We start from the raw sequence: 44,161 nt of genomic DNA on the forward strand, positions 1-44,161 counted from the left end.
TTATATATTATTATGTGTAATAATGAAAAAATTAAGAAAAATGTTGAAATCTAACACTAATGAATGTTGCATAAATTATAAATCATAGTAATTATAAAAAATAAAAACATGTCCAAAACAGAAAATCTTAATTTTATAGAATATTCAAACAGAAATGAACTAATGAAAGAAGATATTTTTCAACAATACTTGTCAAGAAAAACAATTGGAGAACAAAGAATCAAAGACACAGCCTCACACCTGATGAGATATTGCAATATCCAAAAAATGACATTAACAGATTTATACGAAGAAGCTGATTATGAAGAAGAACAAAAAATACGGGAAAAACACAAAAAATTAACTTCTAGGTTAGAAACAATAAGAACGGAATTACAAAAAAGAGGATATGCTACAAGTGTAATTCAACAAACTTTCAGCACAATCAAAACATTCTATAGGACAATGCGTATAGAGATCCCATATGTTCCATCCATTCCTCTACCTCAAATACAAAAAGATTATGACGACATACCCCATAAAAATCATATACAGCAAGCTTTAGATACTACTAATAATAAATTACATAAAGCACTTATTCTATTCATGTTTTCATCATGCTCTGCCATGGCTGAAACATTATCTCTCACTTGCCAGTCATTTGTTGATGCAACTAAAGAATACCACGATGAAAAAGAAATCACAGATGTTATAGAAGAATTAGGGGTAAAAAAGGACATAGTCCCTTTTTTCACAATGTATAGGCAAAAAAGAAGCAGATCTTACTCAGGAGGATATAAATACAAAACATGCTGTACTCCTGAAGCAACCCAGGCCATAATTAAATATTTAAAAAATAGATTAAATAAAGAAAAAATTTTAAAAAATACAGACAAATTATTTAATATTGGAGTCGCTGGCGTTGAAAGTGCATTTGAAAGAATAAACGATCATAAAGATAATAATTGGGGTAAAGTAGCCAATACTCGATTTTTCCATCCACACGCAATGAGAACAGCAGGGTGTACCGCCATAGAAAATGAAGCGGATGGAGACATGTTCGCAGGACGTAAAAGAAGTAATATACATGAAACTTACTTTAAAAAAAAGCCATGGAGAATAAAAGAAATCTACCTTAAATACATCCCAGATTTAACTATTGAAGATACTGAAGTTAATATATTAAATGATGAAGGTACTAAAAAACTTCAACAAATTGAAAATGAAAAACAAGCTCTTGAACAGAGAGTAGTAGCCTTAGAAAATGATAATAAAACTATTGAAGATCTTAAAAAACAAACTCTGCAAATGCAAAAAATAATACAAGACATGCAAAAATAACTAAGTTTTTTCTTAGATCTATCTATTATATATTATAAAAATTATTTCTTAACTTTTTCTCATTTTCAAAATTCACTCATTAATCCATTCTACGATTATCTATTTTTATTTTTTGTTATAACTTATTAATAATACTTTACAAAATTAATAAGATATTACTAAGGAATAAATTTATATATAACAAAATTTAAACAATTAAATTAATCAAAGAAAAATGGGAAAATCAAATAAGAAAATTTATAATGAAAAATAATAAAAAATAATATTAGGTGTCAACTATTTGCATCTAAGTGTGGGGGATTATATTATGAATTTTGAAACTGAGTTAATGAATCTAAAAGAACTCCACTACAATGAAAATTATAAAATTATGAGGTGAAAAAATATGAACAATAAAAAAATAATAATATTGCTACTATTCTTAGGGATAATGGCTGTATCAATATCATCGGTTAATGCAATAACTTTAGATGAGAAAACTGAGGCTAAAAAATTACTTAATAGCATAAATTCAGATATTCCAATTATAAATAGTTTCAAAAAAGGAGACATACTTTCTTTAACTGAAATTTCTAAAAATAATAAAGAGTTTAAAGTAATTAAAGTAAAAACTGTTGAACATTATAGTAGTGGAGGAGCTATAGTAAAAAAGAATGGGAAATATCAGAGCAAATATAGAAATTATGATAAAATAAGAATCACTGATCTTTTTTTCGAAAAAAAGAATAATGACCAATATAAATATTATGATTGGGAAATTAAAGAAATTTACGACAAAACTACAGGTTATAGCTATGTTCCTGCAAAGAAAGGCGATTGGATTAAAGTATATAGCACTTCACCACCTAAAACTATTGAAACAAAAGGAAAAGTCTATAAAATTAAGTACTACACAATTTTACAAGCGATTAATTCTAAAAAAGCTAAAAAAATTAAAACTGTTGGAGAAAAAGCACTTATTGGTTATTATAATATTTATAAAATGCCTACATTTAAATATGGTCAGTATAAATGGGCTAACTTTAAAGGAAATACTTTCACTTATGGTAAATCATATCTAGGATATTATATTAATCATTTGAAAGATTACGGATATTATAATTCATACCATAGAGTTTATAAAATTTCCCCAAAAACTTCTAATTTTCTGGGATCAAACATATTCAGTAAAAAACCTACAACTTTCAAAATATATGTAAAAGCATGAAACTAATCCATTCAAATTGAGGTAATGTAATGAATATTAAAGAAGATAAAGGTTTAATCTTGATAATAGTAGGTATAATTTTGACATTAACAATAGTTTTGTTTTTCATAGGAATTCCATTAATAGCAATTGGAGCATACTTGTTAAACAAGAAAGTAAGTGATCAAGAAAAGAAACTAGATGAACAACTAATAGAAAAAAGAAATGAACTATCTAATATTGACAAAAAATTAGAACAAATGGAGAAAGAAAAAGAACAGGAAATAAATAATAAACTAAAAGAGAAACAAAATCAATTAGATAATATAGATGCTACATTGGAAGAAATGAAAGAAAAGCAACAAAAAGAAATAAATATTTTGTTGGAGGATAAAAAAAATCAATTAGATAATATAGATAATACATTAGAAAAAATGGAGCAAGAAAAACAGATTGAAATAAATAATAAAATAAAACTGAAACAAGTTCAATTAACTAATTTAGTTAATGATATTGAAGAGAGAAAGGAAAGGTTGGGTTTTTTAGATGATGAAGCTGAAATGCAAGAAGTAGGATTATATGAACCAAAATATGACTTCATAACAGCTGTAGCTTATAAAGAAAAGTTAGATGAACTTAGAAAGAAACAAAAAGATTCTGTAAAAAATAAAACCGCGGCAGTGAGTGGAATATGGATTGTTGAGGGAGATACAAGAAAAGGAAAAGCAATGGCTCATGCTAACATAAAACAAATAATTAAGAATTTTAATTTAGAATGTGAAATAACAATAAGTAAAGTAAAGATTTCTAATAGAGAAAATTCAATTAAAAGAATAAAAAGATCATTTGAATCATTAAATAAAATAAATAAACCAAATAAAGTAGAAATCACTTCACATTATTTAAATCTTAAATTACAAGAACTTGATTTAGCTATGGAATATGCACTTCAAAAACAAGAAGAAAAAGAGGCAATAAAAGAAGCAAAACAAAGAGAAAGAGAAGAACGGAAAATACAAAAACAATTAGATGATCAACTTAAAAAAACCACTACTCAAAAAAAGCAATTGGAAACAGAAATTGAAGCAACTAATAACCTATTACAAAAAAGCAAATCCGACAAAGAAATAGAATTATTAAAAAGTAAACTCAAAGAGTTAGAATTGGCTGTTGAAAAAAGCAAAAAAGATGAAAAAGATATAAAAGATAAAAGAAAGCGAACAGGTGCAGGATATGTATATATTCTATCCAATATAGGTTCTTTCGGAGAAAATGTCTATAAAATAGGGGTAACAAGAAGAGATGATCCTATGGGTAGAGTTACTGAATTATCTGATGCATCAGTTCCATTTAGATTTGATAATCATGTGTTTATTTTTAGTGAAGAGGCTTTTGAATTAGAAAAAGAATTACATGGTAGGTTTGATCATAAAAGGGTGAATAAAGTAAATATGAGAAAAGAATTTTTTAATATTACATTAGAAGATGTTAAAAGAATTGTTGAAGAAAATAAGGAGTTAGTGCATAGTTTTGTAGAGAAAGCAGAAGCACAAGAATATTATGATACTTTAAAAATGATAAAATAACTAACAAAATATTATAATAATATTTTATAATATTATTTTTTCTTTTATAATTTTTTAATTTTTAATAAAAAGTATTACTATTTCAGATAAAACACCGTGTTTTTCTCAAAAATATGGAAAAAGTAGGTAAAAAAGTATTACTCATAATTGAAATATTGAAAAAATATTAATATTTAATTTAATAATTTCTTAGAAATATATGTAAAACTATATAATAAATGAAAAATAAAGTTTAAAATTGCAAATAGTGGTTTTTAGTAAGGCTAAATAGCAGGTACTGGTAATACCTTTTAGCTATTTGCCTTACACGGAAAACCCCATTAAAAATGATACCAAAGGAGCATATTTTAAAATGGGAACCATTTATAATTATGGTTATAAGAATTATATAAAGTTTTTTAATCTTAAGCGAAGCTTAAGTATTTTCTTAGCGTTAGCTATATTCAAAATAAAGAAATTTAAAAGCAAAAAAAATAATTATTCTCTTTTTTTAATATATTCATCTAAAACATTAACAACTAATTCTGTCAAAGTAATGTTTTTTTTAATAGCTTCTATTTTTAGGTCATTTTTCAAATCTATAGGTAAATTTAAGGATGTTTTTTTAACTTCTCTCATTCTATCACAGATATTATTTATAAATTTCATTGTTTATATATTTTTCTTCTTTATAATATATATATTAGATTTTATAAGAGTATAAGAAGAAAAGTATATATACTACTATACAGATAATATAAATAAGAAAGTTTGAAACTGGTAATTTTAAACTTTCGAAAATCCAAAGGAGCATATAAAAAATGAAAGTTTTAGGTAATGAGAAGGTGATCTCTTCTCAAAAAAGTGTAAAAGATCTAGACGAAATAATAAGTGAAAATAATCTCTTGAAACAAGAGAATATTAAGCTTAAAGAAGAAAAAGAATATATTTTAAATAAGTTTTCTTCTTATGTAGATTCAGTAGAAAATAGTTTAAACGATATTAAGCTTGAGAAATCAAGTAAGACTAATTTTAAAAGTGAGACTACAATCTCTAATGAAGGAGTTGTAGCGAATGAATAAGGCTGCAATAGCTGATTTCCAGTACAAGGTTAATTCTTTAAATCAGTATGAAATAGCTGATGAAGCTCTTAATAAAATCTTCAAAAAGCTTGAAGCTGAAAATAATGGATTACTCTATTCGCAACATTATCCTCTTGAAGGAGGAGATGTTGATCAATATGGTAATTATTACCGCAATCAAATTAAGATCAACAAAGAAGGCAGTATTTTCTTAAGTGCTAAGCATATTGGGGAAATATGCAATGACACCCAACACATCGGTGTAGAGGAATTTATTAAGACCGGTGGAGATCTAGAAGAACTCACAAATACTATTTTTCAAATAGCTTCTGATATTGCAGAAGCACAAAAAGTGACTACTCACGGCCTTGACAAATTTATTATAACTTTGGAGGCTCTTTTATGATAGTCGAAGGAGTTCGTATAAGATATACGATTGAAACGGATTCTTTTTTAGAAGACATTGGTAAAAGAACTACATATGCTTTTAATCCCAATTTAGATTTAAGGGATGATGAAGCTATATCTATCTTTAAAGAAAAAATCAAGAGTGGAGAATACAAAGGAAATGTTAAACTTATTAAAAAAGTTAAAATTCCACAAGAATTTTTTCCTCTGAAAACTGTTCTAGCTGAGGAGGTATTATAATATGCCTTCTTTAATTAGATATTTAAGATATAATTATCCTGTCCAATTGGGGATAATTACAGCTATTTTTATTATAATGTTAGTTTTTATTCTAGCGTTAGCTATCAACGAGCCATCTCCTCAAACCTTGATTACAGGAGTTTGATTATCATGAGTATTGAATCAGATGTCAATATTATATTAATATTGTTTAATGGCTGTGAAAAAACCTTGTATGACAATAAAAGATTTAGTATAAGGTTTGATGAAGCTATAGAAGGATGTAAAAATGATACTATTAAGAATGTCCTTCTAAGCTTAAAAGAAGGAAAGATTATCAACAATTGCAATGAGCATTTAAAATTACTCTATAAAATCGTTAAGATTAGAGAGAATCATTATAATAATAGATGGGTTGATTCAAAGAGGAAAGAAAGAGAACAGATGAATAAAGAAGGAGATAGTGGTGGAGCTAGTGGTAATATAGCATTGCGTAATGAAACAGGAATGTATCAACTCTTAGCTGAGTGTGTTAAATTAACACTAAAAAACAATGGTAAAAGAAGATTATATGAATGCTTTTTATAATATAGGGATGATTTAAATGATGAATGATTTAAACAGATTCTTAGATAGCGTTTCTAAAGAGAACATTGTAGAATCAACTTATAATAGGATGATTGAATTTTCTAAGCTAGAATCAAAAGAAGCAGAGCTTAGATTTAAAATCACCAAAAAGGAAAATTGGGTAGATTCTAGGAAAAATTATTTACTCAATAACACTGATTTTGAAAGTCTAGGGATAACTAATATCCCTGCCAAGAAAGCCAAAGTAGAGGAACTTGTCGACGATGACAAGAATTACCTTGAAAAGCTTAAAAGAGATCTCAAAAAACATGAATTAGAGATGTTTAAACAAAGAAGACTTTTAAGACTCACTGAAATGATATTGTCTAAAATGGGTGATTTAGATGAGTGATTTGACTGTTACTAATGAGGGTGGTCTTTCTAAATTAAAATCAAAAGGGATTGTGACTATTAACACAATTCTAACTCCTAAATCTATTGATGATGAGATACACAACAATGAATTACTAGCTAATGTTTTCGCTAAGGTTATTGAAGATAATCATTATTATTCTGAGATTCCTGTGAAGATTAAAGATAAGAAAACTGGTAAATATATTAAAGAAATTAAAAAGTGGATTAATATCTCTGGATGGAGTTTTATCGATAGGGTATTGAAAATAACACCACATATCGTTAAAAGTGAACTTAAGTTAGTTAAAAGGGATAAAGCTAAAGAAAGATTAGAATATTGCTGTACTTGTGAACTTAGAACTATTCAAGGAATAGTGATTTCAACAGGGTTAGGAAAAGCTAGTTCTGGTGAAGAATATAAAGAAAACTTCACTGAATCCAAGCTTGAGAGTTTAGCTCAATCTAGATCAATCAGCAAAGCACACAGGTTATATTTCCAGGATATATTAGAAAAATTGAATTTAAATAATGATATTATTATAGAAGCTGATTTTACAACATCATTTCCTAAAAATGAGCAGGAAATGATAAATCAGCATCATAGTAATATGGAGAAAGCTGTTAAAGATCCTAGTTTTGATTGGCCAGGGGATGAAGAACTATCTAAAAAATTTGCTGATAAAAGAAATGAATATAATGAACAAAAAGACGGTGAAAGTAGTGATAAAAAGCAACAAGGGAAAATCACTGGTGGTATAGTTAGTAATGATGAAAAGGAGGATAAATCCTTTTTAGATGAGGCTATAGATGATAAAGCTAAAAGAGATAAAGAGAAAGCTGAATTTAAAACTGCTAACAATGTTGAAAAAAACAATATGCTTGATGATCCTGATGCTAGACAATGGATAAGGGAAATAATATATGATCTCAAAGATTTAGGTAGAACAATTAACACAGGCACAATCAAAGCTATGGCTATTAAAAGAATGAGAGATCCTGAAAGTGATATAACTAAAGAAGAAGTTGAGAGATTAGTATCTCAATTAGAAAGAGGAGGTATTCCTAAATGATTAAAAGGATTAAAAAAGCCTTAGAATTTAAAAAGGATAATATTAATTCTTTATTAATTTCTTGTGAGGAATTACATTTCTATGTTAAGTTACCAGGCTCTAAAAAAGAATCTTTTGTCACTTGTGTGGGTAATTTATGGAGATGTGATTGTGAAGATTTTACTGGTAGAGGTCTTCATAAAGAAGGATCATTTCTTTGTAAGCATATACTAGCTGTTTTGTTTTATCTAGCAAAAGAATTTGAAAAAACTCCTTAAAGGAGACTGACAATGAGTTTTAAGAAAGCTTTTAAACGGATTTTTAAGATTTATGATGAGTATGAGTCTGTGAGTCATAATCAGTTAATAAAGATAGCTGATGTAACTAAGGTTAATTTTGAAGTTTTAGAAAGTGCTTGCTTAGCTAAAGGATTAATTTGATTTTATAGGAGGTGTTTGTATTAGAGGAGGTTTTACGGCTAGTATTGGAGGTAAAGTTAAGCCTAAGGATAAAAAGCTTTTAGATGATTCTAATTATGTTGTCAGGCATGCTGTTGAATATTTCCTAAATCATATGGTAGATTCTAAAAAATCTTTGGAAGTTAAGAAACATTTTTTAGAAGAAGAATTAAGGGATTTAAAGCTGGATCAAATCACTATTGAAAAAGAAATTGATGAAATTAATCAAGAATTAGGGATTAAAGAATATTCTAAAGAATTGAACGATTTATTAGATTATATTCATGAGGATTATGTAAGGGTGGCTAAAAATCATGGTCGAAAATTATATGAGACTAAAGAAGCTTTGCATCCTCTGTCGATTGAAGAATATGTTGATAGTAAGCTTGATTTTCTTGTTGATAAAGCTAATCAAATAGATATGGATGTTAAACAGTTGTGTAAAGAGGTTATTACTTATGTTAAAAGTTGAACTTGTAAGTTTAACTTTTCTGCGAAGGTCTTGTAGGTTTGGTATAACTTTAAACTTTAAAGTTTAACTTTTGCTACAGTATACATTTTTAAAAGTTTAACTTTGAAGTTCAACTATTTTGAGTAGTTCTAGTGTAGAGAATATTATTATTATTATTATTATTATTATTATTTATTATTAATAATTTTAATTTAATTAATTTAATACACTTGAAATAAATGTTTTCTATATAATTGTAAATTTAATTGATATAAAACAAATTAAAGAGGGATTAAATGAATTTCAGTACTAAAACACCTCTTTATAGTAAAAATAAGTTCGATACAAGAAGACATAGAACTTATAATCAGTATTGGAGTTTTAAAAAAGTATTTTGTTATACATTGATGGGAATTATGAGTCACGAAGCGGTTAAAACATTAAGGGAAGGTTTTAAACTCTTAGATGAAATGACTGAAGAAGAAAGGTTTAAATTGCTTGAAGATACTTGTAATTCTATTTTAGGAGAATAAAGAGGATTAAATCATGAATTATAAAATAATATGCCAATTAATGATTTATTCATTAATAATAAGTGCGTTATTGAATGTGCTAGGAGTAATATTCTCTAATATTAGCTTTTTTATAGTAAGTTATGGTTTTATATGTCTTAGTTTTGTTTGTAGTATTTTTCGCAAAGGAGGATTGTAGATAATGATTAAAAGTGTTAATTGTAGACATTGCATTCATTGTAATGAATTGAAAACCAGGATGAAAATTTTGGAGATTTTATATTATGAAGGATTATGAAAAAGAGTTTCTTGAAAATTTTGAAAATTTGACTGGAAAACACGAAATAACAGTCATTTTCAACCATTTTTTAGATTTTATAATAGATAACTTTACTTTAAATAACAAACGTGAATGGGAAAATTATAATGAAATTTACACTAATGACGAAAAGAAGATTTTCAACAATTTATTTGAAAATTTTATAATTATCATGGAATCTAAAATTAATGAAAATAGGTATTATGATTATCTTGGAGTGTTTTATGAGAGTATAATTCAATCTAAGTATAAGGCAGGGGATAAGGGGCAGTTTTTCACTCCTCATAATATTGTTGATTTCATCATTGGTTTAAATCATAATTTAAAAAAAGGTAATGTTGTTAATGACCCTACTTGTGGGTCTGGTAGATTATTAATTGGTCATCAGAGTAAAAACCAAGATTGTTATTTGTTAGGAAGTGATTTAGACATTATGGCTTGTAAAATGTGCGTTATTAATTTATTAATTCATGGAGGAGTAGGTAGTGTTATTTGGGAGAACAGCTTAAGTGGTGAGTTCTATGGTGCGTGGAAAGTCAACGAATACTTAAATACGGGTGGTTTTTTATTAAGTGTCGAAAAAGTGAATAATCGAAACAACGCATTATTTTTTATGAAAACAAAAGATGTAGGGATTGTTGGATCTAAAAAACAAAAACAAACTACATTACTTTAATAGGAGGTGGAAATTATGACGAATATATTAAGTAGTCATCATGTAGAACCAGAATCTGCTTTTATTTCAAAGGAAAAACAAGACATAATAGAGAAAATACAAGGGGAAATGAAAGGAAAACTGACACAAGAGCAAACTAAATACCTAAATCAAGTATTGATTAATTGTTTAGCTAATATTGAAATATTAGACAAAATGATGAATGATTTCAACACTATCGAAGACAATGAAAATTTATTAAAAATATTCATAAGCTCTAAAAAAATAGAGGGTCGCTCAAAAAGAACACTGAAATATTATAAAGACACTATTGAGAAAATGTTATTGTTCATAAACAAACCAATTGCTAATATAAACACAGATGACATTAGAAATTACTTTATACACCATCAGGAAGCAACTAATGTAACTAATGTAACACTAAACAACATTAGAAGGAATTTAAGCAGTTTTTTCGGATGGTTACGAGATGAAGGATATGTCCTAAATAATCCAATAACAAGGATTAAACCAATTAAAACAGATAAAATAATTAAAAAACCTTTTAACGATGTCGAAATAGAAAAGCTAAGAACACATATACATAGAAATAAACAAATCAGAGATTTAGCTATTTTTGAAACATTATTGAGTACAGGAGTTAGAATTAGCGAACTGGTGGGAATTAAAATATCAGATATTGATTTTAACAATCGTACTATCCTTGTTTTTGGAAAAGGAGCTAAAGAAAGAATAGTTTTCTTTAATGCAAAAGCCAAAATAGCTATCGAAGAATATTTAGAAACAAGAAAGGATAATTCTCCAGAGTTATTTGTTGCAGAAAAAAAACCATTCAACTCACTAGGCATTTCTGGCGTTGAACGAAGAGTTAGGGACTTAGGCCTGGAAATAGGGATTCCTAATGTCCACCCTCACCGTTTCAGGAGAACAATGGCGACTAATGCTTTAAATTCTGGCATGGCTATTGAAGAGATAAAAGAGTTACTAGGGCATGAGAATGTTGACACTACTTTGATTTATGCAAATGTCGATCAAAATAATGTAAAGCATGCTTATAATAAGCACATGGGAGGATAAACAAATGGCTAATGATATTATTAAAACAATGAGATGCAAGGCCTATAAATCAGTTATATGGTGTTGGAGAACCATTGATGTTTGTAAAATGGAAAATTGTGGAAGCGTATCTGAACAGGAAGAAAAACTTCTGAAAATAGGTAAACATTCATTTTTAGCAGAGGTGTAGCTAATGAAAAGTGTTTATAAAATCTGGCAGGATGAACAAATAGATGATACGGGGATATATGAAGAAGATTATATCCAAAACACTATATGTATTGTTTCTAGTTTAGATTTAGCTAATAAAATTGTGAATGAAGCAAAAAAGAACAATTTAGAATTAGAAATCAATGAACTTGATATTTTTGAAAATAGTACAGAAGTGTTAGAATATTTAAAAGAATACTATGATGATGATTATGAGGCTTTAAAAGATATTGAGATTGAAGAAGTGGAATAATGTTAGATAATTCAAACAAACAAAAAGAAGCTTTAATAAACATAGATAAGATTGTTAAATCACTCCTTCCTATTTGTATGGAATGTAATTTATGTAACTATACTTCAGAATGTGCTTTTGAATCATATAATTGGAATACTGCTGTGAAAAAAGCTAAGGAGTTGATTAAATGAAACCACAGCCCATATCAAAGCTAATAACCATAATTGGATTATTAGCATTGGTTGGTGGAATAGTACTCTCATGTGAGGGTCTTGAAAACCAACCATTAGAACCAGTCGAAGCAAAAAAAGTAATCAAGAAATCAGACCCACTAATCAAACAAAAAACCATCTACAAACACGAACCATACAAGGTTTTGAAAAATAAAACCCATTTCATCGTTTTTGGAGCTTATCCAACCGTGAAAGGTTATGAATGGAAGAGATGGGGCAAAGTAACATTTAAAAACTATTGTCCCTTCTGTAAAAAATGGAACACTCTTAAATACAATCCTAAAAGGGTTGCAGATGGGGAAATCACATGTTATAAGTGTGGAGCTGATTATTGTGCAGGAACTGGGAAAGATAAAAGTTATAGATGTAGAAAAGTTTTAAAACGGTGGTGAAAAGTTTGGAATTTAAAGACAAAGCTATTAAAATTAGAGAATTATTTAAAACTGAAACATTTGAAGAATTACCTAAAAAATTAATGGAAATCGTATTGTTAAGTGACAAACAAGTTTATGATGAATATTTAGAAATTGTCGGAGATGATACTAATTTCTTACAAAGTATATATCAATATTACTTAGCAGAAAGAGAAGAACTGAAACAAGACTTTACACCCTCCAGTTTAAGTAAATTATGCGGTGTTTTAACAAGTCACGATGAAGAAAAAACTGTTTATGATTTATGTGCTGGAACTGGAAGCTTAACATTAGCAAAAGATACAGCAGATAAATTTTTTATTCTGCATGAGTTGAACACGGAAACAATTAGTTCATTATTGTTTAATTTATCACTAAAAAATGTAGAAGGAGTTGTAATCAATGGTGATGTGATAACTGGCGAAAATAAAGGTTTTTATAAGCTTTTTAAGGGCGAAAAATATTCAACAGTCGAAAAGATAAGTGAATATGAAATACCTGAATATGATAGTGTAATAAGCAATCCTCCTTTTAACCTTAAATCTGAACATGATATTAGGTTTAAAGATATTATTGTTAAGAAAAAACTTATAAATTTTGGTTTTCTTTTAAAAGGATTGGAAAAACTCACAGAAAATGGACTAATGGCTTTTATATTGCCAAACGGTGTTTTAAGTAGCACTCACGAAAAAGAATACAGAAAATATTTAATTGGTAATGGCTTTTTGAAAGCAGTTATAACAGTTCCAGGGTCAATGTTTGAATCGACAAGCATTCCAACGTGTATTTTAGTATTGTCAAAAACAAAAAACACTAAAGTTAGTTTTATAAGTATTAATGATTGTGAAGATGAAATAACAATAAATAAACGAGGTACTGGGAAAGCTTGTCATGAAAACAGAGTTTATACAAGAAAATTAGGTATTTTATCTGATAATCAGATAGAAGACATCTTAAATAGTATTAATCAAAATTTAGACATCGCAGGATTTTCAAAATCAGTTAATTATAAAGAAATAATTAATCAAGACTATAATTTCGCACCTGGAAGGTTTATCGATTTTGTAGCTGAAGAAGATCAAACAAGAACTTTTGAACATATCATAGACGATATTAATAATATTATAAATGATAAAAACCAGTTTAAACTAACTTTAAATTTGACAATAGCTAAAGAATTGAAAGATTGGGTTGAATTAAACGAAGAAAAAGAAAAGAATAATGAATTCATTGATGAAATAAATAAAGAATTGCAACGAGTCAATGAACTAAAAGAAGACTTTGAAGAATCTAATGAATTAATGGATAACATGAATGAAAACATGTTTTACACAGATAAAAGATTAATAAACGAAAAATGGTTAACGATTACTAGATCTGCGAAAAATGAGATAAAAAATACAGATCCTAAAAAATTATCAGAAACTTTTAAAGAAAATTTAAGTAATTGTCAGATGATGATAAGATATTTGAACAATAAAGAAATTGTTTTATTGGCTGAATTAAGGGATAAACTCTTACCTTTGCTAATGAGTGGGGAATTAATGGTTCCAGAAAATGCGTATGTTGAAACTGAAGAAAAAACAATAGAAGTTGAAAATACTAAAAAAGAACCACAAAAAACATTAATATAATAAAAAATGGTGAAAACATGAATGAAAACTTACAGAAAATAACAAACAATGGATATGCTTTATTTTTAGTCAAAGTAGGGAAAAATGAGAAAGGCGAAGAAAAAATTGAGGTGAAATAATGGATATGAAATTTACAAAAGAGCAACAATTAGTAATGACAAAACCAGTTTTAAAAGAAATATTAAAAAATAGTTTAATTGATGTTATTGAAGGCATAATAAAAGAAGGAAGGGAAAACAATCCACTATTAAGTAATTTAGATGATAGGGAAATAAAAGAAATTTGTTTTGAATGTTTTGAAGAAGCAATTCCTGAATTAAAAGAAATTATGAAAAAACCTAAGAAATTCTGGAAAAGATGAGGTTGGGAGATCATGTTAGATACAATAAGAAAATGTGTTGATAGCTTCAGAAATGGTTTTAGTGAAAGTATATTTGGAATTACTCATACTGACATAGTATTACAATCTCATAAAGAATTGATTAAGGTGGTAGAATGACTGTTGTAGTGGCTTTAAAAACTGATACTGGAATGTATATGGCTAGTGATGGACTTACAATTCAAGATCATACTACTATTTCTTCTTGTGAAAAAAAGTTTCAAGAATTGTTCCCAAATTTTTGGATTGGAATAGGAGGATTATCAAGCATGAAAACATTAATGAGAAATGGTTTTGAAGTTCCAAAACATGATGGTGAAAATTTACAAAAGTATTTAATAAAAGAATTCGTTCCTAATTTAAAAGAATTCATGAAAAATAATGAGTATTTAGTTAATAATGAAAATGAACCCTCAAGAATAGAATCTGATATGATAATTTGTTATGAAAAAAATATTTATTATCTTTCTAATGATTTCGACCTTACACCAATTAATAATGATTATTTCGCTATTGGAACTGGTAAACTGTATGCAATGACTAAATTATATGGAACTGGAAATATTGATCCTATACCAAGATTAAAGAAAGCAATTGAAGCATCTAGCCATTTTGACATGGCCTGTGGTGGAGAAATATATATAAAAAAGATTTTTTAATTATAAAGGAGATCATACTAATGGGTGTTGCTAGTAGTATATTAAATAATGATTCACTGAAAAACAATCAAAAATATCACAGAATCATGAAACTTGAAGCTAGATATAATAATCCTCATGCTTCAGATTTTCATCATAAAAAAAGAATATTAGACTACATATCGAATGAGTGTAATCTTAATAATTTTGAGAAAAAAGAATGTTTAGATATTATTGAGAAAATTAGTAATTTTGATTTATTATGTAAAAATTGTAGTAATGAACAAATCATTTCTGTGATTTGTTTAAGGACAAAAAATAAATACAGAAAAATAGAAATTGAGAGGCATAAAATATGGAAAGAGCACGATTTAAGTTTCAAAAGATACATAACAATATCAGATAGAATAGGGGACTATTTCTACAAACACAGTTATATTAAATCATTTTAATTCTTTTTTTACTAATTTTAACATATATTATTCTTTTATATATTATTTGAATACAGTAGCTTTCTAGTCGCCACTGTCGGTATAATATAATAAAGGACAACAATGATAACAGAAAAAGATTTTGAAAAAAATAAAGTTGCAAACTTCACACAAGCAAATCACAAAATCAGACAATGCTATCATTGCAAATCAGAACACATTCTCAAAGACCAAAATCATGACCAAATATACTGCCATAGATGCGGAACAATATTACGAGAAAATTACGATGACTATGCAATAGACAATGCAAAATTTCCAAAAACCAGTCAAGAATATCGTCGTGAAATAAGTCGCAAAATGTGTGAGTGGATCTGAAGAGAAAATAGCTAGCTCATTTCTATCAAAAAAAGGAAAATTAAACAACCTCTTAACTAAAACTTTTCAGATCCACTGACACCATGACAAACCATGACAAATATACTTAAAAAAGAACCACAGAGGAACTAAAAATGCCTAAATATGATTCTGTTGAAAAACATTACAATTATCTTAAGATGGATTTTTTGTTTGGTGTTGTTGAAGATGATGGTTCTACTGTTTTTTTATCTCTTGAAAAATTAGCAAAGAAATATAATGTTAGTTTAAGTACTTTGAAAAAGGTTTCTGCTAGAGAGAAGTGGAGTAAGCAAAAGGAAGATGTAGGAACCAAAATCGATGAAAAAGTTCTTGATAAAAAGTCAGATTATGAAGCTGAAAAGATAGTTCAAATTGATACTAAATATGAAACTGCTTTTTCAAATCTTGCAAAATTAACTAATGATTCTGTAGCTATGAAAAAACCTAAAAATGTTAGAAGTTCTGATTTAAGGAATTTTGCTGATACTTTGATTACTTGTTATGAAGGTGAGAAGGTTGCCCATGGTGAGTCTTTAGAACAAAATAATAATACAAGCGATGGATGGGATGCTCTTGCGAAAGCGTTTAAAGAACCTGCAAATGAGCAAAAAGCTGAAGAAGACTAATACTTTTAAGCTTGATCCGTTTGGAGCTACTAATTTACATTATTTGAATAATTCTAATTATTTTATTAACATTCAGCACGGAGCTATTAGGTCAGCTAAAACCACAGCAAGTATTGTCAGATGGCTAAAATTTATTAAAGAACATCCTTTCACTGATTTTTTAATGACTGGAAATACTCAAACCAGTCTATATCGTAATGTTTTACGCCCAATGATGACTTTAATGGATAGCTTAGGTATCTCTTATGATTGGCGTAAAAATGAATACTTAGAAATTGAAGGCAATATTTGCTGGCTCATGGGATTTTCTCATGAAGGAATAGCTAACCGTGTTCCTGGTGTTACTCTTGGTGGTTGGTATGCTGATGAAATTAATACTTATCCTAAGATTCTTGTTGATTTAGCATTAGACCGTTTAAGTGAAGAAGGATCTCAAGCTTTTTGGACTTTAAACCCAACTAATCCTTACCATTATATTTATAAAGAATATATTGAAAATGAAGAAAAAAAAGCAGTAGGTGATGTTAAAGTATGGCATTACACAATAGATGATAATCCTTCCCTTTCAGAAGAATACAAAGCCAGACTCAGACGAAGATATCCTCCAGGCACAGTTGACCATAAAAGAAAAATTGAAGGTCTTGCAGCTGTAGCCGAAGGAGTAATTTATTCAAAATTTGTTGAAGAGTTAAACACATTCGACCCTAAAGATCCAAAATATGAAAACATCCATTACAATCAATATGCTCTTTCAACTGATTATGGTTCAAGTACAGTGCATGTTGTAGGATTATTCGGTACTATTTTTAATAAAAAAGGAAATGAATATCATTTATTGGATGAATATTATTATGATGCCACAGACCCTGAAAATAATGGTATTCAGTTAGATGATGAGGAGTTATATAAAAATGCTTCTGAAAAATTGTTGGATAGTAGTTTTTTATTAAGTAAATGGTGGACTCCTCACGATGCAGCGAGTCTTAGAACTACTTTAAAGAAGAAAACCTACATGTCAAGACCTATTCCAGTAGATAGTTACACTCCCGATGTTAATAATGATATTCAAGAAATACAGAAATTATTTGCAAATTATAAATTTAAAATAAGTAAAAATTGTGTTAATAGTATAGTTCATGCTCAAACATATGCTTGGGATCAGAAAGCTAAACAAAGAGGCGAAGATCAACCATTAAAAAGTCAAAATAATGACCATTGCCCAGACATGTGGAGAGCCGCTATATTAGGTTCAAGACAAGTTAAGAAAAGTATTGTCCCTGGAGTTGGATAAAAAATGAAATTACCTGATATTATTAAAAATACTCTTAATCCTCCAATAAAACAAATAGTTAATGAAATAAGCAGAGGTGTGGGAGCAATAGGAGTTAGTCTTGGAAAAGGAGCTAAAAATAATAAATTTGAAAGTTTAATAGATCAAATGTTTATAGAGCCTTCTATAGCTGAAGCAAGAAGAGCTTTACAAATAGACCCTACTGTTTCAAGCAGTGTTTTATCTATGGTGATTTTAGCTAACAGCCCATATAAAGTCGTTCCTTCTCAAGGAGCTGCTGATGAAGCTGTTGATTTCATAGAACAAAAATGTAAATCATGGAATATCAGAGCTTTAAATAGTCGTATGCTTTTAAGAAGTATTGTAGATAATACTTGTTTTATAAGAAAAAATATTGATACTGTTGAGATTAAAAACTTTGATTTCTTGACATATGATGAAACTAATTATAATTTTTTACCAGTTATAGCTAATGGTGAATTGTTAGGCTATAAGCAAAAAGGGATGGTTTATGAAATTCCTAAAGACTGGAAAAATAAAAAATTTGATGAAATAGCTAATCCTAAAGGTGAAGTTCAGGAATTTAATTTTGAACCTCATGAAGTTATTAATCCTGTGCTTTTTGAAGATAATTTTAGCTTAGTGATGAAAGCTTTAGACGATGTTAGAAACCTTAAGAAAATTAAAAACATGGGACCTAACATTGTTAAATTTAGTCAAGGCACATTAGGCGTTGAAGTAGGTACTGAAGAGAATCCTTTCGCTCCTTATGATGAAAATGATAGTTATAGTACTCAAAAATCTAAAGTTAAGAAAGAATTAGAAGGTATAGCTGATGCATTTGATAAAAAAGAATCGAAAAATGTTATAGCTTATTCTTATGGAACTACTCCTAATGTTATTGGTGATGGTAAGGTTGTGGATTGGACTCCGATAGCTAATTTTTACAAGCAAGAAATAAGGGAATCATTATTAACTCCTGACAGTCGTTTTACTAGTGCTAAAGGTAGTAGATTTACAGCTGAAGCACAAATGGGTACTAGTGGTCAAGGAGCAGTTATATCATTTTTACAAGATTTTTCTGTTTATAATATTAATACATTTGCAATAGATCATCAATTAGCTATGGCTAATTATGAAGATAGTATTGGTAAGATTTCCATTGAATTTGAATCTTTTGAAGTTGAAGATGATAAAACAGCTGCAGAAATAGGGCAAATAATAGAACAGTTATATCCATCAGCCAATAATGATAATACTCTTATGAGGATGCAGGCATTTTTCCCAAAATATTATAAAATTTATCAAGATAGTGTTGTTAGTGAAGAATCTAATTTAGATAAAACCCCAAAGCAAATTAATAATCAATTAATTAATGGATTTGTTGATCATGAAGATAATACTCCTCAAATTGTTGATTATTGGTATAATAAACTAGTAAAAGAAGGCATTATTAAAAGTTGATTAAAGATGGAAGTAAGTGTTAAAGCTTTATATGATTCAGGATTGAAATATGTTCCTGTTTCTGATGATAAAGCACCATTAATTCTTAATCATTTAATGCTTCATGAAATGAGAGAAGATTTTATTCTTAATAGCTTAGATCATAACGTTGAAAATATATTAGGAATGAAAGAATTTCAAAATTTAATTAAATCTATTTTTGATCAACAGATTCTAATTAATATAGATCTTGTTAAAGAAGCAGGTAAACTTGAACTTTTAAGGGTTGATTTTCTAGATTCTATAAGTAGTGATGTAGATAAGTTACTACAAAATAACTATGATAATGTAACTGATTACACAAAACAATTCTATAATATAGGAAAAGAGAAAGGTTTCAGTCAACTTCAAGTAAAACAGTTCACTAGTCAAGCAGATACACATGCATTATTCAACCTCACACAGAATAATTTTAGTTTAATCAAAAACATTAGTGATGATGTAAAAGAAGAAATCAGAAAACAAGTGTGGGAAGGTGTAAGTCGTGATGAATCAGTAGTTCAAATAGCTGAAAGAATTAAAAATACTAGAATAGAACCTATAGAAAAAATTAATGGTCGAAATTTCACTATAGATGAAAGAGCTAGTATGATAGCTCGTACTGAATCAGCTAGATGTAGAAATCAAGGACTCATAAATAGTTATCTCCAATATGGAGTTGAGTATTTTAATTCTGTTGTTGTTAAAACTCCGGGTACTTGTAATGATTGTTTGGATATTGAAGCCAAAGGACCTTATAATATTAAAAAAGACAAAGATAAAATACCTCCCCACCATCCTAATTGTAATTGTCACCCCGAACCAGCTGAAGAACCTAATAAAGACCCTAAAGATCCTGAAAGTTTCCCTGATTTGGTTACTGGTAAAAATGTTAAAACTAATCCCAATATTCACTTTGCTGATAATGAATTTATAAATGAATATTCAAAAGCTGTTAGCGATTTTCAAAAAGCTACAACTAATAATATTCATGAAGTGGGACAAATTTATAATAAAAATGGTAAATTAATGAGAGAATTTACAAATAATTCTCCAGAAGGCATTGACTTTCCAAATGATTTATATAGGTTTGGTAAAAAACAAGGTTTAGGGCTTAACATGCATAATCACCCTTCAAATGTTCCTATCCCTTCTAAAGAAGATATTATAAACTTTGGAATTACAAAAAGTAAATATGGAGTGATTACATCTTCAAATTCATATAGTGTGACCACATTTAATAAGCCTAATATAAATAATATTGTAAAAAACATCGAAAAAGATTATGAAAAAACTTTTGAAAAATTCATGCAGGATTACATGAATAAATCTGATTCAGCTAGACAAATATTAAATAATAATTTAACATCTAATAATGAGAAAAATAGACTTTTAACCGAAAATTTTAGAAAATACACAGCTAATAATCCAAATAAATTAAATGATAAATTAAATGAATCATTAAAAATATATGGTATTAATATTAAAATTTATTAAATAAGGAGTGATGTTTGTATGGTACCATTAGGTAAACGTCTAGATGGAGGATATGGTGTTATTGGCAATCCTTCTACTATATTTTTTTTAGAATCATTATCTCTTGAAGAAAGAAAGCAATATATTAAAGAACTTGAAGAAAAAAATCCTAAAGCTTTTAAAGAATTTTGTGAAAGTTATCAAGAAAAATTAAAAAAGTTAGGATTAGGAGAATTTATTTAATTTTATTAATTTTTAATAAAAATATACAATTTTTAATGGTAGTTGTGTGTTAATCCTCTAGAGTAATAAGTAGGCTGGTTCACCGAAAGGATAGTTACTCTTAAGGGATTTAACAGTCTTTTATTTTTCGTCACCTCTTATAATTAAAATCTTATTGTAATTAGAGGATTAACACACAACTATTTTAATATTTTAAAACTCTTATTAGCGATAGCTATAAAACTAATTTTCATGCATTTAATTTGCCCTTAATGGGCTAGCGATAGCCATATAATTAATATTTTATCTGAGGTGTTAAAAATCACGAAAAAATATGAAGACAGTCAAGAACATTTTAAAAGTAGATTACAAGAAGCTGTAAATAATAAATTCTGGAATGAAGAGGATGATATCACCTATTGGGTACATGCTACTTACCCAGATGCTGTAATCATTCATAGTTATAAAGGAGATGAATATTTTGAAGTGCCTTATATAGTTCAAAACGATGAGATATTGTTAGGTGAGCCAAAAGAGACACATAGCCTTTTTTCATCTGAACAAATCATTAATCAGATGAAACAAGGGAAAGAATTCATAGTACTTAATAATAAAACTGAAAACCCCGTTTATCGTGTTCTTGTTCAAACTAATAATGAATTACCAGCGCATGATATGGGTTTTGATAAAATAAAATACAGCCCTGAAGCTCAAAAAGAAGCTATAGGTGATTTATTAGGTGAGTTTGTCTATGACGATTCTCAAAGTAACCATCAGAGACTACAAAATCCAAAACAAGAGCCTAAAAAATTCGCAAAAGTAATAAAAACTGGCTATTGTCCAGAATATGGAGCTTACACTGACTGGGAAGTTTTCGATCATGACTATGTTGAAATCATGAACCAACTGGTAGATAGTAAAGAACGGAACATTCCAATCAGAGAAGGGCCATCGACTGAAGTAATCCCTACGAAAGTAGAGAGATATGATACAAACAGTGTTTTGGTCACAAAAGAAAAATTTAATGGTATTACTTGGGTTAAAAACCCACGAGATGCTGAAGCAGGTATTTGTCAAATTGTGAATAATTTAAATTTGGAGGATATTAATATGTCTGATAATCCTGAAGAAAATAAGATAGAAGTAAATAAAGAAGAATATGAAAAGTTAAAAGCTGATAAAGAAGCAGCTGAAAATGAAGTTGTTGATTTAAAAGCTAAATTAGAGAACCCTCTGGAAGAGGAAGGGGACGTAGATCCTAAAGTAGCTGAATTAGAATCAAAATTGGATGAAGCTAATTCTAAAATTGAAAAGATGGAAGGAACAATTCAACCCTTAGAAACTCAAATTAATGAAGAAAAAGCACAAGTAGTAAATTCATTGCTTGATGTAGTTCCTGAAGCAGATAAAACTAATATGAAAACTTTCTATGAAGGAAAAGATTTACCTGAATTGAAAATTTTACAAAAACAAATAGTAAACTCAATGCCAGAACAAACCAATAATGGCATTGTTGATAGTGGAACTCTTACTCCACCCCCTACTAAAAATAAAATCACTTTTGATAAATTCAGAGCTACAAGAAAAACTAAAAGATTCTAAGGAATGATTAATTATGAGTAAATATGTAAATGCAACAAGTAATAAAAACAACCCTACTTTTTACCTCAATCGGGGAGATTTTGAATTTAAACCTCGAGTAGAAACTGTAGAAGGAATTAAAAAAGGTGGAGTGTTTGAAGTTGAAGAAATGCCAAAAGGTATGGTAGTTGAAATCGACCCTAATAATGACATGGCAGTCAAACCTTTTAAAAATGGTATTCCTATTGGCACTCTCGGAACAGAACCTCAAGGCGATATACCTAGAGAAGATAGAGCAGCAGGCGAATATGAAATGCAAATAGCTCCTGTTGACATCGATGGTGAGATCGACTGGGTACAATTAGAAGATACTCATGCATTAGTAAAACCAGGAACATATTTAGCTATTGATAACGACCCTACTAAATATGCAATTAAAAGTTCTGCAACTGATGTAATAGCTTTAGAGACTAGAATTGAAAATGAAACTGGTTTTCTTTACGTATATCGTAGAGGACAAACCTCAAAAAAATAATAATAGGTGATATTTATGGCAACTGTTGAAATAAAAGATTTTACACCATTTGATATATTTGATGATAGATACTTAGCTCAATTATTTGTCACTGATGAAGTCGTAAAAGGAATGACAATAGCTCCATTACTTGGAATGGACACTACTGAAGCGAAAAGTGTTGATTGGTTCACTCGTGAACACACTACACAAGAATTAATTGATAAAAATTTAATCCAAAGAGACATGCCTTCAGCTCACGGATCTCAACTTTTAGAAGTCACAGGATCCGAATTAACCCGTGACAAGAAAGTAGTAGAAACTTATGGATTTAAATATAAAGTAGATCAACAAGACTTAGAAGACAACCCTAAACCTTTCTTAGAAGATATTAAAGATCATTGTTACAGAATAAGTAATAGATTAGACAATAGTATTGTTAAATCAATAATAAATGCTGCAAATATTTCTTCTGTTGATGTTATCGGAGGTCCATGGGCAAGTTCTACTAAAATTGATGAATGTATTAAAGGATTCTCTGATGAATATATGTTCCGAGACATTAATGGTTTTTTAAATACTTCAATATTATCTGCTGAAAGATATAAGAATTTAACTGATTTTATAGCAGCTACCGAAGGAATGGATAAACTTAAAGAGGAAAATGGCGTCGTTGATTATAATAATAAAAAATTCCACTTTGCAAGAAACACACCTTCTAATGCTTTCTTAGGTTGGTTTGATCAACTACCTCCTGGCGATGTTATATATAGAAAAATCAAAGGATGTTATGAACCAATAGCACAAAAAGAAGGTGCAGAAGCATACACCCCAGCAATCAATATGAAAATTATTGACGGCGATGGTGAAGGAATGGATCCAATTAGAGAATTCCGTTTTGCTGCTTCTTGGACGGTTCCAATCATCAGACCACAATCCATATTTTATAAAACAGGAATTTAATCAATTCCTACTTAATTAATTTTTTAAGAGGAGATATTAATGACTCTCAAAAGAAGTTTTAAAGATGCTTTGCATTTTATTAGAAATCCTCGAAGGATTTATAGTGCAATATGGGAAGAATTAGAAGGACTTGATTCAAAAGTAGAAGAACTTGATTCAACAGATGATGGAAATTCTTTAGGCACTTCTGTAGCAAGTGGTCCAGGTTATACTCAAAACCAATTAAATAATGCTTTTGGAGATATTAGTTCTGGATTAATACCTGAAAGTTTCATTGGAATTTATACTAATGAAAATGATAGTAAAAAATATTTAGTCACAGTATCCGATGGAGAATGGAAAGGAATTTTATTCGCTGCTATTAGTTAAGGTGTTTCAATGCCCGCTAATGAAAAAAAAGTCATAGCTAGTTTAAAAGGATGGCTCATTGAAAGTGAAGAATTATCTGAAACAACTCGTGATCGTGCTGTTAAGGTAATTAAAAAAAAATACATAACCAAATACATAGAAAAGGCAGTTAAAAGAGCTAAAGGATATACTAATAATCAAAATTTAGACACTGAAAATAATGAAATTGTTGTTGAAGCTGTTGAAACATGGACTGCTGGTTTGCTATGGAATCGAGAACTTAGAGACCAATCAGTCCCAGACCCTGGAGACAAAGTAATTCAAACAGGCGATGCACTCATAGCTGAAGCAAAAGAAATGCTAAGTCCTAATGTTATTCCTGTAAATAATACTCTAAAATCGCCTATAAATAGGTTAGTGATTGGTACAGCTTTTATAAGTGATGATTAATTATGTCAGCGAGTATTGAAACTAATGCTATAGCACTAGCTGCTAAATTTGGAACCTATCCTTCCCTTATTAAACAAGGATTAAGTGATGGTTTAGATGAATCAGCTGATTTTGGTGTTAGAACCATGAAAACAGCTCATAATCCTTTTAGTAAATCTGGTAAAACACTAAGATCTATTAAATCTATCACAACTGATGAGTTTAGCAGATCTATCGGCCCAATGACAGATAGTTTAGTGCCATTGTTTCTTGAAAAAGGAACTAAACCCCATATTATTATGGGAAACCCTTATTTATCTTTTGATGGTAAAAAAGGAAAGGTAATTCTTGGATGGAAACTAAAAAATGGAACAAAACCTGGTATTGTGTATCATCCAGGAACAACACCACGACCATTCGTTGAACCAGCACGCAATACATTAAAAGTTATGTTTCCACGAATCATGGCTACATATGTTAAAAATGCAATTAAATAGGAGGCAATTATGTATCCTCAAATAGATGAAACATTAGAAAAAGTTTTAAAAGAAAATAATCATCCTCTTTTAAGTAAATTTAAAATAACATTACTAACTAGAAAATGGGAAACTGAACCACATTGTATAATGATTATGCATACATCAGATGATCCTAAAGAAGACGAAGATACATATGATTCTGAAAGAAGATCTCTCGAATATATTATTCTTATTAAAACTACTAAAATTGATGATTTAGCTTATTTAGATGCTATGAAAGAACTTGGAAAAATTAGTTATGTTATTAAAAAAATTCTTAGAAAAAGCAAAGACATGGTCTACACTAATGAAGGTGGAAAGACTATTGACTTAAGACAGGGACTACAGATCGGGCAAATTGTCCCAGAATTTGTGAATTATGTAATTAAATCTTCACAAATGAAAATCATCATCCCTGTTGATGAAATAGATATAGAAACATTAGACAATGAATTTGAAAGTATTACATCAAAAGATACTGTAAAATGGGAGAGTTAATTTTATGGAATTAATTGAATTACCAGGAATTGGTGAAACAACAGCTGAAAAATTAAGAGAAGCTGGTGTTGAAAATATTGAACAAGTTGCAGAACTTGATATAAAAAAATTAGAAGAATTAGGAGTTAAAAAAAGAGATGCTCCTGAAGCATTGAAAATAGCAAAAGAAATCATCGAGAAAACCGAACCTGGAGAAGAAGAAGGTATTCTTGATATTTGGAGATTGCAGAAACAAATACCAAATTTCTTATTCAAAGCTTTTATAAAAACATTAAAAACGCCTGAAAAGCTATCAGAAAAAGAATTAGATAATAAATATGATGGATTTATGAAAAGAGAAATATTTAAAAAAGAGTAGATATTTATGATTAGAAAATTTGCAATAACAGATGAATTTGTTGAAGAAGAAATATCACAAAGAAGCGGTATTAGTGGGGTTGTGTTGCTTGTAGGTGATTTTCAAAAAGCAGATGCTAACACACCTTATTTAATAACAAATCCAAGAAACATTCCAGATACAGTAGGAAATGATCCTGCATACACTGGAAGTAAATGTTTAACTCAGCTATTCAAAAAGGACGAAGAACAAAATAATCATGGTGCTAGTGCTGTTATACCTTTACAAATGGGAACTAGAACTAGAGCATCATGCACTGTTGATGTTGACGGAGGTGAGTTAGAAGCTGAAACATTAGCTGGAGGTGTTTGGGGAAATAAACTTAGATTATCACTTACTAATGGATTGGACGATACTTTTATTTTCACAGTGTCTGATGGCACCCGCAATATCATTGAAGTACCAAATAAATCATTAGACAGCATTATTAAGATTGTTAACGGTGGTAAAAAACATATAATGTTAACCTTAACTGAAGATACAAATAAGACTTTCACAAGTGTTACTAATCAAGCTTTCACTGGAGGATCTGAAACTAAAGGAAGTTTCACAATACAAAACCTTTACACAGTTCTCAATTACCTTAATAAAGATAAATACAATATTTTACTTTTCTCTGAGAAATTAGGAAGTAATCTTTTTGATGTGATTGGGGAATATTTAGATGAAAGATATGCGAAAGGAAAACAATCATTTAGTATTTTACCTTTAACTACTACAGACAATAAGGAAACAAAAATAGATACTGCTAATAGTGCTAGATTTGAGAGAGTAGTTTATATTAATCAAACAATCAATGATTTAGATGAAGCTGAAACCTGTGCAAGAATTGCAGGAGCAATAGCAGGATTACCTGTCAATGAATCATTATCTGAATATGTTTTAAATGATATAACTTCAATACATCCAGTTTTAAGTGAAGATGATATTGAAGATCTTACAGCTGCAGGTATAATTTGTCTTGAACTTAAAGACACTTTTTCACAAAAATATCAAGTATATTCAAGTGTAACCTCTTGTATTGATATTGGTAAAGATGGGCAACTTGTTCCGCAAGGAGAATTACATGGTTTAAGGTCTTCTGATTATTGTTTTGATAAATTAAATGATGTTGAAGATAATTATCTTGCAAAAACAAAAGTTAAAAGAAGCAAAGAAATCTTAAAATCAGCATTAGATAAAGCCGCAGGAGATATAGTTAAGGATGAAATTGTTGAGAGCATTGAACTTTCTCTTGAAATAGATCCTAAAAATCCTAAAAATTTAATAAAAGATCGTGAAATTAAAGTTTTTAATATACTTGAGAAAATCCATAATCGTGATAAAATCGTGTGGGAAGAGGTGTAGAATATGGCATTAGTAGATATTACAATAATCAGGCCAGATGGAACAACTTTTAGAATTCCTCATTTGGTAAAACATGAGACAAGTGAAGATGAAGATAGTGGAGTAACTGAAACTTATGATGAAGATATTCCAGAAGAAGGAAGTATAAAACGTGGCCTTTCCACATCAGGTATAATTGTTGCAGGTGATGGATACCCTACAGAAACAGAATTAAGAGCTATGACCTCAAATGTTCCTGGAGGATATCAACTTGTTGCTATTGATCATCAAATTAAAACTAAATATACTTATGGCGGAGTCATGAGAACAAGCTGGAAAAATGGCCGTGATGGTAAAAAAAGACCTACTCGTGATTTAGAGTTTTCAGCAACTAGTTTAGAAACAGAGGACGTGTAATTATGTATGAAGATAATGATTTACTTAATTTAGAAGATAATGATGATATTCTCTTAGAGGACGAAGATTGTGAAGAATCTGAAGATTCTGAAGATTCCGAAGATATTAAAGATTTTGACCTTGAACTCTTGCTCATGGGAGGAATTGTTGATAGAGAGATAGATTTCTTCAACAAAAAAACAAATAAGCAAGACAAAATGTTTGTTCGTTTAAAATCTGTTTCTCATGAAGAATGGGTTAAAGCAGAAGCTAAACTCAATAAAAACAAAAAAAGTAAAAAAACTGTTAAGGATTTCGTCGGAGCACTTGTAGCTAAAAGCTGGGTAGATTCTGACGCCAAACCTATACCAATAACAGCAATTCGTTCATTAGACAATGGTACTTTGAAAAATATTTACGAACAAGTTAAATTTGTATCTGGACAATTTGAAGATAAAACTGAAGAGAGAATGATTGAAAAATTATTAGATTTTTAGACATTGAAGATGGTCGTGGTGGATGGATCACGATGAATTTTATAGGAGGAACTCCTCTTGTAAAATCTATGCGAGAAATCACCCCTCTTCAAATAAAAACTATTGGAATTATAAATAAAATACATAATAAGATTATAAAAAAGAATATTAAAGATAATAAAAATGATTAATATTCTTTTAAATCCTTTTTTTTAAGATTTGTTACTTTTTTAGGCCATAAGGCAGCGAGAGCCATCGTCAATTTCAGAGGTTGTAATCATGCTTGAAGAATTATTAATTAAAATCAAAGCAGTACTCGAGGGCGGAGGCTTTGACGATGCTGTTAGCAGTATAAAATCAGTTGGAATTCAATCTCAAACAGCAACAGAGCAGATGAAAAATGATATAAATTCTGTCAAATCAAACAGTTCTGGTGTTTGGAGCAGTATAACAAGTAATGCTTCTTCGGCATGGTCGAGTATAAGTAATGGTGCATCGAGTATTAAAGAAAGTATCAGCAGTGCTTTTGCAGGAGCTAAACAAAGTGCTTCTGATTTTATGAGCCATCTTCAAGGAATGGAAGGAATGATGGCAGGTATTCTTGGTGGTGTTGGTGTTGCATCTGTTACAGATTTGGTTGTAGGTACTTCTGCGAAAGCCGAAGTAAATAAAGTTTTGCTTAATAACATGACTCAGACAAAACAAGGTGCTGAGGCATTATACACTGCTGTTGATAATGCTACAAATAAAACTCTTGTTAGTATGCAACAAGTTATACCTGCTTTAAATAAGTTCAAAGCTTCCACAGGTGCTAACGAACAAGCATTGAAAGGTATTACTCCTAAACTTGCTAATTTTGGTTCATATGTTTATGCAATGACTGGAAGTGCAGCATTAGCCGATACTGCAATGATGGATCTATCCAAAGGTATTGATGGAGCTTTCGCAAGTTTAGATCAATATGGAATTACAGAAAAATCTTTAATGGATACTGGTCTTTGGTCTGGTAAAAAGGATGATGTAGAAGGCTACATGAATGCTGTAAGCCAAGTAGTAGGAAGTACTGACGAACTCATGGGAACTTTCACAGGTATTAAAGCTACTATGGGAAAAGTATTTAGCGTGGCTGGAAAACAGATAGGACAGGATTTATTACCTGTTCTTAAAGATCTTATGAATGGTTTTATTGACCTTAATAAAGCTACTGGCGGGAATTTAACAAGAGGAATATTAGCTGTTGTTGGGGGTTTAGGTGGTTTATTAACTGTTGGTTTTGGTGTTAGTACTTTACTTCCTTTAATTACTAGTGGGTTTGGGGTTTTAAAAGGAGTACTTACAGGAATTAAAGCTCTTGCTACAGGCACTGCTTTGACAAATGCAGTTAAAGGTGTTACTGAGAGTACAGGTCTTGTTGCTCATACTGCAGAACTTACAGCAAATACTACAGCTTTAACAGCAAATACTGCAGCTCTTGAAGCGAATAACATTGCAAGAGTAACATCTATGGGTGCTGTTGCTGCAGGTGTTAAAGGAATAGGTGCTGTAGGAAGTGCAGCAGGAAGTGCAGCTCCAGGAGCCGCGGCAGGTGCGACAGGATTTGCAGCCATATCATCATCAATAACTAGCATGTTAATTCCATTATTAGCTATTAGTGCAGTTATTGCAATAATGATACCTATAGTAGCTGGTTTAGTCATTGAAATTATCGCATTTGTTAGGTTAATTGGTGAAGTTATTAAATTGCTTGGTTTTGATAAGCTTAATCTCAAACCTGCAATTGAAGGCATTAAACAAATAGGTTTAGCAATGTGGGAAATAGGCAGAGCTTTTGCAGCGATGACTTTGATTAATCTTATAGGTATTATTCACACTGTTACTGGAGGAATTTTAGGATTTTTTGTATCTTTAAGCACATTTGTTGCAGAAGTCAAAGCAGGAGTACCTATAATAAATGAACTAGCATCGATAGCAGATATTAATCCTAATGTGGCTAAGAAGATTAAAGCATTTGATGATGCATGTCAACAAGTGGTAACAGCAGTACAAGCATTAAGTACAATAGACTCAAGTTTATTTAACTGGAATCCGTTCACAAATTTTATTAATAGTTTAACAACTGCTAAAGAAGATATTACTGAAGCTGCCAATATTATAAACAATTTCAAAGATATTCATAATATTAATCCTGCTGTAGTCAATAAGCTTAAAGCTGTAACCGATTCACTTAAACATGTAGCAGATAGTATTTCAGCTTTAAGAACTGTTGATGATAAGTTACAAACTTGGAATCCATTATCTAACTTGATTGAAGCAATGAAAAGTGCTAGAAAGGATATCGGCAATGCTAGTATTCAATTAAGGAGTTATAGTACAATAGCTAATGTTCCAGAAGGTACAGCTAATAAGATAAAAACAGTCACTGATTCATTAAAAAATGTAGCTGAGGCTATCAGTTCCATGAGAACTGTTGATGATAAGTTACAAACTTGGAATCCATTAAGTAACCTCATAACTACTATGCAATCTGCTCGAACTGATATAGGCCAAGCTTCTGTAATTTTAGCAGGATACAGTACTTTAGCTAATATTCCAGAAGGAACGGCAGAAAAGATTCAACGTGTTCAGTGGAGTATTTCTCACGTTGTTAATGCTCTTAATAGCTTAAACACATTGAATAGTAAATTAGGTGAAGTTGATTTATCTAATTTAATATCTAAGATGCAAACAGCTAGAACTAACATAGGATTTGCAAGTGTATCTTTAGCCAGTTATAGTACTTTAGCTAACATCGATTCTATCATTTATGCAAAAATCGACGCTGTTAAAAATGCAGCTGTGAGAGTAGCACAAGCAACTACTTCATTAAATGGTATCCCTGCTCCTTCTGGAAATAATAATCTCGATTTGGCTGTTGAAACAATAAAAAAGGCTACAACTAAACTAAATGAACTAACTGGTTTAACTGTAAATGGAGAAACTGTAAGTGGTGTTGTAAATGCAATATCAAATGCAATTTCTCAGATAAATGCAAAATTAAACAGTGCAAATCCTGCTCCTGCGGCTAAAAATCTTGGGACTAAGATTGTTAATGGTTTCAAATCATCTGCAATACAATTAAAAACTGTTGCTGGGGCCGAAGCAAACTGGGCAATCAATGCAATCAATACTAAAGCAAGTAGTATATGGACTGCTGGGTCAAAATTAGGATCAAGTCTAGTTCGTGGATTTAGATCTGGTTTGAATCAAAGTTCACCGGGTGATGCTGCAAAAGCTGCTGCTGCTGAAGCAGAGTTTATTAACAATGCTTTCACTGATAACTATAGTTCTTTATATAATATTGGTAAAGAAGCTATGAGTTCAGTAGCTAGTGGTTTTGGTTCTGGAGTTAATTCTGGTAGTCCTGGAGATCTTGCAAATGCAGTACTAGCTGAGATGAATTATGCTCTTGATTTTATGAGTAATCTTATTCCTGAAGCTTATACTTTAGCTAAAACTTTAGGTGAAACTATTGTATCTGGTTTTGGAACACCTACTTTACCATCTGTTGCTAATGAAGGTTTTGAAGATTTTAAATATCCTGCTGTTATTGGTGATGTTCCAAGCGGAGGTAATGTTACTGTAAATAATAATGAATGGAATTTAACAATCAATAATCCAGTAGTTAAAGATGAAGATGACATTGATGATTTTGAATACAAGTTAGAAAGATTACTCGATAAAAAATTAAGAACCACATAAGGAGGAATTAAATGCCATATTACTCACTAGTGCCCAAGCCTTCAAATGAAAAATTAACTCTTGAAGTTATGTCAAAAGCAATTTCATTAAAAGTCAAATTGGGAGCAAGATTTAATCCTCAGTTAAATAATGAAACCATTGATTTTGACAATGTTATTGGTAGTCAAACTATTCATCAAGGAGCAAGAGGAGGGGAATTAGAAATTGAACCTCTTTTTGAACTTAATAGGGATCCAAAGGATTTAGACAAATTAAAAAAATTAGAGAGTTGGTATCTTAATGGAACTCAACTTTGGGTTTTATATGCTACTGATGAAAAATATGCGAACCTTATATTTGGTTGTAAAGGGCATCAATCTTATATAATTGTTGATGTTGATGTAACAGAATATCATAGAGGTCGACATGATTTAAAATTAAGACTTCAAAAACAAACAATATTTCCTCCTGAAGTGAAAAGCTTCACATCATGGAAACCAGCCACTAAAACCACCTCTACAAATTCCAAGTCTGTAGCTAAATCAAATCCTTTAATCACTGCTCTTGCTAAATGTAAACTTCCTCTGTATGAAAACAGATTAGGGAAAAACAAAACAAGTGATTGTGATTTAACATGGCAGGAAATTCTTAGATTGTTCAAATTTTACATCACTTATAACGGCAAATCTCTTAAACTTGATGGTTATTTTGGTTTTTATACCGAGGACGCTACTAAAAAGTTTCAGAGAAAATATAAGATTAAAGTCACTGGAAAATGTGATACTCAGACACTTAAAAAGATTAAACAGTTGATATTAGCTAGTATCAAAAAAGAGGTTACTGTTCAATATCCTAAAAGTGTTGGAGGAGTACAAATAATAAGATAAAGGTGTGTTTTGATGGTTAAAATTTATGCTGGAACTGTACCAGACTTAACATCTGCTATTTTTTCTGACTTATCATACAAGCAACATGTTTATAATCCAAACACAATTTCTTTTCAATCAACTAAAAAAATTGGAAATGGAACAGATATAAGAGTTTTAGGGAATTTCCCAGATTTTGGAGGTAAAATCAATGATTCAGACATTGGTGATGGGATACATTCTTATGAAGCTATTGATTACTCTGATTTGCTGAGAGGGAAAATTAAAGGTAGTTTTTCAAAAAAAAGCAGAAGTTATATGCTTAAATCAATATTAAAATCTAAAGGTTTGAAAATTGGTGGTATAAAAAATACAAAGAAAAAATATGATTCTCTAATTTTCAAGGATGTCAAAGCCATAGATGCATGTCATCAAATATGTAATCTTGAAAATGATCATCATGAGTTTTTTGTCAATAGTAATGGAATAGGTGTGTTTAAGAAGATACCTCAAACATATAAAGGAATTGTTCTTAGACCAGGTCATTATGAAGGTTACAGTACCAAAACTGATACTAGTAACATTATAACTGAAGTAAAAGTCTATGGTAAAAAAGATGCTGCAAAGCTATTGTACAGTTATAAGAATAAACCTTTATCTGCTAAATATGGTGTTATCACAGAGTTAATCATTGATGATAATATTAAAACAAAAGCTAAAGCTAAAGCTAAAGCCAAACAATTGTTTCAATCTAAAGGAAGGGCTGAAATTGAAGCAGTTTTAACAATACCTGCTATAAAAGAATATAAACCTTTAAAGCCAGGAGATTGGATTGTTGTTTATGATAAATCAGGTAATATGAAAACCCTCTTTATTGAAGAGATGACTTACAAAAAAGGCCTTCTATCACTTAAATTAATGAGTGAAAAAACACCAGCACCTGAAAGCTGGACATATAAACCTCCAGATAGTAAAAGTAAAAATACTTGCAGTTCAAATGCTAAAGGAATAAGTCCTCCAAAGAAAGTTGAAGGATCTTGCAAATTTTGTAAGCAATTACCTACTCAAAAAAATACTTTTGTTAATAAATGTCCTCATTGTGGTAAAAAAGGCAAACTAAAATTTAATTATGGCCATAATGGGAAGAAAAAGTATAATTATAGTCATCATGATGCACCCGAAGGACAATTTACTTGTGATCCTAATCAAGGAGGTTGTGGTGCTGATTATTGTGCCAAATGCGGATATGAAAAGGTTTATAAGAAAAAATATCATCTTACGAAAGTTTCTGGAACATCTTCTTGTTCTGTTGCAGGTGTTAATAAAAATGTGTCTGCTAAAGCGAAATCATTAGGCAGTGCATGTAAAATTTTCAAATGGATTAAAAGCAATATCAAATATGCATTTTATTATGACAATAAATATTCTGCTTATGAAGTTATGACTAAAAAGAAAGGTAATTGTGCAGATCAATCAAGATTACTCATAGATATGTTAAAATCAATTGGCATAATTGGTACAAGAAAACATACAAAATGTCCATATCGTGGAGGTATGGTGGGACATTATAATGTTAGTGCAAAAGTCAATGGCATGACTCGAATTATTGATACAGTGAGTTCAAATCCTGCAAACAAGCATAAGGGAGCATGGACTAGAACTTCATCGTGCTAGGTGGTTATTGTGACAGCTGAAGATAAACTTGCATCATTGATGAATGATAGGCTTGATTTTGGCGAATCTCCTCTTGAATGCAGAGTGTATTCAAAATCAAAAGGTATTAAATTAGTAGTTTTAGGAACTGAACATCAAGAAAACCCTATTAAATTCACAACAAATGTTAAAATTCTTAAACATATTGATGTTGAAGTAGGTAACCGTGTTTTAGTAGCATTTATTCAAGGAAAGATAAATAAACCAATTATTGTGGGAGTGATTAAATAATGGAGGATATTATAGATTTTGGTTGTGATTTTGATTCAAGTTTTGAATTATTAAGTCCTGGCGGACATTTCAAAATGGTTAGTGGTGTTGAAAATGCAAAACAAATAGTTGTTAATAGATTAACTACAATTCCTGATGATCTTGCTTTGTTTAATTATGATCATCCTCATAATGATTCTTATAAATATCTTGCTTCTACTGATGTAACCCATGCAAAAGCATTGATTAAATTAGCTACAGAAGAAGCATTAGTTAGATTAGGTATTGTAGAAGAAATAATAAGTTTAGAAGTTAATTATAAACCAAAATCCTGTTATGTTGATATTACTTTGAAATTGATTGATGGAACTATTTTAGATGAAGATATTGAATTGTACGAGGAGGATTAAGTAAAATGGCTGAATTAGATTTTGAAGAGTCTACTGATGAACCTCAAGATAGTATTAAAATGTTCACTGGTGATTCGGTTTCTGTCATGAGTATAGTATCTGAAATGTTTAATATTTATAAATCTCAGTTTGAAGAGGGAAAATCACCAATTAAGTATCTCGATGAGGGAGGTGAAGCAAGAAATATCCTTGAAGTTATAAGCTTTATCATTATTTTTTATTTTCTTTTTTACTTAAACTCAATGGCTCTAGTGTATTTCATACCTCATTCTAGTGGAGATTTCTTAGATATTCTTGGAAGAGATAATCTTCGAAGTGCAGCTGAAAAAAGTAAAAGAGATTTATTGTTTTATTTTCCTGACGATGCTGTAAAAGATTATGATATAACTATTCCTGCCTGGTTTGTTGCAAGTACTGAAGATGATGAAGGTCTTGAATTTGAAACAATTGTAGAAACTGTTCTTGTAGCAGGTCAAAATAGTGTTCTTGTTCCTGCACAGTCAATATACGGAGGAAGTGAATATAATGTTGGAAGTAATCGTGTGACAGTTCTTGAAGAGGAACTAGATGATTTAGAAGTGACAAATCCAAATCCTTTCATAGGTGGGACTGATGATGAAGATGACGAATCTTATCGTGCTAAATTACTTGCAGAAAAACGAGGAGTAAACTTTGGGAGTGTTGAATGGTATAAAGATGAAGCTGAAAAAATAGACGGAGTACATGACGCTAAAATTGTTAATTGTGAGAATGGAAATCATACACTAGGAATAATTATCAATCCCCCAGTCGATGACATTATTAGTAATGTTATAAATTTTTTCAGTTCACCAGGGAATATTCCTGGGGGAAATTCTCATTATATTTATGGAGTTACTCCTGTCTCTGTTGATTTAATCATTGAAAATATTACATTTTCTCCAGATATAAATCCTCAAGATGGTCGCGACGAAATACAAACAAGATTATTAAACTTTTTTAATAATCGTATGATTGAAACTGATTTTTCACGAAGTGACATTTTAACAATATTATCGCAAATCGAGGGATTAATTGATTATTCTCTTTTGGCTCCTGCACAAGACATGGAATGCGAACCTAATAGTGTTTTTGTAGCTGGTACAATAGATTTAAGGAGTTAAATATTTATGGCCAGTTTAGGGGATTATTTAATAAGTCTGTTGCGTAAAAATAAACCAATTCAAAAACCAGATAATGCCATGCACCAGTTATTGAAGTTTGGCGTTGGAGGTTTACTTGATTATTACGAAGAGTTTATGAATATCACAATTAGTAAAATTAATATTTTCAATAATAATCCTGCTGAAGATACTACTGAAATGGAAGAGAAAATATCAGCAGGATTATTAAAACTTCAAGGTGATGAATTAGGAATTTACCGGCATGAAGGAGAGTCTAATGTAAATTATCGTAATAGACTACTTGCTTTCATGAATGGAAATAACAGCATTCTTGGAATTATCACAATAGTTTCTAATTTATTGAATATTCCTTCTGATAGTTTCCATGTCATGCATGAAGTATTAAATAATGAACCTCTTGGTTTTGAAGATACTATTACTAATATGCTTGATAATGAAACAACGAATATTTTAGTTTCTTTAATTAGTGAAAAAGAGCCTAACGGAAGCACTATTATAATTGAGTTGCCTGATGGTGCTGATTGTGAACTTGTGTATGATGTTGTTAGTAAAATGCTTTTCGTGGGAGTTAATCTCATTGTTAAAAGTGGAAGTATAAGTTATCCATAGGGGTTTTTGATATGGTTGATCATGATAGGTTATTGATAGCTGTTATTTCAGCTGTTGATGAAGAATTACATGGTAAGTATGATTTTGAAAAAATAGTCTCAAATCACACTATAAATAAAGAAGGTGAGATTGTGGTGACTGGTTCTGATTTTGAATTTGGTTTTGATAGTAGAACTTATGATTTAATTTGGGGAGCTGGTGTTTGATGGTTAAAATTAAGAAAGATTCGAGAAAATGGTTTTTCAAAGGATCATCAAAAAAAGGCAAAGAAGAGTTTCCTGTCGAATGGCTCAATGGAGTCATGTCTTATATTGAAACTGGAAATCAGGAAGCATTTATAACTTTACCTTTTGATTTTGAAAATGGGCAATTTCCAGATGATGAAGAAGAACATGAGGCGAAATTTGCTTCAAATATATTTATCAAGGGCAATTTTGAAAACAACCAAGAAAACATAATAATCAACAGAGAAGGTAGTTTTAAAATAAATTTTTACCCAAACATTGCTCCTTTTCATAGATTTAAGAAAGTAATTGTTGAAACAAGTACTCAAGCTCAATTAAGGTTATTGTTCCGTGATTTTGCAGGTAATATTGTATATAATGAAATAACAAATGTTGCTTCTGGAAAAGCTGTTTTTAGTTTAGAACCTCTTGAATTAAATCTTCAAACAGTTACAGCTGAAATAATAACAAATTCTGATGAAACACAAATTAATAATATTATTTTTAGTTTTGATCTTAAAGCGGAAAAAGTAGATCAAATTTTCAAAAACTTAGTTAGACTAAATCAAGAAGGAAAAATTGATGTTGATCAGTTAGACATTAAATATATTTCTGGAGCTGAAACCATTGCTGGTGAGGAGTTGCCTGTAAATAATCAAAATAATAATGTCATTCTACCTGAAAATCTTTTTCCAGATATAATTTTAGATGATGATTGTGATTTATATATAAGTTGGGATCCTACAGATGTTTCAGCACAAATTAATCAATTAAAACAACAAGTAGAAAATTTACAATCTATTGTTGAAAACACAACAATCCCTTATGATGTAGGAGACATTATAAGCACAACAAATTCAAAAAATCCTGCAACAAGGACAGGATGGGAACATACAACATGGGAAGCTTATGCTAAGGGTCGTGTGCTTGTTGGAATTGACCAAAATGATAGTGATTTCAGTTCTGCAGGTAAAATGGGCGGTGCTAAAAAACATAAGCTAAATGTGAACGAAATGCCTTCACATAATCATGCTGGAAGTATTGGTGGTGGTGGAAGTGGAAATACTGGGAGTAATTCCCATGCACATGGTTTGCATTGGGATCATGTTAAACTGAGTATTGGTGGATCCTCAATTGCTTTAGTACGTACTGATGGAAGTAATACTTCAAGTAGTAGTGTAATGACAACTAATACTCATTATCATACTCTAGCAACACATACACATAGTATGAGTATTGGTTCAACAGGTGGAAGTGGAGAACATAATAATCTACAACCTTATGTATCTGTTTATATTTGGAGGCGTGTAGCATGAAGTTTATTGCAAATATTTTATATAAAATAAAAAAAGGAATGCCTGGAGGAGTAGCTGAACTTGATAGTAATGGGAAAGTTCTTAGTACTCAATTACCTTCTTATGTTGATGATTATGAAGAATTTGACAGTTATGACGATTTCCCTCAAACTGGGGAAGCAGACAAAGTATACTTAGATAAAAGTACTGATAAGACTTATAGATGGACTGGAACACAATACGGAGTTATCGGAAGCAACATTGCTCTTGGTGAAACTCCTCAAACAGCTTACAGAGGAGATCGTGGTAAAATAGCTTATGATCATTCACAACAAACTAGTGGAAATCCTCATAAGGTTAGTGCTTCTGATTTAGGGCTTTCAGAAGTAGCTACGACTGGAGATTTTGAGGACTTGATAAATAAGCCAACTATTTCTGGTGGTGGCAGTAATGGATTACCACCTATATATAATTTAAAAAGTGGAAAATTCTTATACAGAGCCAATGATCCCAATAAACCCGTATCTGATGTAAATGAAGACCAAACAGTTTTAATTCTTAGTGGAGAATTTGCAGATTTCAATATAGCTGTAATAACAACTTCGAGGATGGATTATAATGGAAGATATTGGGTGTGTGGTAGATGGCGTAATGTTAATTATAATCCATTGGTTGAAGTAACCAATCAAGCTCAGAAAGATATTCTAAATAAAATAATGGATTTAAACCCTACTTCTTTTAAACAAGCAGCAAGTGGGCAAAGTCTTACAGTTGAAAGAAGCGAGAATATAATGTGTGGGTATGATTGGGTTACTGGAAACCGTCCTTTTAGTATGTACAGACAGGGGTGTTTGTTAATTTTTGATGATACTATTGCAGCTACTACTTACAGTGCTAGAAGAGCTTTTATAATTGGGTTTGGCTCTCAAAATTCTTCTTCGTGGGCAGGAAATATTAGAGTTGGGATAAGAGAGAAACCAGCTAATTCAACTACTTGGGGAGCAGAAACATTATATTGAAGGTGGATTAAATGAATCATGAAAAATTTGAACTCAATTTTGATATAAACGAAGCACCAGAGAGTATCAAAAACAATATTCTGAATAAAGGCTACTTTTATGACTTAGTAGATGAGGAATATATTCGTAATACTGAAAAAGAGAATGAAATAAAGCGAATGAATGAAGTTAATGAATTAAAACAGCAAATAAAGGAACTACAATTATCTGATGATGAAAAGGATTTTGTTATCAATATTCTTATAACGGACTATGTTGGCGGTAGTATTGAAAAATCAGATAAAGACTTGCTTAAATCTTTTAAAAATAGAATGAATCAAGTTAAACAATTACAAAAAGAATTGGAGACTAAATAATGAAATTAGAAAATAATATTTAAAAATGCGGGCGTGGTTGGATTGGGATTTAAAAGCATAGCATCTACCGTTGTCGCTGGAGGTTTTGTAATATTAATTGAAGTGTTAGTAGATAATAATTTCAAATTAAATCTTGAAGAAATTACAACACTGATTTTAATCATTATTTTATTATCAATCAGCAGCGGATTGATCTATATTGCTTCCTTTAAGGAAACAAACAAGAAAAAAGACATTGAATATAAAAATATTCATGTCAACGATGAATTAGATTATGCTGATTTGATTAATATAGTGCATTTGCAGAATCAAACAATTAAAGAAAAAACTAAACAAATTAATAACTTATATGATAAGATTAAAGATAAATAAATATGGAGTTGGTCGTGAATGGTTGAAAAAACAATGAAGCAGTATGAATTAGAATTTAAAAGACTTATAAATAAATATAATATTTTATTAGATATTTTATATGCTTTAATTTTAATATTTGTTGGTTTGGGGGTCTTATTATCTTTTGATTTGAAGTTTATTCTCTTTACAATAGCTGTAATTCTAGTTGTTCTTACTTTTGTTATTAAACAGTCCAAAGAAGATAAGGAAAGACGATTTAGTGTTAGATTCTTAGCTGAAAGGGTTGTTAAAAACGATAAGGACTTAGAAAACATGGATACTACTCTTGAAAAGATTAATAAGAAGTTGAATGAATTATTAGAAAAATGTAAATGGTGAATGATATAATGAAAGAATTTATTAGAAATAATCCGAAGTTAAGTAAGCTATTCACGTCCGACGGGATAGTATTATTTGGATTGTTAGCTGGAGGAATTTTAACACAATTTGGTGAGATATTACCTGCTGTAGTTGCTTCTACATTAGGTTTTATTGTGAAAATTTATAATATTTATATTGGTTTGAATATTATAAAGGGAAGAGAAGAAATTATAGTAGAAGAAACTGGGAAAACAGTCAACGAATATTTAGAAAATGAAGAAGGTGCTTAATTATGGCTATAGATTGGACTGAAAAAGAAATATTATTACTAATAGTGAATTTAGAAGATATGTATAAAAGAGGAGTTAAATACGCTAAAGAACATCCAAAAGAAAAAGAATTTAAAGTTTATGTTAATTTTAAAACAAAAACAGATTATATTTCATGGCCTAAAGTTAAATCACTTAAAAATGATCTAGCTAAAAGAATAACAGAGTATGAAAACACAAATAAAGAAACTCCTCACAGTGTTTGGGTGAATAAGCCTAAAACCACGGCTACTATTAAGAAAGATCCTGAATGGATGAAAAACAAATACATATTACAAGTAGCTAAAAAAATAGGGTCTTGGAGAAATGGTAAAGAATTTGTTGAGAAAATTAGGGCTTATGCTAAAAAGAAAGGTGGATTATACAAATACTACTTGAATTCTAGGCTTTTAGGAACTCAAAAAGAAATCGATGGATTAACAAACGGTTCACTTGGTAACTGTGTCGATTGGTCTCAGTTTGGATATGCTATGTTTAAAATCATGGGTTTTGTTTGTAGATATGCCCAATGGGCTTGTACTAATGTTACACACTTAACAGTGGAAGTTTATAAGTTAATAACTAATAATTATGATGTTGTTGATCTTGCAGCTATTGTTGATGCTAATAGTCGTAGATATGAGATTGGGGAGCATTGGTGTAGTAATAAAAGAGTTGCTACAAATCCTAATTGGATGTTTGAAAAAGGAGCTGTTGTATAAATATAATTTTTTTGAGGTAGATCTCTCTGGGGTCTACCTCTATTTTTTTAATAGTTAGTAGTACTTTTTATCTTTTCCTTATTATTATTACTTCTCATTTGCTTGGAGTTTTATTATTATATATAAAATACATAAAAATCAATCATGAAAATAAAAAGGAGGCTTAAGCATAAAGATTTATATAATGATTAAAAACAAAATATTATTATTGTTTTTTTCATGGAATGGTGATTATATGAATGAATGTAATGAGAAAATTAAACAACTAATGCATTATATTATAGATAAATGTAACAATAAAAAAACTTTTGGAACTACAGTACTTTATAAATTAATGTATTTTTCTGATTTTAATCATTACGAAAAATATGAAACACAAATAACTGAAGAAACTTATTTAAAATATCCCCATGGACCGGTTCCTTCAAATTTAGATCATTTTTGCAATGAACTTGAAAAAGAAGGTAAAATAGAGTTACATAAAATACCTCACAATGGTAACATGACTCAACATAGAAGAATTTCGTTATCTAATCCTGATACTAGTTTGTTGTCTACTAAAGAAATTGAAACTATTGATACTGTTATTGAAGAATTAGGAGATATGACTTCTACAAAGATTGAAGAATATTCTCATAAAGATAAACCATGGAGAGTCGCACAATTTCGTGAACCCTTGGATCCTGAATTTGTTTTTTATCGGGACGATGAGTATTCCGTGAGAGAGTATGATGACTAACTATGTTTGTGAATGCTTCCCTAAATTTAATGATGAGCAGGATGATTTACTCAAAAAATGTAAGTCACTTAAAGATGATGTGGAAAGGTTTAAAATAAGCCTTATTGATAATATAGAGCGTAATAATGGAGAAATACCTGTAAAAAAGAATAGTTTAGTACATGTTAATGGAATAAAATCACCATTACCTATTTTTAAAGTTAAGAAATTTCGTTGTAAAGGTATACCTAAGGGTAATAGATCAGGGTTTAGATTAATATTTGCTTATGATAGATCCGTATCCTTAATTTATTTCATTCAAATTTATTATAAAAAGAATGATAATACGGAGATGGATAGAAAACGTGCTAAGAAAGCATGCGATTTTATTTGTGATAATTGATTTTTTTAAATCATCCTTTTTGTTGATCATTTTTTACAGCGTTAGTTTTATATTCTTTGTTTTTTTTATTATAATTTACTCTTTTGTGTCGAGTAATAGGTTATAAATACTTACTCTTTTATAGAGAGTAAACATGAATTTACCCGGACTATTTTTTATAAAATTTTAAATCATTAATTTTAAAATAAATAATATTTATCTTTGTAATATTTAAAAGAACTAAATTTTTCTTATTTTTCATTATTTTTTTTCACAGAAAACAAAACATTTATATACTAGTATCAACATAGTATAATATACAAGTAGCAATACTTGTAGGAGGTGTAAAAAATCTCAAAAGAAGACTTGAAAGAGTTCTTAACTATCCTCAAATTGGTAGTAGAGATAGTTAAGGAACTCATATAGACTTTAGGGGGAAATCCCCTAATTTCTACTTTCAAGTAATTTATATATCTTTCATAATATATAATACTTTCTTTGAGAATAAAACACTTCCATTTTTTTATTTTTGGAGGTTTTGAAAATGGAAATAAAAATAAATAATGCTATCGAATCATTAGTGAAAACAGCACAACCACATGGAAATGGGGCAAGAGTACTAGTTCCCAAAGCTTGGATAGGAAAAAGAGTACAAATAGTACTATTAGAAGAAGATTAGACTTCTAAGATAACAATCATCATTTGAAATTGAATTGTTCTAGAAAACTGGGTTCTTCCTTTAACTTCTTTTTTAAATCACTTAAAAAAACAAATTGGCTACCATGACTAGCCATAACTATATTATCGTGTATGTCATGTTCTAGTTCTTTGATTCTTTCATAAGTCATTAAATTAGGGTTGAAATGATCAAAACCTAAGTATTTTTTATTCTCATTAATGGTGTTGAATATTCTGTCTTTTTCTTTTTCAGTTGTTTTTCCTGGTTGGAAATCCCTAATAGCTTTAATGGTTTCAGTGTATATTTCTGAAATTTTCTTATCAGTCATACTCAATAGTTTTATTTTTATATTAAAATATTGTTTTTATAGAGCCTGTGAAAAATAATATTATTAATATATAAAATTTTTAATAGCTATTAAATTTAATTAGTTAAATATATTAAAATATTAGTAAATATTCTATAGTTTTGAATAATACAAAATCATGAAAAAGTATGCCAAAAAGACAAATAAATTATGCGACATAGAACTATGTTGAAATCTAACATTTTTTAAATTTCAAAAATTTTGCATCAAACCAACTATACCATACTTAATAACAGAAAAATTTCAATGTCTTATTTTATAATAAAACTTTTTTAGTGGTATACTACTAATT

62 protein-coding genes are annotated in these 44,161 nt (G+C 29.7%); 60 read left to right on the top strand and 2 right to left on the bottom strand.

Features of this window, described 5'->3' with window-relative positions:
- The first annotated feature begins 162 nt into the window (after positions 1 to 162).
- The 3 genes from MBCUT_RS03345 to MBCUT_RS03355 all read left to right on the top strand — a co-directional run bounded on the left by MBCUT_RS03345 (position 163) and on the right by MBCUT_RS03355 (position 4,092).
- On the top strand, positions 163 to 1,320 hold the full coding sequence (locus MBCUT_RS03345) for a hypothetical protein (protein ID WP_067258866.1): 1,158 nt from the start codon (positions 163 to 165) through the stop codon (positions 1,318 to 1,320).
- A 385-nt stretch (positions 1,321 to 1,705) separates the two neighbouring features.
- On the top strand, positions 1,706 to 2,527 hold the full coding sequence (locus tag MBCUT_RS03350; protein ID WP_067258867.1) for a hypothetical protein: 822 nt from the start codon (positions 1,706 to 1,708) through the stop codon (positions 2,525 to 2,527).
- 29 nt (positions 2,528 to 2,556) lie between these two features.
- Positions 2,557 to 4,092, top strand: a complete 1,536-nt coding sequence (locus tag MBCUT_RS03355) for a DUF4041 domain-containing protein (RefSeq protein ID WP_084270697.1) — start codon at positions 2,557 to 2,559, stop codon at positions 4,090 to 4,092.
- A gap of 477 nt (positions 4,093 to 4,569) precedes the next feature.
- Here the strand turns inward: MBCUT_RS03355 and MBCUT_RS10785 are convergent, their stop codons facing one another.
- Positions 4,570 to 4,710, bottom strand: a complete 141-nt coding sequence (locus MBCUT_RS10785) for a hypothetical protein (RefSeq protein ID WP_157082454.1) — start codon at positions 4,708 to 4,710, stop codon at positions 4,570 to 4,572.
- Positions 4,711 to 4,892: 182 nt separating this feature from the next.
- Here MBCUT_RS10785 and MBCUT_RS03360 point away from each other — a divergent pair, with 182 nt between their 5' ends.
- The 57 genes from MBCUT_RS03360 (at position 4,893) to MBCUT_RS10495 (ending at position 43,502) form a co-directional block, all read left to right on the top strand.
- The gene (locus MBCUT_RS03360) at positions 4,893 to 5,153 is read left to right on the top strand and encodes a hypothetical protein (RefSeq protein WP_067258869.1); all 261 of its coding nucleotides are present in this window, start codon (positions 4,893 to 4,895) and stop codon (positions 5,151 to 5,153) included.
- Entirely contained in the window at positions 5,146 to 5,559 is a 414-nt protein-coding gene (locus MBCUT_RS03365; protein WP_067258871.1) for a hypothetical protein, read from the top strand. The genes MBCUT_RS03360 and MBCUT_RS03365 overlap by 8 nt, the downstream gene beginning before the upstream one ends.
- Positions 5,556 to 5,801 (top strand): hypothetical protein, encoded by a 246-nt coding sequence (locus MBCUT_RS03370; RefSeq protein WP_067258873.1) that lies wholly within the window; start codon positions 5,556 to 5,558, stop codon positions 5,799 to 5,801. The genes MBCUT_RS03365 and MBCUT_RS03370 overlap by 4 nt, the downstream gene beginning before the upstream one ends.
- 1 nt (position 5,802) lies before the next feature.
- The gene (locus MBCUT_RS10790; protein WP_157082455.1) at positions 5,803 to 5,946 is read left to right on the top strand and encodes a hypothetical protein; all 144 of its coding nucleotides are present in this window, start codon (positions 5,803 to 5,805) and stop codon (positions 5,944 to 5,946) included.
- A gap of 5 nt (positions 5,947 to 5,951) precedes the next feature.
- Positions 5,952 to 6,368: a hypothetical protein gene (locus tag MBCUT_RS03375; RefSeq protein WP_067258875.1), complete on the top strand. Its 417-nt coding sequence runs from the start codon at positions 5,952 to 5,954 to the stop codon at positions 6,366 to 6,368.
- A gap of 16 nt (positions 6,369 to 6,384) precedes the next feature.
- On the top strand, positions 6,385 to 6,759 hold the full coding sequence (locus MBCUT_RS03380; protein ID WP_067258877.1) for a hypothetical protein: 375 nt from the start codon (positions 6,385 to 6,387) through the stop codon (positions 6,757 to 6,759).
- The gene (locus tag MBCUT_RS03385) at positions 6,752 to 7,831 is read left to right on the top strand and encodes a hypothetical protein (protein ID WP_067258879.1); all 1,080 of its coding nucleotides are present in this window, start codon (positions 6,752 to 6,754) and stop codon (positions 7,829 to 7,831) included. Before MBCUT_RS03380 ends, MBCUT_RS03385 begins: the two co-directional genes overlap by 8 nt.
- Entirely contained in the window at positions 7,828 to 8,088 is a 261-nt protein-coding gene (locus MBCUT_RS03390) for an SWIM zinc finger family protein (protein ID WP_067258881.1), read from the top strand. Before MBCUT_RS03385 ends, MBCUT_RS03390 begins: the two co-directional genes overlap by 4 nt.
- 12 nt (positions 8,089 to 8,100) lie before the next feature.
- Positions 8,101 to 8,250 carry a hypothetical protein gene (locus tag MBCUT_RS10795; RefSeq protein WP_157082456.1) on the top strand — a complete coding sequence of 50 codons (150 nt, stop codon included), beginning with the start codon at positions 8,101 to 8,103 and terminating at the stop codon, positions 8,248 to 8,250.
- A 154-nt stretch (positions 8,251 to 8,404) separates the two neighbouring features.
- Positions 8,405 to 8,740, top strand: coding sequence for a hypothetical protein (locus MBCUT_RS03395; protein WP_157082457.1), 336 nt, complete (start codon positions 8,405 to 8,407; stop codon positions 8,738 to 8,740).
- 275 nt (positions 8,741 to 9,015) lie between these two features.
- Positions 9,016 to 9,252 (top strand): hypothetical protein, encoded by a 237-nt coding sequence (locus MBCUT_RS03400; RefSeq protein ID WP_067258885.1) that lies wholly within the window; start codon positions 9,016 to 9,018, stop codon positions 9,250 to 9,252.
- A 263-nt stretch (positions 9,253 to 9,515) separates the two neighbouring features.
- Entirely contained in the window at positions 9,516 to 10,226 is a 711-nt protein-coding gene (locus MBCUT_RS03405) for an N-6 DNA methylase (RefSeq protein ID WP_067258887.1), read from the top strand.
- A 15-nt stretch (positions 10,227 to 10,241) separates the two neighbouring features.
- Positions 10,242 to 11,303 (top strand): site-specific tyrosine recombinase/integron integrase, encoded by a 1,062-nt coding sequence (gene xerA / locus MBCUT_RS03410; RefSeq protein WP_067258889.1) that lies wholly within the window; start codon positions 10,242 to 10,244, stop codon positions 11,301 to 11,303.
- A 28-nt stretch (positions 11,304 to 11,331) separates the two neighbouring features.
- Positions 11,332 to 11,472 (top strand): hypothetical protein, encoded by a 141-nt coding sequence (locus tag MBCUT_RS10800; RefSeq protein WP_169805381.1) that lies wholly within the window; start codon positions 11,332 to 11,334, stop codon positions 11,470 to 11,472.
- Positions 11,473 to 11,475: 3 nt separating this feature from the next.
- On the top strand, positions 11,476 to 11,745 hold the full coding sequence (locus MBCUT_RS03415; RefSeq protein WP_067258891.1) for a hypothetical protein: 270 nt from the start codon (positions 11,476 to 11,478) through the stop codon (positions 11,743 to 11,745).
- Complete coding sequence (locus MBCUT_RS10805; RefSeq protein ID WP_157082459.1) at positions 11,745 to 11,918, top strand: hypothetical protein; 174 nt, start codon at positions 11,745 to 11,747, stop codon at positions 11,916 to 11,918. Before MBCUT_RS03415 ends, MBCUT_RS10805 begins: the two co-directional genes overlap by 1 nt.
- Positions 11,915 to 12,352 carry a hypothetical protein gene (locus tag MBCUT_RS03420; RefSeq protein WP_067258893.1) on the top strand — a complete coding sequence of 146 codons (438 nt, stop codon included), beginning with the start codon at positions 11,915 to 11,917 and terminating at the stop codon, positions 12,350 to 12,352. Before MBCUT_RS10805 ends, MBCUT_RS03420 begins: the two co-directional genes overlap by 4 nt.
- A gap of 5 nt (positions 12,353 to 12,357) precedes the next feature.
- Entirely contained in the window at positions 12,358 to 14,007 is a 1,650-nt protein-coding gene (locus MBCUT_RS03425) for an HsdM family class I SAM-dependent methyltransferase (RefSeq protein WP_067258895.1), read from the top strand.
- 118 nt (positions 14,008 to 14,125) lie between these two features.
- Complete coding sequence (locus MBCUT_RS03430; RefSeq protein ID WP_067258897.1) at positions 14,126 to 14,368, top strand: hypothetical protein; 243 nt, start codon at positions 14,126 to 14,128, stop codon at positions 14,366 to 14,368.
- A 12-nt stretch (positions 14,369 to 14,380) separates the two neighbouring features.
- Positions 14,381 to 14,506 carry a hypothetical protein gene (locus MBCUT_RS11690; RefSeq protein ID WP_281177928.1) on the top strand — a complete coding sequence of 42 codons (126 nt, stop codon included), beginning with the start codon at positions 14,381 to 14,383 and terminating at the stop codon, positions 14,504 to 14,506.
- The gene (locus MBCUT_RS03435) at positions 14,503 to 15,045 is read left to right on the top strand and encodes a hypothetical protein (RefSeq protein WP_067258900.1); all 543 of its coding nucleotides are present in this window, start codon (positions 14,503 to 14,505) and stop codon (positions 15,043 to 15,045) included. The genes MBCUT_RS11690 and MBCUT_RS03435 overlap by 4 nt, the downstream gene beginning before the upstream one ends.
- 20 nt (positions 15,046 to 15,065) lie before the next feature.
- Positions 15,066 to 15,476: a hypothetical protein gene (locus tag MBCUT_RS03440; RefSeq protein WP_067258902.1), complete on the top strand. Its 411-nt coding sequence runs from the start codon at positions 15,066 to 15,068 to the stop codon at positions 15,474 to 15,476.
- A 491-nt stretch (positions 15,477 to 15,967) separates the two neighbouring features.
- A complete protein-coding gene (locus MBCUT_RS03450; protein ID WP_067258906.1) occupies positions 15,968 to 16,480 on the top strand; it encodes a hypothetical protein in 513 nt (170 codons plus the stop codon).
- Complete coding sequence (locus tag MBCUT_RS03455; protein ID WP_067258908.1) at positions 16,455 to 17,771, top strand: PBSX family phage terminase large subunit; 1,317 nt, start codon at positions 16,455 to 16,457, stop codon at positions 17,769 to 17,771. The genes MBCUT_RS03450 and MBCUT_RS03455 overlap by 26 nt, the downstream gene beginning before the upstream one ends.
- A gap of 3 nt (positions 17,772 to 17,774) precedes the next feature.
- Complete coding sequence (locus tag MBCUT_RS03460; protein WP_067258910.1) at positions 17,775 to 19,235, top strand: hypothetical protein; 1,461 nt, start codon at positions 17,775 to 17,777, stop codon at positions 19,233 to 19,235.
- Between the two features lie 6 nt (positions 19,236 to 19,241).
- A complete protein-coding gene (locus MBCUT_RS03465) occupies positions 19,242 to 20,750 on the top strand; it encodes a phage minor head protein (RefSeq protein ID WP_067258912.1) in 1,509 nt (502 codons plus the stop codon).
- Between the two features lie 18 nt (positions 20,751 to 20,768).
- Positions 20,769 to 20,972: a hypothetical protein gene (locus MBCUT_RS03470; RefSeq protein WP_067258914.1), complete on the top strand. Its 204-nt coding sequence runs from the start codon at positions 20,769 to 20,771 to the stop codon at positions 20,970 to 20,972.
- Between the two features lie 291 nt (positions 20,973 to 21,263).
- Complete coding sequence (locus MBCUT_RS03475) at positions 21,264 to 22,553, top strand: hypothetical protein (protein WP_067258916.1); 1,290 nt, start codon at positions 21,264 to 21,266, stop codon at positions 22,551 to 22,553.
- 13 nt (positions 22,554 to 22,566) lie between these two features.
- Entirely contained in the window at positions 22,567 to 23,067 is a 501-nt protein-coding gene (locus MBCUT_RS03480) for a hypothetical protein (protein WP_067258918.1), read from the top strand.
- A 15-nt stretch (positions 23,068 to 23,082) separates the two neighbouring features.
- Complete coding sequence (locus MBCUT_RS03485; protein WP_067258920.1) at positions 23,083 to 24,009, top strand: hypothetical protein; 927 nt, start codon at positions 23,083 to 23,085, stop codon at positions 24,007 to 24,009.
- A 39-nt stretch (positions 24,010 to 24,048) separates the two neighbouring features.
- Positions 24,049 to 24,378: a hypothetical protein gene (locus MBCUT_RS03490; RefSeq protein ID WP_067258922.1), complete on the top strand. Its 330-nt coding sequence runs from the start codon at positions 24,049 to 24,051 to the stop codon at positions 24,376 to 24,378.
- Positions 24,379 to 24,387: 9 nt separating this feature from the next.
- Entirely contained in the window at positions 24,388 to 24,807 is a 420-nt protein-coding gene (locus tag MBCUT_RS03495; protein WP_067258924.1) for a hypothetical protein, read from the top strand.
- Between the two features lie 2 nt (positions 24,808 to 24,809).
- Positions 24,810 to 25,283 carry a hypothetical protein gene (locus MBCUT_RS03500; RefSeq protein WP_067258926.1) on the top strand — a complete coding sequence of 158 codons (474 nt, stop codon included), beginning with the start codon at positions 24,810 to 24,812 and terminating at the stop codon, positions 25,281 to 25,283.
- Positions 25,284 to 25,292: 9 nt separating this feature from the next.
- Positions 25,293 to 25,802 carry a hypothetical protein gene (locus MBCUT_RS03505; protein WP_067258928.1) on the top strand — a complete coding sequence of 170 codons (510 nt, stop codon included), beginning with the start codon at positions 25,293 to 25,295 and terminating at the stop codon, positions 25,800 to 25,802.
- Positions 25,803 to 25,806: 4 nt separating this feature from the next.
- Positions 25,807 to 26,160 (top strand): helix-hairpin-helix domain-containing protein, encoded by a 354-nt coding sequence (locus MBCUT_RS03510; protein ID WP_067258930.1) that lies wholly within the window; start codon positions 25,807 to 25,809, stop codon positions 26,158 to 26,160.
- Positions 26,161 to 26,166: 6 nt separating this feature from the next.
- Positions 26,167 to 27,546 (top strand): hypothetical protein, encoded by a 1,380-nt coding sequence (locus MBCUT_RS03515; protein WP_067258932.1) that lies wholly within the window; start codon positions 26,167 to 26,169, stop codon positions 27,544 to 27,546.
- A 3-nt stretch (positions 27,547 to 27,549) separates the two neighbouring features.
- Entirely contained in the window at positions 27,550 to 27,942 is a 393-nt protein-coding gene (locus MBCUT_RS03520; RefSeq protein WP_067258935.1) for a hypothetical protein, read from the top strand.
- Between the two features lie 2 nt (positions 27,943 to 27,944).
- The gene (locus MBCUT_RS03525) at positions 27,945 to 28,418 is read left to right on the top strand and encodes a hypothetical protein (RefSeq protein WP_067258937.1); all 474 of its coding nucleotides are present in this window, start codon (positions 27,945 to 27,947) and stop codon (positions 28,416 to 28,418) included.
- 32 nt (positions 28,419 to 28,450) lie between these two features.
- The gene (locus MBCUT_RS10810; protein WP_157082460.1) at positions 28,451 to 28,588 is read left to right on the top strand and encodes a hypothetical protein; all 138 of its coding nucleotides are present in this window, start codon (positions 28,451 to 28,453) and stop codon (positions 28,586 to 28,588) included.
- Between the two features lie 88 nt (positions 28,589 to 28,676).
- Positions 28,677 to 32,135 (top strand): hypothetical protein, encoded by a 3,459-nt coding sequence (locus MBCUT_RS03530; protein ID WP_067258940.1) that lies wholly within the window; start codon positions 28,677 to 28,679, stop codon positions 32,133 to 32,135.
- 11 nt (positions 32,136 to 32,146) lie between these two features.
- Entirely contained in the window at positions 32,147 to 33,001 is an 855-nt protein-coding gene (locus MBCUT_RS03535) for a peptidoglycan-binding domain-containing protein (RefSeq protein ID WP_067258942.1), read from the top strand.
- Positions 33,002 to 33,013: 12 nt separating this feature from the next.
- On the top strand, positions 33,014 to 34,654 hold the full coding sequence (locus MBCUT_RS03540; protein WP_067258944.1) for a transglutaminase-like domain-containing protein: 1,641 nt from the start codon (positions 33,014 to 33,016) through the stop codon (positions 34,652 to 34,654).
- 9 nt (positions 34,655 to 34,663) lie between these two features.
- Complete coding sequence (locus MBCUT_RS03545) at positions 34,664 to 34,924, top strand: hypothetical protein (RefSeq protein WP_067258947.1); 261 nt, start codon at positions 34,664 to 34,666, stop codon at positions 34,922 to 34,924.
- The gene (locus tag MBCUT_RS03550; RefSeq protein ID WP_067258949.1) at positions 34,924 to 35,313 is read left to right on the top strand and encodes a hypothetical protein; all 390 of its coding nucleotides are present in this window, start codon (positions 34,924 to 34,926) and stop codon (positions 35,311 to 35,313) included. Before MBCUT_RS03545 ends, MBCUT_RS03550 begins: the two co-directional genes overlap by 1 nt.
- Before the next feature lie 5 nt (positions 35,314 to 35,318).
- Entirely contained in the window at positions 35,319 to 36,455 is a 1,137-nt protein-coding gene (locus tag MBCUT_RS03555; protein WP_067258952.1) for a baseplate J/gp47 family protein, read from the top strand.
- A 6-nt stretch (positions 36,456 to 36,461) separates the two neighbouring features.
- A complete protein-coding gene (locus tag MBCUT_RS03560) occupies positions 36,462 to 37,085 on the top strand; it encodes a hypothetical protein (RefSeq protein ID WP_067258954.1) in 624 nt (207 codons plus the stop codon).
- Positions 37,086 to 37,096: 11 nt separating this feature from the next.
- Positions 37,097 to 37,291, top strand: a complete 195-nt coding sequence (locus MBCUT_RS03565; protein WP_067258956.1) for a hypothetical protein — start codon at positions 37,097 to 37,099, stop codon at positions 37,289 to 37,291.
- Entirely contained in the window at positions 37,291 to 38,625 is a 1,335-nt protein-coding gene (locus MBCUT_RS03570; protein WP_067258959.1) for a phage baseplate protein, read from the top strand. Before MBCUT_RS03565 ends, MBCUT_RS03570 begins: the two co-directional genes overlap by 1 nt.
- Positions 38,622 to 39,623, top strand: coding sequence for a hypothetical protein (locus MBCUT_RS03575; RefSeq protein WP_067258961.1), 1,002 nt, complete (start codon positions 38,622 to 38,624; stop codon positions 39,621 to 39,623). The genes MBCUT_RS03570 and MBCUT_RS03575 overlap by 4 nt, the downstream gene beginning before the upstream one ends.
- Before the next feature lie 11 nt (positions 39,624 to 39,634).
- Positions 39,635 to 39,979 (top strand): hypothetical protein, encoded by a 345-nt coding sequence (locus tag MBCUT_RS03580; RefSeq protein ID WP_067258963.1) that lies wholly within the window; start codon positions 39,635 to 39,637, stop codon positions 39,977 to 39,979.
- 33 nt (positions 39,980 to 40,012) lie between these two features.
- Positions 40,013 to 40,351, top strand: coding sequence for a hypothetical protein (locus tag MBCUT_RS03585; RefSeq protein WP_169805382.1), 339 nt, complete (start codon positions 40,013 to 40,015; stop codon positions 40,349 to 40,351).
- An 18-nt stretch (positions 40,352 to 40,369) separates the two neighbouring features.
- Complete coding sequence (locus MBCUT_RS03590; RefSeq protein WP_067258967.1) at positions 40,370 to 40,711, top strand: hypothetical protein; 342 nt, start codon at positions 40,370 to 40,372, stop codon at positions 40,709 to 40,711.
- Between the two features lie 8 nt (positions 40,712 to 40,719).
- Entirely contained in the window at positions 40,720 to 40,983 is a 264-nt protein-coding gene (locus MBCUT_RS03595) for a hypothetical protein (protein WP_067258969.1), read from the top strand.
- Between the two features lie 2 nt (positions 40,984 to 40,985).
- Positions 40,986 to 41,723, top strand: a complete 738-nt coding sequence (locus MBCUT_RS03600) for a hypothetical protein (RefSeq protein ID WP_067258972.1) — start codon at positions 40,986 to 40,988, stop codon at positions 41,721 to 41,723.
- A 235-nt stretch (positions 41,724 to 41,958) separates the two neighbouring features.
- Positions 41,959 to 42,462 carry a Panacea domain-containing protein gene (locus tag MBCUT_RS03605; protein ID WP_067258975.1) on the top strand — a complete coding sequence of 168 codons (504 nt, stop codon included), beginning with the start codon at positions 41,959 to 41,961 and terminating at the stop codon, positions 42,460 to 42,462.
- Positions 42,452 to 42,844: a hypothetical protein gene (locus tag MBCUT_RS03610; protein ID WP_157082461.1), complete on the top strand. Its 393-nt coding sequence runs from the start codon at positions 42,452 to 42,454 to the stop codon at positions 42,842 to 42,844. The genes MBCUT_RS03605 and MBCUT_RS03610 overlap by 11 nt, the downstream gene beginning before the upstream one ends.
- 523 nt (positions 42,845 to 43,367) lie before the next feature.
- Positions 43,368 to 43,502: a DUF2080 family transposase-associated protein gene (locus MBCUT_RS10495; RefSeq protein ID WP_084270700.1), complete on the top strand. Its 135-nt coding sequence runs from the start codon at positions 43,368 to 43,370 to the stop codon at positions 43,500 to 43,502.
- Positions 43,503 to 43,521: 19 nt separating this feature from the next.
- Here MBCUT_RS10495 and MBCUT_RS03615 read toward each other — a convergent pair whose 3' ends face one another.
- The gene (locus tag MBCUT_RS03615; RefSeq protein WP_067258980.1) at positions 43,522 to 43,830 is read right to left on the bottom strand and encodes a hypothetical protein; all 309 of its coding nucleotides are present in this window, start codon (positions 43,828 to 43,830) and stop codon (positions 43,522 to 43,524) included.
- Between the last annotated feature and the right edge of the window lie 331 nt (positions 43,831 to 44,161).

This window comes from Methanobrevibacter cuticularis, from assembly GCF_001639285.1.
GTDB lineage: Archaea > Methanobacteriota > Methanobacteria > Methanobacteriales > Methanobacteriaceae > Methanobaculum > Methanobaculum cuticulare.

Excerpts from the sequence above, each read along its gene's own strand:
- MBCUT_RS03500 (WP_067258926.1), top strand. The coding sequence starts at position 24,810 with ATGTCAGCGAGTATTGAAACTAATGCTATAGCACTAGCTGCTAAATTT.
- MBCUT_RS03375 (WP_067258875.1), top strand. The coding sequence starts at position 5,952 with ATGAGTATTGAATCAGATGTCAATATTATATTAATATTGTTTAATGGC.
- MBCUT_RS03555 (WP_067258952.1), top strand. The coding sequence starts at position 35,319 with ATGGCTGAATTAGATTTTGAAGAGTCTACTGATGAACCTCAAGATAGT.
- MBCUT_RS03565 (WP_067258956.1), top strand. The coding sequence starts at position 37,097 with ATGGTTGATCATGATAGGTTATTGATAGCTGTTATTTCAGCTGTTGAT.
- MBCUT_RS03465 (WP_067258912.1), top strand. The coding sequence starts at position 19,242 with ATGGAAGTAAGTGTTAAAGCTTTATATGATTCAGGATTGAAATATGTT.
- MBCUT_RS10795 (WP_157082456.1), top strand. The coding sequence starts at position 8,101 with ATGAGTTTTAAGAAAGCTTTTAAACGGATTTTTAAGATTTATGATGAG.
- MBCUT_RS03355 (WP_084270697.1), top strand. The coding sequence starts at position 2,557 with ATGAATATTAAAGAAGATAAAGGTTTAATCTTGATAATAGTAGGTATA.
- MBCUT_RS03505 (WP_067258928.1), top strand. The coding sequence starts at position 25,293 with ATGTATCCTCAAATAGATGAAACATTAGAAAAAGTTTTAAAAGAAAAT.
- MBCUT_RS03605 (WP_067258975.1), top strand. The coding sequence starts at position 41,959 with ATGAATGAATGTAATGAGAAAATTAAACAACTAATGCATTATATTATA.
- MBCUT_RS03420 (WP_067258893.1), top strand. The coding sequence starts at position 11,915 with ATGAAACCACAGCCCATATCAAAGCTAATAACCATAATTGGATTATTA.
- MBCUT_RS03485 (WP_067258920.1), top strand. The coding sequence starts at position 23,083 with ATGGCAACTGTTGAAATAAAAGATTTTACACCATTTGATATATTTGAT.
- MBCUT_RS10810 (WP_157082460.1), top strand. The coding sequence starts at position 28,451 with ATGAATTTTATAGGAGGAACTCCTCTTGTAAAATCTATGCGAGAAATC.
- MBCUT_RS10800 (WP_169805381.1), top strand. The coding sequence starts at position 11,332 with ATGAGATGCAAGGCCTATAAATCAGTTATATGGTGTTGGAGAACCATT.
- MBCUT_RS03510 (WP_067258930.1), top strand. The coding sequence starts at position 25,807 with ATGGAATTAATTGAATTACCAGGAATTGGTGAAACAACAGCTGAAAAA.
- MBCUT_RS03480 (WP_067258918.1), top strand. The coding sequence starts at position 22,567 with ATGAGTAAATATGTAAATGCAACAAGTAATAAAAACAACCCTACTTTT.
- MBCUT_RS03550 (WP_067258949.1), top strand. The coding sequence starts at position 34,924 with ATGGAGGATATTATAGATTTTGGTTGTGATTTTGATTCAAGTTTTGAA.
- MBCUT_RS03525 (WP_067258937.1), top strand. The coding sequence starts at position 27,945 with ATGTATGAAGATAATGATTTACTTAATTTAGAAGATAATGATGATATT.
- MBCUT_RS03515 (WP_067258932.1), top strand. The coding sequence starts at position 26,167 with ATGATTAGAAAATTTGCAATAACAGATGAATTTGTTGAAGAAGAAATA.
- MBCUT_RS03390 (WP_067258881.1), top strand. The coding sequence starts at position 7,828 with ATGATTAAAAGGATTAAAAAAGCCTTAGAATTTAAAAAGGATAATATT.
- MBCUT_RS03520 (WP_067258935.1), top strand. The coding sequence starts at position 27,550 with ATGGCATTAGTAGATATTACAATAATCAGGCCAGATGGAACAACTTTT.
- MBCUT_RS03415 (WP_067258891.1), top strand. The coding sequence starts at position 11,476 with ATGAAAAGTGTTTATAAAATCTGGCAGGATGAACAAATAGATGATACG.
- MBCUT_RS03540 (WP_067258944.1), top strand. The coding sequence starts at position 33,014 with ATGGTTAAAATTTATGCTGGAACTGTACCAGACTTAACATCTGCTATT.
- MBCUT_RS03600 (WP_067258972.1), top strand. The coding sequence starts at position 40,986 with ATGGCTATAGATTGGACTGAAAAAGAAATATTATTACTAATAGTGAAT.
- xerA (WP_067258889.1), top strand. The coding sequence starts at position 10,242 with ATGACGAATATATTAAGTAGTCATCATGTAGAACCAGAATCTGCTTTT.
- MBCUT_RS03470 (WP_067258914.1), top strand. The coding sequence starts at position 20,769 with ATGGTACCATTAGGTAAACGTCTAGATGGAGGATATGGTGTTATTGGC.
- MBCUT_RS03450 (WP_067258906.1), top strand. The coding sequence starts at position 15,968 with ATGCCTAAATATGATTCTGTTGAAAAACATTACAATTATCTTAAGATG.
- MBCUT_RS03365 (WP_067258871.1), top strand. The coding sequence starts at position 5,146 with ATGAATAAGGCTGCAATAGCTGATTTCCAGTACAAGGTTAATTCTTTA.
- MBCUT_RS10790 (WP_157082455.1), top strand. The coding sequence starts at position 5,803 with ATGCCTTCTTTAATTAGATATTTAAGATATAATTATCCTGTCCAATTG.
- MBCUT_RS03400 (WP_067258885.1), top strand. The coding sequence starts at position 9,016 with ATGAATTTCAGTACTAAAACACCTCTTTATAGTAAAAATAAGTTCGAT.
- MBCUT_RS03350 (WP_067258867.1), top strand. The coding sequence starts at position 1,706 with ATGAACAATAAAAAAATAATAATATTGCTACTATTCTTAGGGATAATG.
- MBCUT_RS03595 (WP_067258969.1), top strand. The coding sequence starts at position 40,720 with ATGAAAGAATTTATTAGAAATAATCCGAAGTTAAGTAAGCTATTCACG.
- MBCUT_RS03610 (WP_157082461.1), top strand. The coding sequence starts at position 42,452 with ATGATGACTAACTATGTTTGTGAATGCTTCCCTAAATTTAATGATGAG.
- MBCUT_RS03460 (WP_067258910.1), top strand. The coding sequence starts at position 17,775 with ATGAAATTACCTGATATTATTAAAAATACTCTTAATCCTCCAATAAAA.
- MBCUT_RS03575 (WP_067258961.1), top strand. The coding sequence starts at position 38,622 with ATGAAGTTTATTGCAAATATTTTATATAAAATAAAAAAAGGAATGCCT.
- MBCUT_RS03405 (WP_067258887.1), top strand. The coding sequence starts at position 9,516 with ATGAAGGATTATGAAAAAGAGTTTCTTGAAAATTTTGAAAATTTGACT.
- MBCUT_RS03490 (WP_067258922.1), top strand. The coding sequence starts at position 24,049 with ATGACTCTCAAAAGAAGTTTTAAAGATGCTTTGCATTTTATTAGAAAT.
- MBCUT_RS10495 (WP_084270700.1), top strand. The coding sequence starts at position 43,368 with ATGGAAATAAAAATAAATAATGCTATCGAATCATTAGTGAAAACAGCA.
- MBCUT_RS03345 (WP_067258866.1), top strand. The coding sequence starts at position 163 with ATGAAAGAAGATATTTTTCAACAATACTTGTCAAGAAAAACAATTGGA.
- MBCUT_RS03560 (WP_067258954.1), top strand. The coding sequence starts at position 36,462 with ATGGCCAGTTTAGGGGATTATTTAATAAGTCTGTTGCGTAAAAATAAA.
- MBCUT_RS03440 (WP_067258902.1), top strand. The coding sequence starts at position 15,066 with ATGGGTGTTGCTAGTAGTATATTAAATAATGATTCACTGAAAAACAAT.
- MBCUT_RS03435 (WP_067258900.1), top strand. The coding sequence starts at position 14,503 with ATGACTGTTGTAGTGGCTTTAAAAACTGATACTGGAATGTATATGGCT.
- MBCUT_RS10805 (WP_157082459.1), top strand. The coding sequence starts at position 11,745 with ATGTTAGATAATTCAAACAAACAAAAAGAAGCTTTAATAAACATAGAT.
- MBCUT_RS11690 (WP_281177928.1), top strand. The coding sequence starts at position 14,381 with ATGTTAGATACAATAAGAAAATGTGTTGATAGCTTCAGAAATGGTTTT.
- MBCUT_RS03360 (WP_067258869.1), top strand. The coding sequence starts at position 4,893 with ATGAAAGTTTTAGGTAATGAGAAGGTGATCTCTTCTCAAAAAAGTGTA.
- MBCUT_RS03380 (WP_067258877.1), top strand. The coding sequence starts at position 6,385 with ATGATGAATGATTTAAACAGATTCTTAGATAGCGTTTCTAAAGAGAAC.
- MBCUT_RS03495 (WP_067258924.1), top strand. The coding sequence starts at position 24,388 with ATGCCCGCTAATGAAAAAAAAGTCATAGCTAGTTTAAAAGGATGGCTC.
- MBCUT_RS03430 (WP_067258897.1), top strand. The coding sequence starts at position 14,126 with ATGGATATGAAATTTACAAAAGAGCAACAATTAGTAATGACAAAACCA.
- MBCUT_RS03370 (WP_067258873.1), top strand. The coding sequence starts at position 5,556 with ATGATAGTCGAAGGAGTTCGTATAAGATATACGATTGAAACGGATTCT.
- MBCUT_RS03615 (WP_067258980.1), bottom strand. The coding sequence starts at position 43,830 with ATGACTGATAAGAAAATTTCAGAAATATACACTGAAACCATTAAAGCT.
- MBCUT_RS03590 (WP_067258967.1), top strand. The coding sequence starts at position 40,370 with ATGGTTGAAAAAACAATGAAGCAGTATGAATTAGAATTTAAAAGACTT.
- MBCUT_RS03580 (WP_067258963.1), top strand. The coding sequence starts at position 39,635 with ATGAATCATGAAAAATTTGAACTCAATTTTGATATAAACGAAGCACCA.
- MBCUT_RS03530 (WP_067258940.1), top strand. The coding sequence starts at position 28,677 with ATGCTTGAAGAATTATTAATTAAAATCAAAGCAGTACTCGAGGGCGGA.
- MBCUT_RS03455 (WP_067258908.1), top strand. The coding sequence starts at position 16,455 with ATGAGCAAAAAGCTGAAGAAGACTAATACTTTTAAGCTTGATCCGTTT.
- MBCUT_RS03535 (WP_067258942.1), top strand. The coding sequence starts at position 32,147 with ATGCCATATTACTCACTAGTGCCCAAGCCTTCAAATGAAAAATTAACT.
- MBCUT_RS03570 (WP_067258959.1), top strand. The coding sequence starts at position 37,291 with ATGGTTAAAATTAAGAAAGATTCGAGAAAATGGTTTTTCAAAGGATCA.
- MBCUT_RS03385 (WP_067258879.1), top strand. The coding sequence starts at position 6,752 with ATGAGTGATTTGACTGTTACTAATGAGGGTGGTCTTTCTAAATTAAAA.
- MBCUT_RS10785 (WP_157082454.1), bottom strand. The coding sequence starts at position 4,710 with ATGAGAGAAGTTAAAAAAACATCCTTAAATTTACCTATAGATTTGAAA.